59 protein-coding genes (2 of these 59 running past the window's edge) are annotated in these 56825 nt (G+C 40.9%); 39 read left to right on the forward strand and 20 right to left on the reverse strand.

What is annotated here, in order from left to right; all coding sequences use genetic code 11:
- Window positions 1-389 carry the 3' portion of a chemoreceptor glutamine deamidase CheD gene (gene cheD / locus MTF66_RS25695; protein ID WP_008112899.1) on the forward strand. Its footprint begins 229 nt before the window's first position, so the window shows 389 of its 618 coding nt (coding positions 230-618); its start codon lies beyond the left edge, outside the window; the stop codon is at window positions 387-389.
- Between the two features lie 8 nt (window positions 390-397).
- On the forward strand, window positions 398-1435 hold the full coding sequence (locus tag MTF66_RS25700) for a chemotaxis response regulator protein-glutamate methylesterase (RefSeq protein WP_138621541.1): 1038 nt from the start codon (window positions 398-400) through the stop codon (window positions 1433-1435).
- Here the strand turns inward: MTF66_RS25700 and MTF66_RS25705 are convergent.
- Window positions 1432-2457, reverse strand: coding sequence for a polysaccharide deacetylase family protein (locus MTF66_RS25705; protein ID WP_138621543.1), 1026 nt, complete (start codon window positions 2455-2457; stop codon window positions 1432-1434). The two genes, MTF66_RS25700 and MTF66_RS25705, sit on opposite strands and share 4 nt — an antisense overlap.
- Between MTF66_RS25705 and MTF66_RS25710 the strand changes: the two genes are divergently transcribed.
- On the forward strand, window positions 2437-3771 hold the full coding sequence (locus tag MTF66_RS25710) for an MATE family efflux transporter (protein ID WP_248529030.1): 1335 nt from the start codon (window positions 2437-2439) through the stop codon (window positions 3769-3771). The genes MTF66_RS25705 and MTF66_RS25710 overlap by 21 nt on opposite strands.
- An 18-nt stretch (window positions 3772-3789) precedes the next feature.
- Here MTF66_RS25710 and MTF66_RS25715 read toward each other — a convergent pair whose 3' ends face one another.
- Both MTF66_RS25715 and nfuA read right to left on the reverse strand, forming a co-directional pair.
- On the reverse strand, window positions 3790-4059 hold the full coding sequence (locus tag MTF66_RS25715) for a hypothetical protein (RefSeq protein ID WP_138621545.1): 270 nt from the start codon (window positions 4057-4059) through the stop codon (window positions 3790-3792).
- A gap of 13 nt (window positions 4060-4072) precedes the next feature.
- Window positions 4073-4648, reverse strand: a complete 576-nt coding sequence (gene nfuA / locus MTF66_RS25720) for a Fe-S biogenesis protein NfuA (protein WP_008465569.1) — start codon at window positions 4646-4648, stop codon at window positions 4073-4075.
- A gap of 146 nt (window positions 4649-4794) precedes the next feature.
- Here nfuA and MTF66_RS25725 point away from each other — a divergent pair, with 146 nt between their 5' ends.
- Window positions 4795-7344, forward strand: coding sequence for a M14 metallopeptidase family protein (locus MTF66_RS25725; protein WP_171043250.1), 2550 nt, complete (start codon window positions 4795-4797; stop codon window positions 7342-7344).
- Window positions 7345-7350: 6 nt separating this feature from the next.
- Here MTF66_RS25725 and MTF66_RS25730 read toward each other — a convergent pair whose 3' ends face one another.
- Entirely contained in the window at window positions 7351-8028 is a 678-nt protein-coding gene (locus MTF66_RS25730) for a ComF family protein (RefSeq protein WP_010392416.1), read from the reverse strand.
- A gap of 75 nt (window positions 8029-8103) precedes the next feature.
- Here MTF66_RS25730 and bioH point away from each other — a divergent pair, with 75 nt between their 5' ends.
- From bioH to MTF66_RS25745, 3 genes are all read left to right on the forward strand, one after another.
- Window positions 8104-8841, forward strand: a complete 738-nt coding sequence (bioH, locus tag MTF66_RS25735; protein WP_138621547.1) for a pimeloyl-ACP methyl ester esterase BioH — start codon at window positions 8104-8106, stop codon at window positions 8839-8841.
- Between the two features lie 91 nt (window positions 8842-8932).
- Window positions 8933-9241: a hypothetical protein gene (locus MTF66_RS25740; protein WP_008112879.1), complete on the forward strand. Its 309-nt coding sequence runs from the start codon at window positions 8933-8935 to the stop codon at window positions 9239-9241.
- A gap of 6 nt (window positions 9242-9247) precedes the next feature.
- On the forward strand, window positions 9248-10105 hold the full coding sequence (locus tag MTF66_RS25745; RefSeq protein WP_138621549.1) for a putative metalloprotease CJM1_0395 family protein: 858 nt from the start codon (window positions 9248-9250) through the stop codon (window positions 10103-10105).
- Between the two features lie 62 nt (window positions 10106-10167).
- Here MTF66_RS25745 and MTF66_RS25750 read toward each other — a convergent pair whose 3' ends face one another.
- The 4 genes from MTF66_RS25750 to greB form a co-directional block, all read right to left on the reverse strand.
- Window positions 10168-12492, reverse strand: coding sequence for a Tex family protein (locus tag MTF66_RS25750; RefSeq protein WP_248529032.1), 2325 nt, complete (start codon window positions 12490-12492; stop codon window positions 10168-10170).
- A 156-nt stretch (window positions 12493-12648) separates the two neighbouring features.
- Window positions 12649-13227 (reverse strand): CBS domain-containing protein, encoded by a 579-nt coding sequence (locus MTF66_RS25755; RefSeq protein WP_010392427.1) that lies wholly within the window; start codon window positions 13225-13227, stop codon window positions 12649-12651.
- Between the two features lie 60 nt (window positions 13228-13287).
- Window positions 13288-13593 (reverse strand): hypothetical protein, encoded by a 306-nt coding sequence (locus MTF66_RS25760; protein ID WP_010392429.1) that lies wholly within the window; start codon window positions 13591-13593, stop codon window positions 13288-13290.
- A 124-nt stretch (window positions 13594-13717) separates the two neighbouring features.
- Window positions 13718-14191: a transcription elongation factor GreB gene (gene greB / locus MTF66_RS25765; protein WP_010392431.1), complete on the reverse strand. Its 474-nt coding sequence runs from the start codon at window positions 14189-14191 to the stop codon at window positions 13718-13720.
- A 183-nt stretch (window positions 14192-14374) separates the two neighbouring features.
- Between greB and ompR the strand changes: the two genes are divergently transcribed.
- Window positions 14375-15094 (forward strand): two-component system response regulator OmpR, encoded by a 720-nt coding sequence (ompR, locus tag MTF66_RS25770; RefSeq protein ID WP_010392434.1) that lies wholly within the window; start codon window positions 14375-14377, stop codon window positions 15092-15094.
- Between the two features lie 5 nt (window positions 15095-15099).
- Window positions 15100-16413: a two-component system sensor histidine kinase EnvZ gene (gene envZ, locus MTF66_RS25775; RefSeq protein ID WP_055012728.1), complete on the forward strand. Its 1314-nt coding sequence runs from the start codon at window positions 15100-15102 to the stop codon at window positions 16411-16413.
- Window positions 16414-16473: 60 nt separating this feature from the next.
- Here the strand turns inward: envZ and MTF66_RS25780 are convergent, their stop codons facing one another.
- Entirely contained in the window at window positions 16474-18516 is a 2043-nt protein-coding gene (locus MTF66_RS25780) for a glycoside hydrolase family 97 protein (RefSeq protein WP_248529034.1), read from the reverse strand.
- Between the two features lie 174 nt (window positions 18517-18690).
- Here MTF66_RS25780 and MTF66_RS25785 point away from each other — a divergent pair, with 174 nt between their 5' ends.
- Together MTF66_RS25785 and MTF66_RS25790 are read left to right on the forward strand one after the other, a co-directional pair.
- Complete coding sequence (locus MTF66_RS25785) at window positions 18691-19317, forward strand: methylamine utilization protein (protein WP_138570699.1); 627 nt, start codon at window positions 18691-18693, stop codon at window positions 19315-19317.
- Window positions 19295-20533: a hypothetical protein gene (locus MTF66_RS25790; RefSeq protein ID WP_248529036.1), complete on the forward strand. Its 1239-nt coding sequence runs from the start codon at window positions 19295-19297 to the stop codon at window positions 20531-20533. The genes MTF66_RS25785 and MTF66_RS25790 overlap by 23 nt, the downstream gene beginning before the upstream one ends.
- A 65-nt stretch (window positions 20534-20598) precedes the next feature.
- On the opposite strand, the gene speE is transcribed toward MTF66_RS25790, so the two are convergent.
- A complete protein-coding gene (speE, locus tag MTF66_RS25795) occupies window positions 20599-21462 on the reverse strand; it encodes a polyamine aminopropyltransferase (protein ID WP_248529037.1) in 864 nt (287 codons plus the stop codon).
- Between the two features lie 198 nt (window positions 21463-21660).
- On the opposite strand from speE, the gene speA reads away from it, so the two are divergent.
- From speA to MTF66_RS25815, 4 genes are all read left to right on the forward strand, one after another.
- The gene (gene speA, locus MTF66_RS25800) at window positions 21661-23541 is read left to right on the forward strand and encodes a biosynthetic arginine decarboxylase (protein WP_248529039.1); all 1881 of its coding nucleotides are present in this window, start codon (window positions 21661-21663) and stop codon (window positions 23539-23541) included.
- Between the two features lie 61 nt (window positions 23542-23602).
- Window positions 23603-24475 carry an acyltransferase gene (locus tag MTF66_RS25805; RefSeq protein ID WP_138621557.1) on the forward strand — a complete coding sequence of 291 codons (873 nt, stop codon included), beginning with the start codon at window positions 23603-23605 and terminating at the stop codon, window positions 24473-24475.
- 18 nt (window positions 24476-24493) lie between these two features.
- Window positions 24494-25414 carry an acetyltransferase gene (locus tag MTF66_RS25810; RefSeq protein ID WP_138621559.1) on the forward strand — a complete coding sequence of 307 codons (921 nt, stop codon included), beginning with the start codon at window positions 24494-24496 and terminating at the stop codon, window positions 25412-25414.
- Window positions 25411-26670, forward strand: a complete 1260-nt coding sequence (locus tag MTF66_RS25815; protein ID WP_138621561.1) for a mechanosensitive ion channel family protein — start codon at window positions 25411-25413, stop codon at window positions 26668-26670. Before MTF66_RS25810 ends, MTF66_RS25815 begins: the two co-directional genes overlap by 4 nt.
- On the opposite strand, the gene chrA is transcribed toward MTF66_RS25815, so the two are convergent.
- Window positions 26630-27781 carry a chromate efflux transporter gene (gene chrA / locus MTF66_RS25820; RefSeq protein WP_138621563.1) on the reverse strand — a complete coding sequence of 384 codons (1152 nt, stop codon included), beginning with the start codon at window positions 27779-27781 and terminating at the stop codon, window positions 26630-26632. The two genes, MTF66_RS25815 and chrA, sit on opposite strands and share 41 nt — an antisense overlap.
- A 184-nt stretch (window positions 27782-27965) precedes the next feature.
- On the opposite strand from chrA, the gene MTF66_RS25825 reads away from it, so the two are divergent.
- Complete coding sequence (locus tag MTF66_RS25825) at window positions 27966-28598, forward strand: OmpA family protein (RefSeq protein WP_010392457.1); 633 nt, start codon at window positions 27966-27968, stop codon at window positions 28596-28598.
- A 95-nt stretch (window positions 28599-28693) separates the two neighbouring features.
- Window positions 28694-29347 (forward strand): hypothetical protein, encoded by a 654-nt coding sequence (locus MTF66_RS25830; RefSeq protein WP_138621565.1) that lies wholly within the window; start codon window positions 28694-28696, stop codon window positions 29345-29347.
- 14 nt (window positions 29348-29361) lie between these two features.
- Here the strand turns inward: MTF66_RS25830 and MTF66_RS25835 are convergent, their stop codons facing one another.
- Window positions 29362-31140, reverse strand: a complete 1779-nt coding sequence (locus MTF66_RS25835; RefSeq protein WP_075170794.1) for an ABC transporter transmembrane domain-containing protein — start codon at window positions 31138-31140, stop codon at window positions 29362-29364.
- A gap of 88 nt (window positions 31141-31228) precedes the next feature.
- Here MTF66_RS25835 and MTF66_RS25840 point away from each other — a divergent pair, with 88 nt between their 5' ends.
- From MTF66_RS25840 to MTF66_RS25855, 4 genes are all read left to right on the forward strand, one after another.
- Window positions 31229-31627, forward strand: coding sequence for a DUF3224 domain-containing protein (locus tag MTF66_RS25840; RefSeq protein ID WP_010392463.1), 399 nt, complete (start codon window positions 31229-31231; stop codon window positions 31625-31627).
- A gap of 14 nt (window positions 31628-31641) precedes the next feature.
- Window positions 31642-31824: a hypothetical protein gene (locus tag MTF66_RS25845; protein WP_138621567.1), complete on the forward strand. Its 183-nt coding sequence runs from the start codon at window positions 31642-31644 to the stop codon at window positions 31822-31824.
- A gap of 9 nt (window positions 31825-31833) precedes the next feature.
- Window positions 31834-32451 carry a LysE family translocator gene (locus MTF66_RS25850; RefSeq protein WP_055012716.1) on the forward strand — a complete coding sequence of 206 codons (618 nt, stop codon included), beginning with the start codon at window positions 31834-31836 and terminating at the stop codon, window positions 32449-32451.
- Between the two features lie 77 nt (window positions 32452-32528).
- The gene (locus tag MTF66_RS25855) at window positions 32529-33071 is read left to right on the forward strand and encodes a PH domain-containing protein (protein ID WP_138570690.1); all 543 of its coding nucleotides are present in this window, start codon (window positions 32529-32531) and stop codon (window positions 33069-33071) included.
- A gap of 91 nt (window positions 33072-33162) precedes the next feature.
- Here the strand turns inward: MTF66_RS25855 and MTF66_RS25860 are convergent, their stop codons facing one another.
- The 3 genes from MTF66_RS25860 to MTF66_RS25870 form a co-directional block, all read right to left on the reverse strand.
- Complete coding sequence (locus tag MTF66_RS25860) at window positions 33163-34941, reverse strand: alkaline phosphatase (protein ID WP_138621569.1); 1779 nt, start codon at window positions 34939-34941, stop codon at window positions 33163-33165.
- A gap of 78 nt (window positions 34942-35019) precedes the next feature.
- Complete coding sequence (locus MTF66_RS25865) at window positions 35020-35364, reverse strand: rhodanese-like domain-containing protein (protein ID WP_138570688.1); 345 nt, start codon at window positions 35362-35364, stop codon at window positions 35020-35022.
- A 5-nt stretch (window positions 35365-35369) separates the two neighbouring features.
- Complete coding sequence (locus MTF66_RS25870; RefSeq protein ID WP_010392474.1) at window positions 35370-35558, reverse strand: DUF2892 domain-containing protein; 189 nt, start codon at window positions 35556-35558, stop codon at window positions 35370-35372.
- A 129-nt stretch (window positions 35559-35687) separates the two neighbouring features.
- On the opposite strand from MTF66_RS25870, the gene MTF66_RS25875 reads away from it, so the two are divergent.
- Genes MTF66_RS25875 through MTF66_RS25885 form a run of 3 tightly spaced genes read left to right on the forward strand, consistent with a single transcriptional unit; the run spans window position 35688 to window position 40328 of the window.
- Window positions 35688-35990, forward strand: coding sequence for a metalloregulator ArsR/SmtB family transcription factor (locus tag MTF66_RS25875; RefSeq protein WP_010392476.1), 303 nt, complete (start codon window positions 35688-35690; stop codon window positions 35988-35990).
- A 5-nt stretch (window positions 35991-35995) separates the two neighbouring features.
- Complete coding sequence (locus MTF66_RS25880; RefSeq protein ID WP_138621571.1) at window positions 35996-39271, forward strand: efflux RND transporter permease subunit; 3276 nt, start codon at window positions 35996-35998, stop codon at window positions 39269-39271.
- On the forward strand, window positions 39261-40328 hold the full coding sequence (locus MTF66_RS25885) for an efflux RND transporter periplasmic adaptor subunit (protein ID WP_138570686.1): 1068 nt from the start codon (window positions 39261-39263) through the stop codon (window positions 40326-40328). Before MTF66_RS25880 ends, MTF66_RS25885 begins: the two co-directional genes overlap by 11 nt.
- Window positions 40329-40340: 12 nt before the next feature.
- On the opposite strand, the gene MTF66_RS25890 is transcribed toward MTF66_RS25885, so the two are convergent.
- The gene (locus tag MTF66_RS25890) at window positions 40341-41018 is read right to left on the reverse strand and encodes a nitroreductase family protein (protein WP_138594046.1); all 678 of its coding nucleotides are present in this window, start codon (window positions 41016-41018) and stop codon (window positions 40341-40343) included.
- Between the two features lie 189 nt (window positions 41019-41207).
- Here MTF66_RS25890 and MTF66_RS25895 point away from each other — a divergent pair, with 189 nt between their 5' ends.
- Window positions 41208-42089, forward strand: a complete 882-nt coding sequence (locus tag MTF66_RS25895; protein ID WP_010392484.1) for an ABC transporter ATP-binding protein — start codon at window positions 41208-41210, stop codon at window positions 42087-42089.
- A gap of 9 nt (window positions 42090-42098) precedes the next feature.
- Window positions 42099-45677, forward strand: a complete 3579-nt coding sequence (locus tag MTF66_RS25900) for a M1 family aminopeptidase (protein WP_138621573.1) — start codon at window positions 42099-42101, stop codon at window positions 45675-45677.
- Window positions 45678-45972: 295 nt separating this feature from the next.
- On the opposite strand, the gene MTF66_RS25905 is transcribed toward MTF66_RS25900, so the two are convergent.
- From MTF66_RS25905 to MTF66_RS25920, 4 genes are all read right to left on the reverse strand, one after another.
- Entirely contained in the window at window positions 45973-46650 is a 678-nt protein-coding gene (locus MTF66_RS25905) for a TorF family putative porin (RefSeq protein WP_248529042.1), read from the reverse strand.
- 292 nt (window positions 46651-46942) lie between these two features.
- On the reverse strand, window positions 46943-48106 hold the full coding sequence (locus tag MTF66_RS25910) for a hypothetical protein (protein ID WP_138621575.1): 1164 nt from the start codon (window positions 48104-48106) through the stop codon (window positions 46943-46945).
- A 149-nt stretch (window positions 48107-48255) separates the two neighbouring features.
- On the reverse strand, window positions 48256-48456 hold the full coding sequence (locus MTF66_RS25915; RefSeq protein WP_010392491.1) for a helix-turn-helix transcriptional regulator: 201 nt from the start codon (window positions 48454-48456) through the stop codon (window positions 48256-48258).
- 8 nt (window positions 48457-48464) lie between these two features.
- The gene (locus MTF66_RS25920; RefSeq protein WP_010392493.1) at window positions 48465-48890 is read right to left on the reverse strand and encodes a hypothetical protein; all 426 of its coding nucleotides are present in this window, start codon (window positions 48888-48890) and stop codon (window positions 48465-48467) included.
- A gap of 235 nt (window positions 48891-49125) precedes the next feature.
- Between MTF66_RS25920 and MTF66_RS25925 the strand changes: the two genes are divergently transcribed.
- The 13 genes from MTF66_RS25925 to rpmJ all read left to right on the forward strand — a co-directional run.
- Window positions 49126-51063 carry an AsmA family protein gene (locus tag MTF66_RS25925; RefSeq protein ID WP_013466074.1) on the forward strand — a complete coding sequence of 646 codons (1938 nt, stop codon included), beginning with the start codon at window positions 49126-49128 and terminating at the stop codon, window positions 51061-51063.
- A 274-nt stretch (window positions 51064-51337) separates the two neighbouring features.
- Window positions 51338-51706 carry a 50S ribosomal protein L14 gene (gene rplN, locus MTF66_RS25930; protein WP_008115397.1) on the forward strand — a complete coding sequence of 123 codons (369 nt, stop codon included), beginning with the start codon at window positions 51338-51340 and terminating at the stop codon, window positions 51704-51706.
- Window positions 51707-51716: 10 nt separating this feature from the next.
- Window positions 51717-52031 (forward strand): 50S ribosomal protein L24, encoded by a 315-nt coding sequence (rplX, locus tag MTF66_RS25935; protein WP_004589210.1) that lies wholly within the window; start codon window positions 51717-51719, stop codon window positions 52029-52031.
- Window positions 52032-52047: 16 nt separating this feature from the next.
- Window positions 52048-52587 carry a 50S ribosomal protein L5 gene (gene rplE / locus MTF66_RS25940; RefSeq protein ID WP_010392500.1) on the forward strand — a complete coding sequence of 180 codons (540 nt, stop codon included), beginning with the start codon at window positions 52048-52050 and terminating at the stop codon, window positions 52585-52587.
- Window positions 52588-52597: 10 nt separating this feature from the next.
- Complete coding sequence (rpsN, locus tag MTF66_RS25945) at window positions 52598-52903, forward strand: 30S ribosomal protein S14 (protein WP_006794245.1); 306 nt, start codon at window positions 52598-52600, stop codon at window positions 52901-52903.
- A 21-nt stretch (window positions 52904-52924) separates the two neighbouring features.
- Window positions 52925-53317: a 30S ribosomal protein S8 gene (gene rpsH / locus MTF66_RS25950; RefSeq protein ID WP_008115392.1), complete on the forward strand. Its 393-nt coding sequence runs from the start codon at window positions 52925-52927 to the stop codon at window positions 53315-53317.
- Between the two features lie 13 nt (window positions 53318-53330).
- Window positions 53331-53864 carry a 50S ribosomal protein L6 gene (gene rplF / locus MTF66_RS25955; RefSeq protein WP_006794247.1) on the forward strand — a complete coding sequence of 178 codons (534 nt, stop codon included), beginning with the start codon at window positions 53331-53333 and terminating at the stop codon, window positions 53862-53864.
- A gap of 9 nt (window positions 53865-53873) precedes the next feature.
- Window positions 53874-54224: a 50S ribosomal protein L18 gene (gene rplR / locus MTF66_RS25960; RefSeq protein ID WP_008115388.1), complete on the forward strand. Its 351-nt coding sequence runs from the start codon at window positions 53874-53876 to the stop codon at window positions 54222-54224.
- 9 nt (window positions 54225-54233) lie between these two features.
- The gene (gene rpsE, locus MTF66_RS25965) at window positions 54234-54740 is read left to right on the forward strand and encodes a 30S ribosomal protein S5 (protein ID WP_008115387.1); all 507 of its coding nucleotides are present in this window, start codon (window positions 54234-54236) and stop codon (window positions 54738-54740) included.
- A 3-nt stretch (window positions 54741-54743) separates the two neighbouring features.
- Window positions 54744-54926: a 50S ribosomal protein L30 gene (gene rpmD / locus MTF66_RS25970; RefSeq protein ID WP_008115384.1), complete on the forward strand. Its 183-nt coding sequence runs from the start codon at window positions 54744-54746 to the stop codon at window positions 54924-54926.
- Between the two features lie 4 nt (window positions 54927-54930).
- Entirely contained in the window at window positions 54931-55365 is a 435-nt protein-coding gene (gene rplO, locus MTF66_RS25975; protein ID WP_008115382.1) for a 50S ribosomal protein L15, read from the forward strand.
- Between the two features lie 10 nt (window positions 55366-55375).
- A complete protein-coding gene (gene secY / locus MTF66_RS25980; protein WP_008115380.1) occupies window positions 55376-56704 on the forward strand; it encodes a preprotein translocase subunit SecY in 1329 nt (442 codons plus the stop codon).
- A 22-nt stretch (window positions 56705-56726) separates the two neighbouring features.
- Window positions 56727-56825, forward strand: partial view of a 50S ribosomal protein L36 gene (gene rpmJ / locus MTF66_RS25985; RefSeq protein WP_002959476.1) — the 5' portion only. Its footprint extends 15 nt past the window's final position; only the first 99 of its 114 coding nucleotides appear in the window; it begins with the start codon at window positions 56727-56729; its stop codon lies beyond the right edge, outside the window.

Raw genomic sequence — 56825 nt, forward strand, 5'->3', positions numbered from 1 at the left:
AGCGAATTGACCAAGCGCATAGTTTAAGTTGTCGTTATGGTAACTGGGCTATGGAATATTTAATTAATGAAGTGCTTAAAAATGGCGCTTCCCGGGCAAACTTAAAAGTAAAACTGTTTGGGGGAGGCAAAATAATTAGCGCAATGACAGATATTGGTATTGGCAATATCAGTTTTGCCAATGCATATATAGCAGAAGAAGCGCTAAACTTAGTGGCGCATGATATGGGCGGACCCTGGCCGCGTAAAATATTTTTTAATCCTCATAATGGAAAAGTACAGGTTAAAAAGCTAAGAAACTTACACAATAACACTATTGAAAAACGTGAAGTGCGTTACTTGCATAATCTTGAACAGCAAACCAAAGCCACGGATATAGAACTGTTTTAAGGATGGCTATGATTAGAGTATTAATAATTGATGATTCGGCACTGATCAGGCAATTACTGACAGAGATACTGCAACAGGCAAAAGATATTGTGGTAGTGGGCTGTGCACAAGACCCATACGAAGCCAGAGAGATGATCAAAAAGCATAATCCGGATGTACTAACACTGGATGTTGAAATGCCAAAAATGGACGGCATTAGCTTTTTAAAAAACTTAATGCGCTTACGCCCTATGCCCGTAGTAATGATTTCCACTCTTACTCAAAAAGGCTCACCTATAACCCTAGAAGCGCTTGAACTAGGGGCGGTTGATTTTATTGCAAAACCAACGGTCAACGTTAAACAACAGATGAGTCAATATGCTGATATTGTTCAGCAAAAAGTCAGGGTAGCGGCTAGTGCACGGGTTCGAGGCTACAAAAAAACTAGTACTGTAGCAGAGCCTATACCCACCAATGCCGAATTTTTAATAAATAAAGTGATTGCAATCGGTGCATCAACAGGGGGAACCGAGGCGATAAAAGAAGTGCTTATACGTATGCCCAAAAATTGCCCTCCTATTGTAATAACGCAGCATATCCCTCCCGTATTTAGCACCTCATTTGCAGAGCGGATGCAGCGTACTTGTACTATTAACGTAAAGGAAGCTCAGCAAGGCGATAAACTGGTAGCAGGTTGCGCTTATATAGCTCCGGGTGGACTTCATTTACGAATTAGTAAACAAGGTAGTGCTTTGCATTGTCAGCTTGATGATGGAGAGACGGTTAATAGGCATAAACCCGCGGTGGATGTTTTATTTAACTCATTACTTGAAATAGGTGCAAAGCATATTGTTGCCACACTATTAACCGGTATGGGAAGTGATGGTGCAAAAGGATTGCTCGCATTAAAGCAACAAGGTGCATACACACTTGCGCAAGATGAGTATTCGTCTGTGGTATGGGGTATGCCCAAAGCTGCTATTGATATGGGGGCAGCAAATGAAGTCGTACCGCTGGAGAAAATGACTCAGCGGTTATTAAATCAAGTAATAAAAAGTAAAACTTAGTTGATCACCCAAGGCTGTGAAAACCAATAATAACTGCCGGTTTGTTTTATTGATGGAGCCGTGCAGTTAAAGCGAGAGCGGCCTTTATTAAGCTGTTTTGGCGATGTTACCTCAACTGTATTATCGTCTAACCAATTTAAATTAGCTTGACCAACGCTTGACACATAACAGGCAAATTGACTCTTATGAAAGTCATTTGTCTCAAGTTTTATTGTGAGTGACGGTGGATTTTGTGAAGTGACACTATCTTTATAGGTTAGCTTATTAATGGTAAAGGCAGTTGAATTTATCTTGGTAATTAACGTCTCTAGCTTGCTATAAAAACCTGAAGCTGGGAAGCGCGGTAAGCGACTAAAGTTAGAGTGTTGATTAACGGCTCCTGAGTGCTGGCCAATACCAATAAAGCCTAGTTCTGTAACGAGTGCTTGCAGTTGGTTGTTAAACTCTCCGTATGGGTAGGCAAGATATTTATAATCGTGACCTATTTCCTCTTTAATACGTTGTTGTGAACTAAGAATGTCTTTTTTAGTGCGTTCGCGCCATTGGCTAGGCGTTTCATTCTCGCGCTTTTTATGTAGGTAGTTATGCTCGGCACTATGATTAGTAATGAGCGCTCCTTTTTTGGCAAGCTCCCTGAGCTTATCCCACCCCATAACATAACCCGCTTGTTCATCAATGAGTTTTGGGTTTACGAAAATAGTGTACGGGTAGCCAAACTTCTCAAGAATAGGAGCTGCTTGATCGTAATTATTGTTGTAACCATCATCAAAGGTAATCGCGATTGTTTTGTGCTCTAAAGCCTTACCTTGTTGTAATGTACTAATCAGCTCATTTAATGGAATAACGTTAAAGTTATGCTCTTTTAAATAATTTAAGTGTTTTGTAAAAGTGTTGGCACTCACGCTGGTGACAGCGGGAAGGGTTTCACTGACGTGATGATACTGTAGAATAACAGCTGCTTGCGCGCGTAAAGAACCACAAATCAGGAATAATAATACTAAATGAAACAATTTCTTATACATAATAAAGCACACCATAAAAGCTTGTTGTTGTTAGCCGGTCCGATGATATTATCAAATATTACCGTCCCGTTGTTAGGAATTGTTGATACGGCAGTGATCGGTCATTTGGGGAGTGCGCATTATTTAGCGGGAATAGCCTTAGGCTCTACTGTGATCTCCATTTTATTTTGGCTTGCTGGTTTTTTGAGAATGAGTACCACTGGGCTGGTGGCTCAGGCTTATGGTAAAAATGATTTAACTCAGCTTGCAGCCTTACTTAAACGCAGTTTATTGTTAGCCACTTCGGTTGCCTTACTCCTTATTTTACTGTCACCCCTTATAAAACATGCTATTGCGTATTTATCAGCTGCCAATAGCGATGTGCTCAATGAAGCCTATCGGTATTTTAGTATTCGTATTTATAGCGCCCCTGCAGCGCTATGCAACTTAGTTTTACTAGGCTGGATGTTGGGCGTGCACTATGGGCGAGGGCCATTTTATTTACTGTTAGTCACTAACATTACTAATATTGTGCTCGATATTTATTTTGTAGTGTACCTTGATTGGGCGGTTGCTGGGGCTGCGTGGGCATCACTTATTGCTGACTATATCGCGCTTGCATTTGCTTTATTGTTGGTGGTTCAACTTGCTAAAAAGCATGGTATAAGTTTGGCTGTAGCAAATTGGTTAAGTGTGGAGAAAATGGCAGCACTACTGAGCTTAAACCGCGATATTTTTATTCGCTCTTTAGTGCTGCAGTTATGCTTTAGCTTTATGACCTTTTATGCTGCTCGCCTAGGTGAAACCACACTGGCCGCCAATGCCGTCTTACTCAACTTTTTAATGTTAGTTAGCTTTGCACTTGATGGAATTGCCTATGCAAGTGAGGCCAAAGTGGGTCAAGCTAAAGGTCAACAAAGTGTTGAAAAGATAAGGCTATGGGTAAAAATCAGTGTATTTTGGGGCATGTTATTTGGCATTTTATATAGTGTGTTTTTTATAGTATTTGGCAGTAGTATTATTAAGCTATTAACGAATGTACCAGAGGTTATTGACGAGGCCATTCACTACTTACCTTGGGTAATTGCATTGCCTATTTTAGCTATGAGCTGTTTTTTGTTCGATGGTATTTTTGTTGGCCTGACCCGCGCTAAAGCGATGCGAAATAGTATGTTGCTTTCAGCAGTTGTAGGCTTTTTTGGGGTGTTTTGGCTATTTCAGGATTGGCAAAATAATGGGTTATGGTTAGCTATGAGTTGTTTTATGCTTATGCGAGGCGTTACGCTTATCGTTAAATATCAACAATTAAAAGCTAACAATCAATTACTTAAATAAGCGAATTGATATAAACCGTTACTTCCAAAGGTCGGGGTCGTTATTTTTGGAAGGGATATTTTTTAATACTTGAGAAAAGCGGTTAGCAAAAATACCCGCATAGCCCCAAAAAGCAAAAAATAAAGCGGGGGCTAAAATAACCAAGCCGATAACTTGCAAACTGTAATGGCTGTAATAGCCCACAGCGATAAATATCACGGCTAGCACAAACAGTGCTAGCCCGCGAAAAAAGCGCTTTAAACTCAACTTAGGGTCGCTCCCTAAGCAGTAAATAAGTGGCTTTAGCATAATGAATTAATGCTTAGTAGTAAGAATGCTCGCCTGCTTCATGATCGGTAATGTCAGACACACCGGTGATTTCATCAAACTTAGCAATCATTTCTTTTTCAATGCCTTCTTTTAGTGTGACATCGATCATAGAACACCCATTACAACCACCACCAAACTGAAGTACAGCAACACCAGCTGCAGTGATCTCTACCAAGCTAACTTGGCCGCCATGGTTGGCAAGTTGTGGGTTTACTTCAGTTTCTAGCATGTGCTGCACACGCTCATTCAAGCTGGCATCTTCACCTAGTTTACGTGCTTTAGCATTAGGTGCTTTAAGAGTTAACTGTGTGCCCATTTTGTCGGTAACAAAATCAATTTCAGCTTCGGCTAAAAAAGGCGCGCTTTCAGCATCAACAACCGCATCAAAGCCGTTAAAATTTAGGCGAATATCGCTCTCTTCTACCGCGTCTTCTGGACAATAAGAAACACCACATTCAGCTTGTGATGTACCAGGGTTAACAACAAACACACGAATATTCGTTTGTTGAGATTGATCTGCTAATAGCTTAGCAAAATGCGCTTGCGCTGTTTCGGAAATAGAAATCATAATACCGTCTATACTTGACTAAATTACTCGGATACTGCATATCATACTCCGCTCATCGTGTTGCGGCTAGTGTTGAGCGTAAAAAGTTGGCATCTATTTTAAGCAATGGTAGCGTGCAATTAACAAACATTTTTAGAGTGATTTATATGCGCTTCATATTAACAATAATGGTGGTGCTGGCCAGTTTTTCAAGTATGGCAAAGCCCCTGTCTTATTATTTTGCGCAACAGGTTGAATTCGATTCTACCATACCAACACCACAAGAGGTGCTGGGTTATCAAGTGGGTGAGTGGCATGTGAGACATGACCAACTTGTTCGCTACATGGAAATTTTAGCTCAAAAAAGCGATCGAATTAATTTTGAAGTAATAGGTCGTACTCATGAGCAGCGCCCGTTAGTTATGCTAACGATTACTGCGGCTAACAAATTAAAAAATATAGAAAAAACTCGCCAAGCGCACTTAGCTCGCCTAAATAATTCAAACAATAAAACAGCGGAGCAGCCAAGTGTTGTATGGATGGGTTACAGTGTTCATGGGAATGAATCATCAGGTAGTAATGCAGCTTTACTAGTCGCTTATTATTTAGCGGCAGCGCAAGGGGATGAAATAAATGAGCTACTTAACAACACGGTTATTTTACTCGACCCGTCGCTTAACCCAGACGGCTTAGCACGTTTCGCAAATTGGGCTAATAGTAATCGTGGAATGAACTTATCGTCAGATCCGCAAACCCGAGAGCATGTAGAGAGCTGGCCAAGCAGTCGAACAAACCATTATTGGTTTGATTTAAACCGTGATTGGTTGCTGTTACAGCACCCAGAGTCGCGCGCAAGGATTGCTAAGTTTCATTATTGGAAGCCTAATATTTTAACTGACTTTCATGAAATGGGGCCAAATAGTAGCTACTTTTTTCAACCGGGTATCCCAAGTCGTAAACACCCAATTACCCCTGAAGAAAATGTAAGTCTAACTAAAGCGATTGCAAATTATCACGCTAAAACATTAGATGAAAACAACGCGTTATACTTCACCGAAGAAAGCTTTGATGACTTTTATTATGGTAAAGGCTCTACCTACCCCGATGTAAATGGTGGTGTGGGTATTTTATTTGAACAAGCAAGTTCTCGTGGCCATATTCAAGAAACGATCAATGGCCCGCTAACTTTTGCGTTTACGATTAAAAACCAACTGTTAACGAGCTTATCAACGTTTAAAGCGGCGATTGATAACCGCCAAGCTTTGCTAGAGTACCAAGCTAACTTTTATAACAAAGCAGTTGAGCTTGCCAAAGATGAAGACTATCAGGGCTATATTGTTCAAGCAGATGAAGATCATACCCGTACTAACGATTTTTTAAGCATACTTAAACAACATCAAATTAATGCCTACTCAGTGAAAGAAGGGCTAAAAGCTGAAGGTAAAAACTTTACCGCTAATAGTTATTTTGTGCCGCTTGCGCAACCACAATATCGATTAGTTAAAGCTATTTTTAGTGAGCAACAAAACTTTGCCGATAACACCTTTTACGATGTGTCGGGTTGGACATTAGCGCATGCGTTTAATTTACCATTTGCTAAAGTAAACAGCCGCTGGGGATTAGAGGTAGAAAAAACAGCTTGGCAAAAACCAAAGCAGCCAGAGTTAGCGTCACTGACTAAAAATTACGCCTATGGATTTGCATGGAATGACATGCAAGCTCCCAAAATGCTCAATAGTCTGTTACAGCAAGGCATTAAAGCTCGTGTTGCATTAAAACCATTAACAGCAGTATCAACCAATGCAGAAGTAAACTTTGACGCAGGTAGCATTATTATTCCAGCAGGACTTCAAACTGACACCAACTGGGTGACAAAGTTAAACCAAGCACAAAGCCAGTTTGGGATTGAAGTTAAACCAATTACTACCGGTTTAACTAGTAAAGGTGCTGATTTAGGGTCTCGCTCTATGGCTATGGTTTCTGCACCTAAGGTGTTATTGGTTGGTGGTAAAGGCGTGAGCCAATATGAAGCGGGTGAAGTGTGGTACTACCTAGACCGTTTTGTGGGTGTAGCGCCAACCATTGTTGAAATGGAGCGTTTAGCGTCTTTAGAGCTCAGTAATTACAGCAATATTGTGTTGCCACATGGTAATTATTCTACTTTATCTGATTCCGATAAAGTTGCTATAAAAAGCTGGGTAAGGAAAGGTGGTGTTATTTGGGGGCACAAAGGCGGAGCTAAGTTTTTAGCCGATCAACAGCTATTAAAAGCAAGCTACTTATCGCGTAGAGATGTGGCTAGTGCATTTGATACTCAAGGTTTAAAGTATGCAGACAAAGACCACCTAGCAGGTCGTCAGCGAATTGCAGGTGCGATATTTAATACCAAGGTAGATACAACTCACCCACTAATGTTTTCATTTAAGCGTGACACACTACCCGTATTTAAAAATAGTACTTGGCTACTTGAAGCCTCACAAGCACCATTTGTAAATATACTTACCTATACACAGCAGCCGCTACTTGCTGGTTTTACTGATGCAATAAATGTAGAGCAAGTGGCTGGTGGGGCAGCGTTAATGGCACACTCTTATGGTCGAGGTAGTGTTATTGCGATGACAGATAACCCTGTATTTAGAGGGTACTGGTATGGTACCAGCCGATTATTAAGTAATGCTTTATTTTTTGGTCACACCTTTCGCGTGAGTGGAAACTAACACGCCCTAAAGTGGCGTTAAGCACGTGGTAAATGCCCATACGTGTTTAGCGCCGGCTTCTTTTAACGATAAGGTGGCTGCATTAAGAGTTGCTCCTGTAGTCATAATATCATCGATAATTACTACCGTTTTTCCCTCTAAATTAATTTTGCATGAAAAAGCCTGCTGTAAATTTTTAACTCTTTTAGCTTTGCTTAATTGTGATTGTGCCGAGGTGTGTTTATGGCGAAGCAACGCATTATTTAATACTTTATTTGACCCTAAACAGGGCTGCCATACTTGGGTGACTTGATTAAACCCACGCGTTAAAAAGCGCGCTTTATGTAAAGGTAAAATTATAAATGCATCAACAGCGGCAGGGTGTTTAGTCATAAAAACCCTAAGTTGTTTTTTTATGACTTGCTGTAGTGCTTTTTTATAATGGATTTGATTATTAAATTTAAGCTGCTTTAACCATAAATCAAAAGGGGGCTGGTAAAAAGCACAGGCAAACAGCTTTTCAAAGTTGCAGTTAGGAAACATTTCTACAATATCAGGGCGGTAAAATAAATTGTCATGCTCGGCCAAATCTAGCAATGGCAAGTCATCTAAACAAAATTGACACAGTCCCATTGAGCTATGAATCTGACTTTGACATAACACACAGTAAGAGGGGAATAGCCAATCACTTAGGCTGAGTTTCATTCGCTGATGATCCTCATTACAAACTCCTTTTAAAGCGCTATCATAGAACTCAAGTTTGGTTAAGGTTAGGCAAATATGCAAAATGAATGTGTGTTGTTACATGGTTGGGGAATGAGCCAAGGTGTGTGGCAGTTAATAAAACCAGAATTAGAGTTTTTATATTCAGGTAAAGTGCGCTGTTTGGATTTACCCGGTTATGGTGATAATAACGCCTCTTTAAGCCCATATACATTACACGATGCTGCAAAGCAGGTGAGTGAGCAGTTAAAGCCACAGTCGGTACTAATAGGGTGGTCTTTAGGTGGGTTGTTTGCTATTTATATTGCCAAACATTGGCCAGAAAAAGTATCAAAAGTCATTTTAGTTGCCTCAACGCCCTTTTTTGCAGAGCAATTACCATGGGCCGGCATTAAGCCGAAAGTATTAACACAGTTCAAAGAGCAGTTGTTGCAAGAGCGTTCAAAAACGATAGAGCGCTTTTTAGCAATTCAGGCAATGGGCAGTGAGTCGGCTCGCGATGATGTAAAACAGTTAAAGCAGTTATTGAGTCAGTCACCGCCTCCGAATAACGAGGCTTTAAGTGCTGGGCTAGACATATTGCAAAATGAAGATTTACGCGAATTATTTGCTCAATGCCCAGTGACTATTCGCGGCATTTTTGGACGCTTAGACTCTCTCGTTCCTTATCGGGCCATTGAGAAAATGGTGGTACTTAATGCTGACTTTGAGTACGAAGTGATAGACAAAGCATCACATGCGCCTTTTATTTCTCATAAAAGTGAATTTTTATCTGCCGTTAAATCAATGCTTTGAAGCAAAGCCATGATTACTGCGGTTTAAAGCTTTATTTTGCGTGATTTTTGAGCGATAATTAAACAATATTTATTTGCTGGAGGTTATTATTATGCCAATAGGATCTGTATTCAATAGTGGTGTTGAAGGGTTTAATAGAGCCAGCCAAGGAATTGAAAAAGCCAGCGCTGAGATTAATCGTGCCAGCATAGAGCAGCAAGACGACTCTCAACTAGCGCAGCAACGTCAATTAACGGCCGCTCGCCCTGAAGAAGCAGTCACCGCGCCAGTATCTCAACCTGCACGAATTGATGATGCGTTAGTAAACTTAAAAGTTGAAGAGTTTAATGCTAAGGCAAATACGCAATCTATCCAAACTGCAGATGATGTATTAGGCACTTTAGTTGATATTAAAGTGTAATTTCTCATGAATATCGTCACGCCGTTTCCGTCTATTAATATAAACACCGCAAATGTTTATACGGAGACTGCTCGGCGTGACAACCAGCTACGTGAAGTCATTCCCCCAGCCGCTGCGAACACCGCTGGTAGCACCGAAAACAAAGCTCAAAGTGATGCAGAAAAAGCCAAACTGCCAGGAAATAGCGACAGCTCAACCTACAATGCGAGTGGCAAAATTGCAGACGATAAAACGATTGCGCAACGCGAAGGCAATGCAGATAGCGATCAAGATAATGCCGAGCAAGAAAAACAACAAGCTGCAGAAGAAGTTAGTGAGCAAGAAGAACTGCAACTTGAGCAAGATTTACAGCAAATTAAAGAACTTAAAGCGCGCGACACTGAAGTACGAACACATGAGCAAGCGCATGCCGCTGTGGGTGGACAATATGCGGGCTCTCCTAGCTACGAATATCAAAGAGGGCCCGATGGTACTAACTATGCGGTAGGTGGTGAAGTACCGATAGATGTTGGGGTTATCAATGGCGACCCTCAAGCAACTATTGATAAAATGCAAACGGTACGTGCTGCAGCACTCGCGCCGGCTGAGCCTTCAGGTGCCGATAGGGCAATTGCGGCAGATGCCACTCAAAAGATAGCCGCAGCACAAGCTGAGTTAGCTTCAGCTGATGACGAAGATAGCAGCGAAGATAAAAGCAGAGTCAGTGCGTCGTTTTCTAACAGTGAAAGTTCAGAAGTTAAAACTGCTAAAAGCGAAGAGCAATCGCGTGATGTTGAAGTAGAAGCGCGTGCTGGGCGCATTGCTAGTTTTTATCAACTGGCCACATCACCTGCGACTCAAAGTCAATTCTCAGCACAAATTTAAACTAAACCTTATATTTAATAGCCATAAAAAAACCGCCTAAGCGGTTTTTTTATGGGGTCATTTTACTTTTTCACTTTCGCATTGGCAAAGGCATCAGCAAACGCATTTCCCATCATGGCATTGCCTGTGTCGCGCTTAGGTTTGGGCGCTCGCGATTGGTTTGCATTGTTGCCACGTGGCTTTTGCACCGCCGCAGGGGCAGCTTTATTGCTAGTGTCTATCTCGTCATCTAGGCGCATGGTAAAGCTAATACGTTTACGTGCAGCGTCAACTTCAACCACTTTCACTTTAACAATGTCACCAGCTTTAACTACTTCTCGTGGGTCTGAAATAAACTTATTAGTAATAGCCGAAATATGCACTAGTCCATCTTGATGTACGCCAACATCCACAAATGCGCCAAAATTAGCTACGTTCGATACCACGCCTTCTAAAATCATTCCTGGTTTTAAATCACTAATTTTTTCAACGCCTGCTTTAAACTCAGCAGTTTTAAATTCAGGGCGCGGATCGCGACCCGGCTTATCAAGTTCGCTAATAATATCGGTCACGGTAGGCAGACCAAATTTATCGTCAATATAGTCATTTGCAGCGAGCTTATTTAAAAACTCTTTGTTACCAATGAGGCTATTTACGTCTACCTGATTGTGCTCACAAATACGCTTAACGATAGGGTATGCTTCAGGGTGAACTGATGAGTTGTCTAGTGGAACGCTGCCATTATTAATGCGTAAAAAGCCGGCTGCTTGTTCAAATGCTTTTGGCCCTAAGCGCTCTACTTTTTTCAACTGACTACGTTTTGTAAATGACCCATTTGTATCACGGTAGCTTACAATATTTTGCGCTAAGGTTTTGTTTAAACCAGAAACACGTGCAAGCAAAGGTACAGAGGCCATATTTAAATCAACACCCACACTGTTTACACAGTCTTCTACCACTGAGATTAGGCTTTGTCCTAGTTGGCTTTGTGATACATCATGTTGATATTGGCCTACACCAATAGACTTAGGCTCTATTTTAACCAGCTCAGCCAATGGATCTTGAAGGCGACGTGCAATAGATACGGCACCACGTAAAGATACATCTAAATCTGGAAATTCATTAGCAGCAAACTCAGAAGCAGAGTAAACCGAAGCGCCGGCCTCACTGACCATGATTTTATTTAGTTTAAGCTCGGTATTGGCTTTGATAAGTTCGCCAACTAGTTTATCTGATTCGCGAGAAGCGGTTCCGTTACCAATCGCAATGAGCTCAACTTTATGCTGGCGACATAATTGCTCGAGCGTGCGTAATGATTTATCCCAATGATTTTGTGGTGCATGTGGGAAAATCGTTTGGGTAGCAAGCAGTTTACCTGTGCTATCAACCACGGCAATTTTACAACCAGTGCGTAAACCAGGATCTAAGCCTAACGTAGTACGAGGGCCAGCAGGTGCTGCCATCAATAAGTCTTTTAAGTTTTTAGCAAATACATCAATGGCACCGGTTTCGGCTTTTTCACGCATTGCGGCTAAAAATTCATTTTCTAAATGTAATCCAAGCTTAATTTTCCACGCCCATTGCACTACAGTTAATAACCAAGCGCTGGCAGGTTTGTTTTTAATATCTAGGCGGTAATGATCGCTGATCATCTGTGCACACAATTGCGCTGGGTTTTCAGCGTTAGGCTCAGGATTAATAGTTAACTGTAAAATACCTTCATTACGTGCTCTTAGCATGGCTAATGCTCGATGCGAGGGGACTTTTTTTAATGGTTCTTGATGTTCAAAGTAGTCTCGGTATTTAGCCCCCGCTTGTTCTTGGCCATCAATAAGTTTACTTTCAATCGCTCCATTTTGACTAATATGACTTCTAAATTTAGCGAGTAATTTAGCGTCTTCAGCAAAGCGCTCCATCAAAATAAACTTAGCACCATCAAGCGCTGCTTTAGTATCGACAATCGCTTTCTCGGCATTAATAAATTTTGCAGCCTCAGCGTCTGGGTCAAGCATTGGATCGTTAAATAACGCATCAGCTAGTGGTTCTAAACCAGCTTCAATAGCTATTTGACCTTTAGTGCGGCGCTTTGCTTTATAAGGCAAATATAAGTCTTCTAGTTCGGTTTTACTTTGTGCAGCTTTAATATCAGCCGCTAATTCAGCACTAAGCTTATTTTGTGATTCTATCGTCGACAGGATAAAGCCACGACGCTCTTCAAGTTCACGTAAATAAGATAAACGTTGTTCTAGAAGGCGTAGTTGGGTGTCATCTAATCCACCGGTCACTTCTTTTCTGTAACGGGCAATAAAGGGGACGGTTGCGCCTTCATCAAGTAACTTTGTTGCTGCAACCACTTGTTGCTGCTGTGCATTTAGCTCCGTTGCTAAACGTGCAGAGATATCGCTCATGCAAAAACCTTTTAATACAAAAAATAAGACCAGCTAAAAAGTTAACTGATGCGTCAATGTCTTGAATAATATCACAGGGGAGGGTAATAAAAAGCTCTTAAAGCAAGCTATTTTACTTGCTTTAAGATGCCATTGCTGGGGCAATAAAAAGCGGATTTAGTGAGGGTGCTCTACACTTTCGAGTACTTCACTAAATGTGTGCGCTATTGGGCTAATATGAACAGGAATTTGCAGCTTACGTGCTATATCGCGTGCTGAAATTAAACCACTTATTTCATTATTAGCCGCAGTAACTAATATAAACATAGCACCATGATGTTCCATAGTTTGCAGTGCATCACCGATACATGAGTAGCTTAAGCTTTTCATACTTACACCCATTAAGTTACTCAGCGGTGTCATTAAATAGCGTAAGCTAATTTCACTACGAGGCAAGCCTAAACGCTGCGATAAAATCATGATTTTTGAGCTTTGTAAATCTGCACTTGCGACAATACCAATTAGCTTTTGATGCTCATCAGTTACTAAAATAAAATCAGAAGGCTGAGTATTTAGTTGTTTTGATGCTTGTTCAATGGTTGTATCAAACGCTGCGCGCATAGGACTTGTTTGAGTAAAGCTAGTTACTATACGTGTTGCTGGAGAGGTTAAATCGATCACAGCCTCATTAGTAAAAGTATCAGCAATAGTGCCATGAGAAATATCTTGGGTACGGAGTTCTTTAAAGTTAGACATAATATCCACCTAAATAAATAGTTATACAAATTTAATAATGTTTAAAAGCAAGTTATTAAATTAAATAACGGGTGGCGCTCGCGGGTTTGCATGACTGTAGGCAGTGGCTAAAAATCGACTTTCATAATGAAAGAAAAACGCTAAAGGAAGTGGTTGGATTTCTCTAAGCGCAATAACACCAACATGAGAATCTAAATCGGTGTCGAGGTTTGCTTGGTCAGGGGAGTCACAAACAATAAATTCAGCTGGAGCAAAACCAGCATCAAGTTTGTTATTTTTAGGTGCGCCATGTAATGTCAAACTCACACTCATAAAGAGTGCAAACACGAGGGCATTTTGTAATATGCGCGCTGTTATGTTTGACATAATGGTGACCTTAATTAACTACTCTCAAGTTAATACAACATTACTTGAGTAACTTTAGTTATAGCTTACTCAGATAATATAAACAATAAAAAGTTAATATGATCTGAATCAAAACTAAGCGCTGTCATTTTTGATAGGTAATGTTATTTACGTACCACTGCTTAGCACCTTGCGGAGTCATGACCTCAAAATCATCGTCTACTTGTTTTTTTAATAGCGCTCGAGCCATTGGTGAATCGATAGAAATATAGTCGTTGCGATCATAAATTTCATCGGGGCCGACAATTCTAAAATTTTTACACTCACCGGCCTCGTTTTCTATTTCTACCCACGCTCCAAAAAAAACTTTGCCGTCTTGTACGGGTGAGTAGTCAACAATTTTTAAATCGGGGATGCGTTTTCGTAAATAGCGAACACGACGGTCAATTTGACGTAGTAAACGTTTGTTGTACTGATAGTCTGCGTTTTCAGAGCGATCACCTAGGCTAGCAGCCCAACTCACAATTTTAGTCACTTCTGGACGTTTTTCATTCCAAAGATGATCATGTTCTTGCTGCAATTGTAAATAACCTTCGCGAGTAATTAAGTTTGTTTTCACGCTGAGTTCTTGTTTAATCTTCATGAGTGGCAAGGTATTAAAATAAAGGCAGCTTGTCGAGATAAAATAGCTATCAATGAATTTGAAATGTTCAGTAACAATCTAAGCACTTAATTAGTTTTTTATTATTAAGTTTTTCATTTATATTAACGATTAATAAATTATAAAAATAAGCAACAGATTATGGGACAAGAGACAGTAAAAGTATTGGTGGTTGATGACGATAAACGTTTGCGTAGTTTGCTGGAACGTTATTTGGTAGAGCAAGGGTTTATTGTCAGAACAGCTGCTGATTCAGAGCAAATGGATAGACTAATTGAGCGTGAAAACTTTCATCTAATGGTGCTTGATTTAATGCTGCCCGGCGAAGATGGGCTTTCTATTTGCAGACGTTTACGCCAAAAAGAAAACCAAATTCCTATTGTTATGCTGACCGCCAAAGGCGATGAAGTAGACCGCATTATTGGCCTAGAACTCGGCGCTGACGATTATATTCCGAAACCGTTTAATCCTCGCGAGCTATTAGCGCGCATAAAAGCCATTTTACGTCGCCAATCAAAAGAAGTACCAGGGGCGCCTTCAGCTGAGGAGAACTTAATTGCGTTTGGTAAATTTACCCTAAATTTAGCCACCCGCGAAATGAGTGAAGGCGATAACACGGTGTCACTCACCAGTGGTGAATTTGCGGTGTTAAAAGCGTTAGTGTCTCACCCGCGTGAGCCATTAAGTCGTGATAAATTAATGAACTTAGCTAGAGGGCGAGACTACAGTGCGCTTGAGCGCAGTATTGATGTTCAAGTATCACGTCTTCGTAGAATGATCGAAGTCGATGCCGCTAACCCACGCTATATTCAAACGGTATGGGGTTTAGGTTATGTATTTGTTCCTGACGGTGAAAAGTAATCATTATGGGAATGTTTCCGCGTAGTGCGTTTGGACAAACCGTATTTTTGGTTGCCGCTTTGCTGCTTATTAACCAAATAGTTTCCTACGTCACGGTAAGTTTATATGTAGTTAAACCCACCATTGAACAAGTTAATTTAATGCTGGCTAAGCAAATTAAAACCGTGTTTATTGATTGGGAAGATGGCGTTGAAGTCACCGATGAAGTCTCTGAGAAGTTTTTTGAAATAACCGGCATTGAAGTAATGACTCAGCGTGAAGCTATGCGTCATGGTTTAGGCCAAAGTCGTGAGTATTCTGGGCTATCGCGTAGTATGTCTGAGCAATTAAATGGCTTTTCTCGGGTGCGCATTAGTCAAACTGATCCGCTTATTTATTGGGTAGAAGCCCCGCAGGCGCCGGGTTATTGGGTCAAAGTGCCGCTCACCGGATTTAAAGAAAGTAACCTTGAGTTTTTAACCTTTTATCTTTCTAGTATCGGCTTTTTAAGTGTACTAGGAGGTTGGTTATTTGCCAGGCATTTGAACCGACCACTAAAAGCATTACAACAAGCTGCGATAAAAGTAGGGGTAGGCGACTTTAGTACCAAGTTACAAGAGCAAGGGTCGAGTGAGGTTATTGAGGTAACGCGCGCCTTTAATCAAATGTCGCGAGGTATTGCTGCCCTTGAAAACGACCGTCGATTACTTATGGCCGGTGTTTCTCATGATTTACGCACACCGCTTACGCGTATTCGTTTAGCCACAGAAATGATGGTTGATGAAGATGATTATTTACGTGAAGGCATTATTTACGATATTGAAGATATGAATGGCATTATCGATCAATTTATCGAATATTTACGCCATCATAAACGTGAAGAACAAACCTGCGAAGATATTAATGCGCTCCTTGGTGAAGTCGTACAAAGTGAGCTTAAGCATCAACGTGCGATCACGTTTAAACCGAATCCTAATATTGGAAAAATTCCCATAAGTAGTGTCGCGATTAAGCGAGTAGTGACCAATATGATAGAAAATGCACTACGCTACTCAGAGGGTGATATTGAAGTACTCAGTTATTTTAATTCCAATAAAAAATATGTGGTTATTGCGGTCAACGATAGTGGTCCGGGTATTCCTGAAAGCGAGTTGGAGTCTGTGTTTGAGCCGTTTAAACAAGGTGATGCAGCTCGCGGTAGTGAAGGTAGCGGCCTAGGCCTTGCAATTATTAAGCGTATTATCGATATGCATGGCGGCAAGGTGGTGCTCTCTAATCGCCCTGAAGGTGGTTTAAGTGCGCAAATATACCTACCAATAAAGGTTACTAATCCAAGCTAATAACGCTATCTGCATGGTTGCAGATAGCGTTAATTTATTATCTAGAGTTCAGATTAACTACTAGAGGGCTTTAAAACGAATGGCTGTACCGCCACTGGTGGCCAATTTTAATGTTAGCTTATCGCTTGCGGTAACAGTGCGTTTTTCAATGCTTAAATCATAAGGATTGTTCTTCCATTCAGCGTTTTTACCGTCTTGGTAGATTTGCGCTTCAAACTGTTTATCTTTATCTAAAAAGTCGAGTTTAATCTCAATGGTGCGGGCATTTTCGTCGGTAACTGCACCTAAGTACCAATCGTTACCTGAATAGTTATCGCGCTTGCGCTCTTTGCGTGCAAATACAATAAAGTCGCCTACTTCGCCATCAAGCGCAATACTTTGCTGCCAATCGGTCGGTACGTCTTGAATGAACTGAAAAGCATCGGGTTTAGCTAAATAATTCCGTGGTAAATCGGCCGCCATTTGAATTGGGCTGTACATTACTACATACAATGCTAATTGCTTTGCTAGTGTTGTTTGTGGGCGATTTGTGTCGTCCCCTAAGCCATTAAAGCTCATATCAAAAATACCAGGGGTAAAGTCCATTGGTCCTGCCAGCATACGCGTAAAGGCAAGCATGGGAATGTGTTCTGGTGGATTGGGTGGTGTGCCCCATGCGTTAAACTCTTGACCACGCGCACCTTCACGGGCAATCCAGTTAGGGTAAGTGCGGCGCAGACCCGTGTCTTTTATTGGTTCATGTGTGTTGATGCTTAGCTTGTATTTAGCGGCAAGTTTAATGTTATGTAAGTATTCATTTACCATAAATTGGCCGTCATGCCATTCAAAGCGGGCAATGCCGTTTTCATCTATGCGTTTTATATTGCCACCATCGGCCACATAACCAGTTTTTATTTGGCTTACATTTGATTTTTCATAAAGCGCAAAAGCATCTTCCATTTGGTCGCGATAATTACTAACATTGCCAGAGGTTTCATGATGACCAATTAACTGCACCCCTTTCTCTTTACCGTACTGTGTAAGCGCTGCAATATCGAAATCGTCATAAGGCTGAGTAAAGCTAAATACATCGCCATTATAAAACCAGTCGCCATCCCAACCTGTGTTCCAACCTTCAACTAATACGCCGTCAAAGCCATACTCAGCGGCAAAGTCCATATAGTATTTAGTATTTTTTGTGGTGGCACCGTGTTTTTCTCCACTGCCCCAAGTGGTTTCATTGATGTGCATTCCCCACCAAATACCTATATATTTACCTGGTTTAACCCACGACACATCACCGAGTTTATTTGGCTCATTCAGGTTTAAAATAATATCTGAATTAACTAAGTCTATCGCTCGCTCACCTATTTGAATGGTGCGCCAAGGAGTATTGAATGCGCCGCGCTTCTTAACCGCAATGCCATCAGACCACGGTGTTAAATCGGCACTAAACGTACCTGGGCGACGCTGGTTAAGCACCATCCCTGCATAATCTACCAGAGCTGCTTCATGAATGCTGACATGTACACCGTTACCATTTTTAAAGGTAAAAGGGGTATGAACAAGTGCAGCATCTTGTAAGTCTGTAGTGTTATAGACATATTCATAACGGTTCCAACCGCGAGCAGGTATCCACCATGCGGTGGTTTTATCTTTTGCGGCAATAGCAAATTCGGTCAGTTCTTTAGTAATTTCAGTTTGTTCAAAACCGGCTTGCTTAGGGACTTCATAGCGAAAACCTACACCACTATCAAAGGCTTTAAATCGTACAGTGTATGTGCCAGCGTGGGGCGCAGGTTTATTGAAGGTAACGGCAATTTCATTGTGTTTATCAACAACGGTTTGACGCTCTCCCCAAGGTTGCTGCCATTGGCTATCGGTTTGTGAACGAGTTACTTCACTAATAACAAAGCCGTCATCAAATGGTGCTTGGCTTTTAAACCTAAAACCTAAGCGTGACTGCTCAATAACAGGCTTACCATTAAAGCTAATAGAGTAATGAGGGGATGATGATTGATCAGAAATGGTAATTTTAATTTTTTGATCAGGTGATTTCAGCGTGGCTTCTTTTGCAAAAGCACTGCTTGCAAGTAAAGCAACTAGTAGTAAAGGTAATCTCATTGTGTGTCCTTGATGTCAAACCGTAGGTTATGAGCATAAAGTGATGAACACACTATTACGAGATAGCTGCATACGTATTCAATTAATTAGCTAAAAAAGAGTGTGTTAATTAATCTGCAAAACTTTATGTAATTAGTTCTATAATAAATAAAAAGAATTTAACAAGAAGAAAATATGCTGAAAATTTTACTCGCTATTTTAGGTTGTATCATTGTTTTTAAGAGTAGTGCAGCAACGGTTACTGTTTATAATAACAACCAAAAAGTTCAAGAAAATGTTGTTGTTTGGTTAGCTCCAGATCAAGCCTCTGGCGTGAATATAAATAAATCACTTTTCACTATGACACAAAAAAATCGCCAATTTACACCACATATCTTAGTCGTTGAAAAAAACAGCCAAGTTGAATTTCCTAACGCTGACTCGATAATGCATCACGTGTATTCATTTTCTAAAAGCAAAACATTTGAATTAAAGCTTTATCGAGAACAACCACAAGATCCAATTACATTTGAACAAACAGGAGTTGTGGAGCTTGGTTGTAATATTCATGATTGGATGTTGGGTTACATTGTTGTTGTGGATAGCCCATATTATGCAATCACCAATGAGCAAGGAGTAGCATCGTTCGATATCCCAAATGGAGCCTATAAACTAAATGTTTGGCATGAAGGCTTTAGAGATATTAGCAACATAGAGTCGCAAAAAGTTGTTATAACTAACAATAAATTAAGTTATCAGTTAAAACAAAAACTAACTTTGCCTATTAGGGTTGAAGTTGATGAGTTTGACGATTATGAATAGTCTATTGGGCTTAGCCGTTGTTATTTGCTTGTTGAGTGTTTTTTCAGCCAACGCACAAGTTAAAGGTTTGCTGCAAGTAAGGGCAGTGCAAGCTGATTCACAACTAAGCTGGCAAGAGGGTGGAATTGGTTTATATCGCCATGATGCGGCTAATCAAGGTGTGGTTTTATCTCAGGGAATTATTGATTTAAGTGCAGATATAAGTTCTAGTTGGTCTGCCCATGCTGTAGTTAATTTATATCAAGATCCAAAAAGTACCTTGGGGGTTAGTCAGGCTTATCTGCAATATAAACCTTTAGTTCGCAGTGATTATAAATGGCATATTAAAGTGGGTGGCTTTTATCCACAATTGTCATTAGAAAACCCTGATATGGGCTGGTTATCTGCATATAACTATACCAATTCGGCAATTAACTCTTGGGTAGGTGAAGAGCTGCGAACGCTAGGTGTTGAAGCAACAATTAAACGCCCAGCCCGTAATTTTAATAGTGCCCATAGTTTTAGTTTGGTTGGTGCGACATTTAAAGGTAACGATCCTGCGGGGACATTACTCGCTTGGCGAGGCTTTGCTTTGCATGATCGCCAAACAACACTTAGTGAGGCTCTCGCTTTTGCGCCTGTTGCGTCTTTAAATACTCCACAGTTACAATTTCAAGCAAACCAAGTTTTACCGTTTGAAGAGGTCGATGGGCGATTTGGTTATTACGTTGGTGGACATTGGGATTATTTAAAAAAGTCTCAGTTGCGAGTGTACTACTATGATAATAATGGTGACCCTGGCGCTCTTAATTATAATACGGGTCAATATGCCTGGGATACTCGATTTTTAAGTGTCGCATGGCTAAATAAATTTACACCGAAAACACGATTAATTATCCAAATAATGTCAGGTGGTACGGCTATGGGTCAAAACCGCGGCGTTGATACTCGATTTTATAGTCATTTTGCATTATTGAGTCATAAAATAAAACGCCACCGTTTCTCAGTACGTTACGATTATTTTGAGGTGACAGACAAAGACGATTGGAAGTTTGACCCTAATGCTAGTCATGGCGAGGGACTAACAGCAACTTGGCGTTATCAGCTTACACCACAATGGCAAATAGGTGTTGAGGGGTCAGCGCTTCATAGCCAAGCAGATAACCGAGTAGCTATGAATAAAGCATCGAGAATATCGCAGCAGCAAATAGCATTAAATGCTCAGTTTCGGTTTTAGTTGGAAGAATAACAAATTGAAACAGATAAGGGCTCTTGTGAGCCCTACTTTGTATTAATGGCTTTTTATTTTTTGTCAAAAGCGCGTTTCATGTAATTAGGTGTTGCGAGTGCACCGTGATGAATGCCGCCATTGTAGTATTCACTATGCTCAGCAATTATGGCTGCGCCGTCTTCTCTAAAACCGTTAAATGCTTCAGATTTGCGAGCTAGCGTCACCGACCACAACCCACTTGGATAAATAGGTTGTGGGAATGGAAGAGTCTGCAAGTCGTTAAAACCAACACTTAGCATAGCTTCGCGCATTTCAACCAGAAGTGGCATATGCATTAATGGAGATTCACTTTGTTGTACGAGTATTCCACTAGGGCGAAGTGCGTTTAAACAGCTAGTATAAAACGCATGGTTAAATAAACCCTCACCAGGGCCTACCGGATCAGTTCCATCAACAATCACTACATCAATAGACTCACCAGCTGCTTCGCGCATATATTTAATGCCATCGTCAAACATCACAGTGGCACGTGGATCGTTATTTGATTCACATAACTCTGGGAAGTACTTTAACGACATTTGGGTAACTACTTCGTCAATATCGATTTGGGTTACAGTTTCTACACTTGGGTGCTTAAGCACTTCACGTAATGTACCGCAATCGCCGCCGCCAATAATAACCACATTTTTAGGGTTTGGGTGTGCTAGTAATGCTGGGTGGCTGATCATTTCATGATAAAAAAAGTTTTCACGGCTACTCACCATAGTGCAACCATCAATGATCATTAAATTACCAAAGTCTGTGGTTTCAAACATTTCTACTTTTTGAAAAGGAGACTGTTTTTCATCTAACTTTTTGTTAATACGTAATGAAAATGCGCTGCCATCGCGGTCGCTAATTTCAGTAAACCACTTACTTTGATCTAAATTTGCCATAGTTGTTGTTACACTTTTGGTTGAGTATGAAAAAAGGAGGCAATTCTGCCAGTGCTTGCGCTATTGCTCAATCAAATTTTACGCTCTTTAGCGAATAAAGTTAGCTATAAAGAGGGGAAAGTTCAATTTTTGTTAGCTTAGCAGATAGTGACGTATTAAAATGCCCCTTTACACCTAATTTAATAAAGAAGAGTTGCCATGACTTGGGGTTTAGAAACAGCACGTGCTACATACAATGTTGCTCATTGGAGCGATGGTTATTTTGATATTAACGCACAAGGTGAATTGATAGCCTATCCGGATGGCGACCAAACAAAACCTGCCATTTCTTTAAGTCAGCTTACTGAGCAATTTAAACAGCAAGGATTAACCTTACCAGTATTGGTGCGCTTTACCGATATTTTAAAAAACCGTGTAGATACGCTCACCAATGCGTTTACTCAAGCGCGTAGCAACCGTGAATATAATGGTAAATACACCTGTGTTTACCCTATAAAAGTAAATCAGCAACGTTCTGTAGTAAGTAAGCTTTTAGCACACCCAAGTGGTTTAGTGGGGCTTGAAGCCGGTTCTAAACCTGAACTAATGGCAATTTTAGGTGTAGCAAAAGAGCCTATTACAATTGTATGTAACGGCTACAAAGACAGTGAGTTTTTACGTTTAGCCTGTATTGGTCAAGCAATGGGGCACAGCGTTAAAATTGTGGTTGAAAAACTCTCTGAGCTAACCACACTGCTGGAAGAAATTGATAACTTAGGTATTGAGCCTGCTATTGGTATTCGCATTCGCTTAAATTCGGTTGGTAAAGGTAAATGGCAAAATACCGGTGGTGAAAAAGGTAAGTTTGGCTTAACTGCAGGACAAGTACTCAGTGCAGTGGAAGTGCTCAAGCAACATAACAAGTTGCATTTAATGCAGATGGTACATTTTCATATTGGTTCTCAAATTGCCAATATTCGCGATATTCATCGTGCTTTGCGCGAGTGTGCTCGCCATTTTGCTGAATTAACTCAATACGGTGTACCGCTCAATACTGTTGATGTGGGTGGCGGGCTTGGCGTTGACTACGAAGGTTCAGGCTCACGTAGTGCTTGCTCAATGAACTACACAGTCGAAGAATATGCGCGTAATGTAGTAAATGCATTTGCCGAGGTGTGCGACCAACATAACTTAGCTCACCCTGCAATTATTACCGAATCTGGCCGTGCTCTTACTGCACATCATGCGGTGCTTATTACCGATGTGATTGATGTTGAAAAAGCGCCAAATCATTTAAACCCAGAACCACCTGTTAAAAACAGTGCCTTAGTATTGGATGAAATGTGGCAGTGTTTACAACGTTTGAACCCGCGTATGGCATTAGAGATTTATCATGATGCAATGCACTTATTTAGTGAAGCACACGATCAATACGTACATGGTTTAGTAAGCATGCTAGAGTGGGCGAAAATAGAGCAGCTTTACTTTACTATTTTACATCGCGTTCGTGCTTCATTAAGCTCTAATGCACGAGCTCACCGCGAAGTGCTGGATGATTTAAACGAAAAACTAGCCGATAAACTGTTTGTGAATTTTTCATTATTTCAGTCGTTACCCGATGTGTGGGGCATTCAGCAGTTATTTCCGGTTATGCCCATCGAAAACCTAACGCAGCCGCTTACTCAGCGCGCTATTATCCAAGACATTACTTGTGATTCTGACGGGCAAATACGTGAGTACGTTGAAGGTGCAGGAATTGAAACCAGTTTACCTATTCCTGAATATACACAAGGTCAGCAGTATCATATTGCGATGTTTATGGTAGGGGCATACCAAGAGATTTTAGGTGATTTACATAACTTATTTGGTGATACCGATTCAGTCCATGTTGAGCTTAATGAGCAAGGATATGTATTAACCAATGCCATTAAAGGTGACAGCGTTAAGGATGTATTAAAATTTGTTGATTATGATAGCGAGTTATTAGCTGATAACTTTGCCACTCAGATTAATAAACTTGATGTATCAGCGCACTGTAAAGAAGGTTACTTAGCCGAGCTTAATGCAGGGCTTGAAGGCTACACCTATTTTGAAGATTAATCTAGTTGCATAGTTAAGCGCGGTCATTTGTGGCTGCGCGATGTTTAAAGGAATAGAAGTAATGTCAGTTATTCGCAGTGTATTTAGTATTTTCTTTTACACAATAAACACTCTTTTTTGGTTTGTACCTATTTTTATTTGTGGCATCGTTAAGCTAATCCCAATTAAGGGGCTGCAAAAGTTAATGAGCTGGACAGCCAAGCAATGTGCCTCTATTTGGGTGACGTTTAACACGCTAAATCAAACGTTATTAACGCCAACAAAGCTAAATGTAACCGGTCTAGAAGAGCTAAAATTGAAAGATTGGTACCTAGTTATTGCGAACCACCAAAGCTGGGTGGATATTTTAGTGTTACAGCGAGTGTTTAACCGCAAAATACCTTTTTTAAATTTCTTTTTGAAAAAAGAGCTTATTTACGTACCTGTTTTAGGTTTGTGTTGGTGGGCGCTCGACTTCCCTTTTATGACCCGCACCAGTAAAAGCCAATTAAAAAAGAATCCTAAATTGCGTGGTAAAGATTTAGAAACGACTCGTAAAGCGTGTGAAAAATTTAAAGAAATGCCGGTTAGTGTGGTTAACTTTGTTGAAGGTACGCGTTTTACAGCGCAAAAGCATGCGCGGCAAAATAGCCCGTTTCCTCACTTACTTAAACCGAAAGCGGGTGGTGTGGCGTTTGTAATGCAAGCTATGGGTGAGCAAATTTCTAAGGTGGTAAATGTCACTATTCATTACCCTGAGGGCATTCCTACCTTTATGGATTTTGCAGCCGGCAAAGTAAAACACATTGATGTACATGTTGAAGTAAAAGGCGTTAGTGACGACTTAATTGGTGATTATACTAATGATCCTGACTTTAGAGTACGTTTTCAAAGTGAATTAAATCGCGTGTGGGAAGAAAAGAACCAGACGTTGGTTAATTTAAAACAAAAATAACAAAATGAGCTGACAGTTATGCTAAAAAAATGGTTACCTAATTGGTTAAATGGCTTAATTGTTGGCTGTGTTTTATTTGCTAATTTAATAATATTTGGCGCATTAGTGCTTACCCTTGGGTTAATTAAATTGGTTTTGCCCATACCCGTAGTAAGTAAATTATTACACAGTGCGTACAAGGGGTGGTGTAAAGGTAACCGCTTAGGGCTATGGCTAGGCTGTAATGATATTAAAGTTAATATTAGTGGGGAGGTGAATGCCAATTGTTGGTATTTGCTAATCAGTAATCATATTAGCTGGCTTGATATTGCGGTATTAAGCTCGTTAAATGCATTACCAGCCCCTAAGTTTTTTTTAAAAGATGAGCTTAAGTACGTGCCATTTATAGGCACTGGTGCGTGGGCAATGGGTATGCCCTTTATGAAACGGGTGAGCAAAGCGCAATTGGCAAAAAATCCCAATTTAAAAGGCTTAGATGTCGAGCGTACTAAGCGCAGTTGCCGTAACTTTCGTCATCATCCTACAACCATAGTTAATTTTGTAGAAGGTACGCGTTTTACAGCGCAAAAGCATAAGCATCAACAAAGTCCTTTTCAGCATTTATTAAAGCCTAAGGCTGGTGGAACTGCTTTTGCCTTAGAAGTTTTAAACGAGCAATTTGACGCTATGCTTAACACTAGTTTAGTGTATAGCGGTAAGTCAGATCATGTGTGTCGTAATATTTTAAAAGGCGAGTTGGAGTCTATTAATATTACAATTGAGGTGGTGCCGATAAATACACAAATGATTGGCAGTTACCAAACAGATCACGCATTTAGAGCCGAATTTCAGCAATATTTAAATAATTTATGGATAAAAAAAGATAAGCAATTAAGCGCTATTCATATTCAGCAAGCTAGTACTGAATTAACTCCCAGTAAGGAAATTGAAATACCATGACCAAAACACACCTACAGGAGCTAATTACTCCTTGGTTTGAAAAAGTCCCCGATGCTTTTTTTCTCAGCGCAATCACGGCCTCATCCATTGGCATCCTTTCGTTATTATTTGTTTACTTATTTACCCGTCGCTTGATGTTACCGGGTATTCAAAAGGTGGTGACTAAACTCTCTCCTGAGCGTATTGGTTCATTGTCACCTATGTTGACCAAGCTGAATAAACGAATTGCTTGCTTGTTATGCTGTGTACTTTTTTTAGCCACATTTGATAGTGTTTACCCCGTTAATGAAATTGCCCAAGAGATCCTTAAAACCATTGGCCAAGCATTATTAATTATTTATATAGGTTTTATTATTAGCAGCATAGTGAGCATTGCTGGCGCTATTTATAACCAACTAGACTTTGCCCGCGAAGTGCCTATTCAAGGGCTAATTCAAGTAGTGAAGCTGATCACCTTTATTGTGTGTTCAATATTAATTGTTAGTATTGTGCTCGAAAAATCGCCGACTTATATTTTATCGGGTTTTGGTGCGATCGCCGCTGTTACTTTATTAGTATTTAAAGACACCATATTAGGTTTTGTCGCCAGCATTCAAATTGCCGCTAATCGTTTAGTGACCTATGGGGACTGGATCCAAGTAGATAACTACGGCGCCGATGGCGAAGTAATTGATTTAGGACTTAATACTGTAAAAGTGCGTAACTGGGACAACACCATAACGACTATACCCACTTATATGCTGGTGGCCGGTTCATTTAAAAATTGGCGCGGTATGCAAGAATCTGGTGGGCGACGTATTAAACGTTCTTTAAATATTGATATGAACAGCATCTTTTTAGTTGATGATGATTTTAAAGCGCAAATAGAAGCGGCAATACCACTGCAAGAATATATTCGACTAGGCACACTTCCCGATCCGGTGTCGAACTTAGGGTTATTTCGTCGCTATGCAGAGGGTTACTTAAAGCAACACAGTAAAATCAATACCTCGCTCACACTTATGGTGCGTGAACTACAACCGCTTAACCATGGCCTACCGATTGAGTTTTACTGCTTTAGTGAAGACAAACGTTGGATATCGTACGAGCACTTACAAGCTGAAATTATGGACCATTTACTGGCCGTATTACCGGTGTTTGGACTGCGTGCTTATCAAAGTGTCAGTGGGCAGTTAGGCCCAGCTGACGGGGTGAATATGGCGGGCAAACCTAGTATTAAAGTGCCCAATAATGCTGTCCAAGGCCAACACCAATAAAGAGCAATAATAGCCACCAAATAGGTGGCTTTTTCATACGTAGCCACGCAAATGCAGCAATCACTAATGCAATATGCCACACATTATTAATAGCTGAAGTCCAAATGGGCGAATACAATGCTGCAGCTAAAAAACCAACCACAGCGGCATTAAGCGCGGCAATTGAGCTGGCAAAGCGGGGCTTACTGGCTAAATTAATCCAGCTTTTCTGAAATGCCAACATCAGTAAAAACCCTGGGGTAAATATCAATAATGTAGCTATGACTGCGCCCATTATTGGCTGCTCGGTATTTAGCTGCGCGCCTAAGTAGGTGGCTATTGTAAACATAGGCCCAGGTATAGCCTGAGCACTGGCGTAAGCCGTTAAAAATTGATCATCACTTAACGTTGGCACACCCGCTTGAAGTACTGGCAACACAACATGCCCGCCACCAAATACCATAGCACCAGCTTGGTAAAAAGGCGCAAATAACGCAAATTCTTGCCCTATTGGAATAAAGCTAACTCCAAGCAGTAGCGCAAATAAACTAAGTGCAACCCAGTTAACTTTCCCCCGATCACTGCTAGTTTGCTGTGATAAATCACTTAATTTTAAGAGTGGCCAGATAGCGCCGACTGCGGCTGCAATAAGTAAAATAATAATTTGTGTACCTAACATCGGCAGTAGAACAAGAGCTAGGGTGCTTATAACTGCAATTAGCTTAAGGATTTGGTTGCTGCAAAAGCTTTTGGCCATACTAAGGGTCGCATCGGCAACAATTACTACGGCAAATAACTTCAACCCGGTGATCACAGCAAAATAAACGGCGTCAAATTGGTGAGCACTAATAGCAAGCAGTGTCATTATTAAAAAAGAAGGCAAGGTAAAACCAACAAATGCGGTGATGCCACCGAGTACACCTGCACGCTCTACGCCAATTGCAAAGCTAACCTGACTAGAGCCAGGGCCAGGCAGAGCTTGGCTGAGGCTTATTAGCTGTGAATAGCGACTGATACTTAACCAGCGCAGCGAATCAACAAAGTGATGTTTAAAGTAACCTAAATGGGCGGCAGGGCCGCCAAAACTCATGCAGCCAAGCAAAAAAAACTGCCTAAAAATCGCAATTAACATAGTGGCCATCGCCTTTTTGATAAATCATTAAAGTGTCACAAATAAGTATGACATTTTTATGAAACGCTATCATTAGTCCGTATGAAGTAAGTAATAATACGTGTTTTACGTTACTCTTCATTTTTGGTTCATACAAATGTTTGCATAATCGCAATAATAAATTCTAAATGAATAGGAAATTACCATGATGTTAACTAAATCACTTTTAAGTGTCACTGTCGTTGCTGTATTACTTTCTGGCTGTGAAATGAATAACACAGGTAAAGGCGCCGCTATTGGTGCTGCAGCAGGGGGAATTTTAGGTAAAGCTACAGGTAACCACAAAGATAAACGTATTTTTATTGGTGCAGCTATTGGTGCGCTAGCGGGTGCAGCTGTAGGTGATTACATGGATAAACAAGAAGCTGCTTTTCGTGATGAACTAGCAGGTTCGGGAGTTGAAGTGGTACGTGAAGGTGATAACTTACGCTTAGTGATGCCCTCTAATATTACGTTTGCGACTGATCAATCTTATATTTCATCGGGCTTTCATGACACTCTAAATGCGATAGCAAGTGTAATGAATAAATACGAAAAAACCTACTTAAGTGTTGAAGGTCACACCGACAGCACGGGCAAAGATAGTTACAACATGACTCTTTCAGAGCAGCGTGCACAAAGTGTAAAAAATTACCTAGTAAACCAACAAATTATGGCTGCACGAGTAAGCACGAGCGGCTTTGGTGAATCACGCCCAATTGCCACTAACGATACCGCGAATGGTCGCGCGCAAAACCGCCGCGTCGAAATTCAAATAGTGCCTAATACACAAGGTTAATAGCTAAAACCGCGCAAATGCGTGGTTTTGTATATTTTAATGGCACTTTTGCCTGCGTTAGCTGTCACAAATAGTTCTTCGATAAGGACATATTTATGGCAGCGTGGCGCACGGCAATTATTTTATCGGTATGTTTACATGGATTAGTTTTGTTTTTTGTTGCCTCATTAAAAGCACCTAAAATAAAGCCGCCACAATCAACCCCAATTAAAGCTTATATGGTAAGTGTGCCTGCCAAAATTAAAGCAATACAACAACGCGCTAACAAAAATGTGAATTCAGAAATCAACTCAATTGAGCCTGACAATGCAACCCAATCAAAATCATTAAATGCGATTAATAAAAAAACAGATAAAACGACTGAGCCGGTAAAGATCAGCACTAAAAATACCCAGTCTGTAATTTTAAAGCCTTACAAAAAGATCGATTTAAACAAAGGACTCAACAGTATTTTACAGCAACAAACTGGCTATTCTGATACTGCAAAGAGTGACCCTCAGAAAAAGCGTATTACAGTTTCAAAAGAGCATGCAGGCAAGGTAAAGTCACTATTAAAAATAGAGCAGCAAAATATGCAATTTACCACTTATCGACGAGGTGATAGCTGTTTTAGAAAGGTATCCGTTGGTGCAGGGGTTATGCCAAAAAATGACTTGCCCGAAAGTTACATAGCTGGTGTAAAGTGCGATAAAACTAAGCTAACTGAGGCTTACGATACCGCAATGAATAAATGGCTTAAAAAGAAGTAGCAACTAAAATGCAATCAATCTAAATTAAACTGTAATTCACATAGTTTTTGATACAAAGGGTTACTTGCCATTAATTGCTGATGAGTGCCTGTAGCTTTTATTTCGCCATTTTCCATTACTACAATCATATCGGCATGTTTTACCGTGGCCAGTCTATGGGCAATAATCAGCGTTGTTCTATTTTGCATTAAGTGTTCAAGTGCGGCCTGAACATGATGCTCGCTTTGCGCATCAAGCGCGCTGGTAGCCTCATCAAGTAGCAGTATCTCTGGGTCTTTTAAAATGGCGCGAGCAAGAACAATACGTTGCTTTTGCCCACCCGATAGCCTTACACCTTGCTCACCTAAGAAGCTGTTATAGCCTTGTGGTAACTGTTTTATAAATTCATCGGCATGGGCATGTTTAGCGGCTGCATAAACTTGCTCGTCACTGGCGCTTTGGTTGCCATAGCGAATGTTATGCATAACATCAGAGCTAAATAAAATCGGGTTTTGTGCCACCATCCCCATTTTGTTGCGTAAGGTGTTTAACGACAACTGTTTAATATTTATATTATGAAACTTAATCGCTCCGCTAGCAGGGTCATAAAAACGCTGTAACAGTTCAAACAAGGTGGTTTTACCGGCACCTGAAGGGCCAACAATAGCCACGGTTTTACCTGTTTCAATATTTAAGCTGATATTATTTAATGCGCTTACATCTGGGCGAGAAGGGTAATTAAAACTAATACCTTCAAGTGAAATTGCACTGTTACTTGTTGTTGCATGTAACTGATCATCTTGTGGAATTTCAGGATTTTGTATTTTACTTTTAACGGCGAGCAGTTCAAGCAGTCGGGCAGCTGCCCCTGCGGCACGTTGTAGTTCACCATAAACCTCAGCAACGGTTGCTACCGACATGGCCACCATAATGGCATAAAACACAAAAGCACCGAGTTCACCGCCCGTCATAGTGCCTGCGAGCACATCACTACCGCCTACCCAGAGCATGGCACTAATAGCACTAAAGGTAAGAAAAATAACTGCTGCAATTAAAAACGAGCGCTGTTTAATGCGGCTTTTGGCAACATTGAAGGCCTTTTCGGTTTCATTAGCAAAAGCAGATTGCTCTTGCTGCTCATGGCTATAACTCTGTACCACTTTTATGTTTTGAATGATCTCACCCGCGTAGGTGCTGATATCTGCAATCGCATCTTGGCTAGAACTTGCAAGTTTGCGTACCTTTTTACCAAAAACTAACATAGGCACCAGTACTAAAGGGACGCAGGCCACGACGACTAAGGTAAGCTTTAAATTAGTAACAAGTAGCATAATTAAACCACCGACTAACATTAGCGCGCTTCGCAGCGCCATAGAAAATGATGAGCCGATAATAGATTGTAATAAGGTAGTGTCGGTGGTGAGTCGCGACATCAGCTCGCCGCTGCGATTTTCTTCAAAGTAACTCGGATGCAAGGTAACAATACGATTGAATACAGCTTTTCTAATGTCATTACTGACTCGCTCGCCAATCCACGACATTAAATAAAATCGGCTGAATGTACCCACTGCCAATAAACTGATCAAGCCAATTAATACCAAAACAGCTTGTTGTAATTGCGCTTGCGAGCCGGCAATAAAGCCATGATCAATCACAAACTTAACGCCTTGACCTAGCGATAAATTAACCCCTGCGGTGGCAAGTAATGCTACTAGAGCCCCTAAAACCACCCATTTATAAGGCTTAATAAAATTGAATATAGGGAATAAAGCGCTAAAGGCGGCTTTATCTGAAGCAGGCTTGTCTGTAGGCATAGTAGATTCTTATTGATGATTAAGGTATAGATATGGCATCAATAGATTAAAAATCAATAGTATTAAAAATCATCAATAGGGAAAAATTATGACAACTAAACAGATAACAGGCGAGTTTACCGTTACTTTAGCGCCTATAGAAGGGTATGCACATGGACAGCAAGGCGTTAATTTAGGTCGGATGTCGATTGATAAACAATTTACTGGCAGCTTAACGGCAACTAGCCAAGGCGAAATGCTTAGCGCCATGACTCCCACCCAAGGCAGCGCTGGTTATGTTGCAATAGAGCAAGTGATAGGCGAGCTTGAGGGCAAGAAAGGCAGTTTTGTACTGCAGCATTTTGGTACTATGGACAAAGGCCAAGACAGCTTAATTTTAAAAGTGGTGCCCGACTCAGGCACTGATGAGCTCGCAGGATTAACAGGCAGTATGGCGATACGCATAGAGCAAGGTATTCACCATTATGATTTTAAATACAGTCTATAAAGCAGGTATTTATAATGCAAAAAGTAATCGAATTCAGAAAGGCCCGTTTTTTGGGTGGGGTAGATATAGTCGCACTAAATGATCGCATACTGGAATTAAACCAAGATGGCTGGAAAGTAATAAACGCAGTGCCATTGACAGGCTTTTATGGGCAAGTGCATGGTTATACATTACTTATTGAAAATGAAGAAATATAAGGGTTACTAATGGCGTTATCATTATGGTTGAGCTTAGCACTGGTGTGCATGATGGGGGCGATGTCTCCCGGGCCCAGTTTAGCTGTGGTATTAAAACATAGCTTAAGCGGTGGCATGAAAAATGGCATGCTGGCAGCGTTAAGTCATGGTTTTGGAGTGGGCTTATATGCCGCAGCTTCACTGTTGGGATTAGGTGCATTGATGTTGCAATTTCCTACTGTGTACCAATTTTTAGTGTATTTAGGGGCAGCCTATTTAGCATATTTAGGTTTGAAAATACTATTTTCAAAGCCCAACGACAGCGAGCTAAACATTCAGCAAAGCGACATGAGCAGCTCTAAGGCGTTACAAGATGGCTTTGCCATTGCATTTTTAAACCCCAAACTAGCAATTTTCTTTTTGGCGTTATTTTCACAATTTATCGACCCAGAGAACCTTACTTTAAATATTGGCGTTATTATGTGCTTAACGGTTTTTGTGATAGATACAGGCTGGTATTTATTGGTGGCTTTACTTACTGAGGTGTCTAAAAAGCGCTTTGGTTTTACTAAGCAAAATATCTGGTTAGATAGGCTGTTAGGTGCGGTATTTATCGCGCTTGCGATTAAAGTAGTTATTGGATTTTAACTATCAAATTGATTGAATTGCGTACAGTTGGTAATTAATGTAACTTAAAAAAACTATAATTTAAAAGTGATAAAACGATGTCTAATATAATTTTAAAAAGTGCTACTTTTGATAACAAAGTCAAACAGTACTGGATGTGTTTAGCTGCAATATTTAGCCTTTTTCCAGTTGTAACTATTGTGCTTTTACCCGTTGTATTACTTTTAGTGTGGTTAGTCGCAAGTCGAGTATTAGCCGCTATGTCGGCCGATTTACTAGAGCGCAAGCTAGTGGTGAAGCGCGGTATTTTATTTAAAGAAGAAAAATCGATTCCACTAGAAAAAATCACTGATGTCGGGTTGAGTCAGGGGCCGCTAATGCGCATGTTTGGTCTATACCGGTTAAGTTTTGAAACAGCAGGGCAGTCGGGACATGGTGCGTTGGTATCGTTACTTGGGGTAGTTGATGCCAGTGAATTTCGTGAAGCCATTTTGACTCAAAAAGATAACCTCACGGCAGAACAACCCGTTCAAGTAAAACAAGACGAGCCACAAAGCCAAGTCGAACTTATTCGCTCGCTGGCCTACAGTGTAAAAAATATCGAGCAAATGTTAGTTACTTTATTGGATGAGAAAAAGTAACCAACAGCTCTCTTTGAAAACAGGTTATTTTTATTAAACCAATCTAAAGAAGTTATGAGCCTTAGATTGGTTTTTTCATGTCTGCAGTAATTTACCCTTGTATTATAGGCTGACCTGCTAGCATACGTAATTCTTTACTGCGCTCGGCTTGCATTTCATAAGAGGTAGTTTTGATGCTACTTACGTAATTCCACTTAGCGCTTGCTTGTTCTTGAGTGAAGGTCACGGTTAAGTAACCTCTATCGACTAAGTTGTTATAGATAAGATCATTAACCAATAATGGGATTACTTGCTCCATTTGTGCCGTAACTTCAGGGCCCTGTGTATTTAGTGCTAAGTATTTTTCAAGACCTGGCGAAGACACTGAAGAGGTGGCAAACTCAACTCCCGCATTTTGTGATGCGGCTATTGGATTGCTCGCATCAGTTTTTAATTGCCCAGCCCAACCATTGTGAGTATCGCCGGCTAACACTACTAAGTTTTTTTGTGCAGCAATAGCTGTACCAAGCAGTACCTCACGCTCATAGGCGTAGCCGTCCCAGGCATCTAAATTGTAAGGTGCGGTGGTATCAACACGCGCACGTTCTGCATCAGTTACTGTTGGATCACCGGCTAGAATGCGGCCTTTAATTTGTGCCAGCTCAGCAAATAATGCTGATGCTTGAGCAAGCAGGGCACCAGTGTCAGCACCATTTGCTTGGCTTACCTGCAGGCTCACTAAAAGCTGTAGCACTTCAAACGGCAAGTGCATCTTGGTCATTAACACTTGTTGGCCAAGTACTTGCCATTTTGAACTTGAGGTTGTCATACCATCGGTGAGCCAGGTTAGTTGTTCACTACCCAGTAATGCGCGTGTGGGTGAACTAACAGCACTAACAAAATCGCTTTGTCCTTGTGCGCTGGTTAAATCAAAATCACCGTAGCTTAATTGTTCATCACGCGCGAGCACACGGGTATCTAGCATGTATAGCGACACTAAATTACCAAATTCAAAACGACGATAAATACGTTCTTTATCAGCTACATTACGTAAAGGCATCCATTCAAAGTAGGCTTGTAGGGCATGTAGTTTACGTTCGCTAAATTCACCTTCACCGTCATTATGGTTTTCTGCACCTTCACGCCAAGTATCATTAGTAACCTCATGGTCGTCCCATATTGTTATAAAGGCGCAATTACTGTGAGCTGCTTGTAAATTGCTATCGGTGCGGTAGTGGGCATAGCGTTTACGATAGTCAGTTAAGCTAATAATTTCATTGCTGTTATCTTCAGGTAGTAAACGACCTAAGCTACTTGCGTCTTCAGTAGCGTAGCCATTATTTCCATATTCGTATATGTAATCGCCTAAATGGAGTACCGCATCTAAGTCAGGTTGCTTTGCTATTTCACCATAAACATGAAAAAAGCCAGCAGGATAATTGGCGCACGACACAACTGCCAGCTTTACTTTATCAATATTGCCTGTTGGTAATGTTTTACCTGAGCCAATAGGGGAGGTTTTGCCGTTAGAAATAAAGCGGTAGTAGTAATTGGTATTAGCGTCTAGACCTTGTAAGTCCACTTTAAGGGTAAAGTCTGTGGCTGCACTTATATAAGCTTCGCCATCGTGACTAATCGCACTAAAGTTTTCGTCTGTCGCGGCTTGCCATTGCACTTTAATGCTGCTGGTAGCTGGATCTTTTGGTGTTACACGAGTCCATAAAATTAGGCTATCTGCTAGCGGATCGCCACTGGCAACGCCATGATCAAAGCTAATCTCAATGAAATCATCATCGTCGTCAAACCGACAACCTGTTAACCCTAATGATATAACAGCAACACCAAATCCTGCCGCCGAGGCCTTTAAAAAACTTCTTCGTGTAAACGTCATTACTCTGTACCGTTAATTCAAAAGTACGAGCTTATCCGACCAGTATGACTTTTATATGAAGTTGTGATGCCAGTTATATTAAAATACTTGGCAAATTTGCTCAGCTTTACAAGTAATAACTGTGACGTTTTCGTAGCCCACTCGGGTCAGCGCTTCAGCACTTAATGTTGCACGCGCGCCACTAGCGCAATGTAAGTAAATAGGACGGGCTGCGTCTTTTTCTATTTCCATAAGTTTCATTTCAAGTAACCCGCGTGGAATGTTAATTGCGCCAGTAGCTGCTTTGGTGGCATGTTCAGCGGGTTCACGCACATCAATCAGTAAGCCTTTATTTTGCTCAAGTTCTTTCTTTGCTTGTTCGGCATCAATACGGCGCTGATTAGGGGTAATAATTTTTAGTAAATCTGGAATAGGGGTTAGCATGGTGTTTATTCCTTAAAGCCAAGTTTGCGTAATAGAGTGATCATTGGGCACCAGCTAGTAAAAGCTGATTGAATTAAGTTTACTGCGATAAAAGCTGTAAAGTAAATCCACTTAGGATCATGATAAGTTTGTAATAAGAGCGACACAATAATCATTATGCCAGCGATTAGTCTGAGTGCATTGTTTAGTTTCATTATAGTAGGCCAGTTATTTAGTTCAGTACAGCCACTATATTAGATATATCTATATTAGTAAAATCTAATATTAGACTTTTCTAATCTAACGTCCTATACTCAGGCTCTATTTTAGAATAAGAGCATAATATGAATATTGACTTTACTGCCATGGCCGGCAATGTAGAACAAGCTGAGCAGTTATTAAAAATTTTAGCCAATAAAAATCGCTTAATGATTTTATGTTCTTTGCAAGATTCCGAAATGAGCGTATCACAGCTTAATGAAGCCGTGCCATTAGCGCAGTCTGCGTTATCTCAGCACCTAGCAGCGCTACGTAAAGCAAACATTGTGGCTACGCGCCGCGAGAGCCAAACCATTTATTATCGTGTCATTGATGAAAATGCGGTCGTTTTGCTTGGTACCTTGTATGGGTTATTTTGTAAGGGCTAAGTGCAATGAGCTTAATAGACAATGCGGTAAAAAGTAGTTTAAGTGGTCGCATTCCGATTGTTATTTTTGTGATGTCTTTGTTACTTGGGGTATTTGCACTAAATCAAACACCTCGAGAAGAAGAGCCGCAAATTACTGTGCCCATGCTCGATATTTATGTATCAGCACCTAACGTTGAGGCGCCTGAAGTCGCTAGGTTAGTAACACAACCGCTCGAGAAGTTACTGGCTCAGCTGGTGGGAGTTGAGCATATTTACTCAACCACACAAACTAACAGTACAGTGGTTACGCTGCGTTTTGAAGTAGGGCACAACCGCGAACAAGCTATTTTAGATACCTATGCAAAATTAAATAGTTATCAGCATACAATGGCATCGGTGATCGAAAGTTGGCAAATTCGTCCAATAGAAGTAGATGACGTGCCTATTGTGATGTTAGGCCTCTACAGTAAAGACCCGCAACTCTATGGTGATTATGAACTAACTCGTTTTGCTAACGAAATTGCTAATAGTTTACAACGCATTGAGCATACCAGTGAAGTTAAAGTAATTTCGGGGCGTACGCGTACTCTTATCATCAATTTAAATGCCAGCGCACTGGCTGCCCATCAAACCACGGTAAACGATGTTTTTTACGCATTAAATGTATCAAACCAACTCACCCAAGTAGGGAGTGTGGTTGATAATCAGCAGCAAATTGCAATTCAGGCAGGTGATGTACTAAGAACACAATCAGCGGTAGAGCAATTAGTTGTTAATGTGGTTAATGGTAAAAGTGTTTACTTGATGGACATTGCAACAGTCAGCGATGGCCCTAGTGAAACTGAGCATTACCAATGGTTAGCGCAATCTACTGATCAGCAGCAGCTACCTATGGTTACTTTAAGCGTAGCCAAGCAAACAGGGACTAATGCGGTTGCTGTTGCAAATGATGTTCATACCACGATGAATGAACTTGCAAATACCTTACTGCCACCAGAAGTTAGCTATACAGTACTTAGAGATTATGGCCAAACTGCGAATGAAAAAGTAAATAACCTCACATCAAGTTTAGTGTTTGCAGTGTTTACTGTGGTGATATTTGTTGGCGTGTTTTTAGGTTGGCGTCCTGCCGTAGTGGTTGGGCTGGCGGTTCCTATTTGTTATGGCATTACACTCTCATTAGATTTTGCATTTGGTTACACCATTAATCGGGTGACCTTATTTGCGCTTATTTTATCATTAGGCTTACTGGTAGACGACCCTATCACGGGGATTGATAATATTAGTCGCTTTATAAATAATAAAGGCGATAAAAAACAACATGTTGTTGGCGCAATGAGCGAAATTCGAAATGCCTTGCTTATGTCTACACTCACCATTATGGTGGCGTTTATTCCACTGGCGTTTATTACCGGAATGATGGGGCCATACATGGCACCCATGGCGTTTAACGTGCCCATTAGTGTCATGGTGTCTACTTTGGTAGCTTTTTTTGTCACTCCTTGGCTGGCAATGAAATTGCTTAAACCAAACACCTTAGAACAACCTGATCTTGAACCTAAAGCGGGTTTATACCAAAGACTACTCAGTCCATTACTTGCCTCAAAAGGGCGAGCTAAATGGGTGCTATGGATAACGTTAGGATTGTTTATTATCAGCGCCATGTTACCCGTGATGCGCTTGGTGCCATTAAAGCTCCTGCCTTTTGATAATAAAAATGAGCTGCAAGTACTTATAGATATGCCAGAGGGTACTAGTCTAGAGAGCACGGCTGCATTTACTAAGCAGATTCAAACCCTCACATGGCAGTTAAATGAAGTAAGTGAAATAGCCGCATATATTGGGCAGCCCTCCAGTATGGATTTTAATGGCATGGTGCGTGGTTATTATCGCCGTGAAGCCGCTAACTTAGCAGAGCTCAGAGTATTGCTGGTGGATAAATCAGCACGAGATCATCAATCGCATGGTGTGGTTATGCGGCTACGCGAACAACTTGCTCCTTTAGCAAAAAATGGCATTGTTATCAAAGTGGTCGAGGTACCACCTGGGCCACCGGTATTGAGCACTTTAGTTGCTGAAGTGTATCGTGACCCCTTTGTTGATAAGCATACCCACAGGCAGGCAGCTCAAAATGTTGTTGCACGTTTACGCCAAGAGCCTCATGTTGTTGAGGTTGATACCTCTTTGGTTGCTTCTGCGCCATTACAGCGTTTTATTACGGATAAGACCAAAGCAGCGCTCAGTGCTGTTGCTACCCAAAATATTGCACAAACACTCAGTATTGCTTCGCAGGGGCAACAGGTTGGTGTGTTGTATGTAAGCAATGAAACTCAGCCGATTCCAATACAATTACAATTGCCTTATAGCGAACGTAATCAGCTTTCACAATTACTTGCGCTGCAAGTAAGAGGGGATAGGGACTTAGCTAAAACCAGTAATGAGTTAGGTATAACAAGTGCACCAAGGCCTTTAGTATCGCTTTCAGAGCTGGGAGAGTTTAAACCATTAAACGTGGCCGACACACTAATGCGTAAAGATCAGCGTGACGTTATTTATGTGATGGCGGAACTAAATGGACGCACGCCTGCAGAGATTATTGCGGATGTAAATGCCGATTTAAACGTAAGTGATCATGGGTTTGAAAAAAGCGTATGGTTAACACGGCACTTTTTTAATAATGGCGGAACCGCGCCATGGCAATTACCGCAAGGAACTGATGTTAACTTTAGTGGTGAAGGTGAGTGGCGTATCACCATTGATGTGTTCAGGGATATGGGCATTGCTTTTGCCTTTGCGCTCAGTGCTATATTTATTATTTTACGCATTCAAACTCAATCTGTTAGTTTGTCGCTGATTATTATGTCGGCCATTCCATTAACTGTGATTGGTATTATGCCTGGGTTTTGGTTACTCAATCAATTTGGTGAACGCACCATAGCGGGGGCTCCTGAGCCGGTATTATTTACCGCTACTGCGATGATAGGCATGATTGCCTTAGCAGGTATTGTCGTTCGTAACTCACTTATTTTAGTCGAATTTATTAACCAAGCACGAACTCAGGGGATGGCAATAAAAGAGGCACTTATTGCTGCAGGGGCGGTACGAATGCGCCCAGTATTATTAACCGCCGGAACTACTTTGTTAGGTAACTTAGTGATCACACTTGATCCAGTATTTAGCGGATTAGCCATAGCAATTATTTTTGGCATCGTGGCGTCTACCGTATTTTCGTTATTTGTTGTACCGCTTGTTTATTATTTAGTGTTTACAAACCCAGAGGAAGAAGCACATGCAGGGTAAATCAAAAGTTTTAGGCGCAATCAGTGCATTGGTTGTAGTTATTGTAGCAGTGCTATACATGGCCGGTAGCTTTAGTGATAAACAACCTGCAGGGTTAAAAGAGATGCCAGTTACTCAATATCAAGGTGAGGTGGTCACTGTTGAGCTGCAAACTATTTCGCGAACAGAGCATGTACCGGGGAGTGTAATTGCGAAACAAAACACTCAAATTTCGTCAAATGTAATGGCACAAGTAAAGCAATTCAAAGTACGTGCCGGTGATAAAGTTAATCAAGGTGACTTATTGATCACCCTTAAGCAAGATGACTTTAAAGCGATGCTGGCACAAAGTGAGGCAAATATTAATGCGGTGCAAGCCTCATTAAACCAAGCTAAAAAGCAACTTATTAGAGTAACTGAGTTACAGGCAAAAGGGTTAGTACCAGTGAGTGAGCTTGATGATGCTAAAGCAAAATTTGATAACTTAACTGCCAACTTAGCTGGAGCAAAGCAGCAGCAAACCCAGGCGCAAGTATCACTTAACTACACGCAAATTAAAGCCCCTATATCTGGTGTCGTTGTTGAGCGTTTAGCTGAACCTGGCGATACAGCTACACCTGGCATACCGTTGTTAACGCTTTACAATCCAAAGCAACTTCAACTTGCCTTTAATGTACGAGAGCAACAAGCAGTAAGGCTTAAATTAGGCGATCGTTTAAACGTGAGTTTACCTTCGCTCGATATGACAACAGCTGCCAATATCAGTGAAATTATACCTGTTGTTGATAACGCTGCACGTAGCTTACTTATACGACTAGAAATTGAACCACAGCCAGGGATGATCCCTGGGTTATATGCACAATTGCATTTACCGTTTGAAAGCACCCAAGGTGTACTGGTAAACCCTCGTTGGATCCATGATTTTGGACAGCTTAGTATGATGTATGTCATTAATGCAGACAAAATTGAGCGTCGTTTTGTACGCTTAGGTGAGCAGTTTGATAATCAGCAACATGTTATTACGGGCCTTAAGGCTGGCGATAAAATAGCAGTGGATTATCAACCAATAACTAAATAACCAGAGTTCGGGTTAAATAAATGTGGCTATTTCATCCAGCGATTTTTTATCAAGTGCATGCAGAGGCACCGTTGCATGCTCATCGGGGTAGCCTGCAATTAATAGCATATAAGGACGTTCGTTGTCTTTATCACGGCCACAAATATCGGTTAAAAAGCTCATTGGTTTTGGGGTGTGGGTAAGGGTTGCAAGGCCTGCTCGGTGTAGTGCTTGAATTAAAAAACCAGTGGCCAGCCCTACCGATTCATGTACATAGTAATTAGTGTTTTTATCGTCCGTATTTACACCCCCCTTTTTTTGACTAAACACTGCAATCAACCATGGTGCGTGCTCTAAATAGGGTTTATTAGCATCGGTACCTAATGGTTTCAATGCATCAAGCCATTCTTCGCCTGCGCGACCTTCATAAAAAGAGCGCTCTAGTTTTTCAGCGGCCTCTCGTATTTGCTTTTTAACATCACTACTATTAATGGCCACAAAATGCCAAGGCTGGTGGTTTGCACCACTAGGTGCTGTACCTGCTGCTTTAATACAGGTTTCGATGATTTCTTTTGGCACCTGGCGGTTACTAAAGCTGCGAATACTATGACGGCGCTGGCTCGTTTGTAAAAACTCCTTTGCGCGCGAGAGCATTGCCTCTGGCGGGTATTCTATAAAATCGGTTAATGGTTGGCTTTTGTGATCTTGCATGGCTGTTCGCTTCTTATTTTTAGAGTGTTTTGTTTTTATACCGAGAGGCTCATTTCTAAGCAAGTGTTATTAGAATGAATTTCTGTTTATTTATTGTTACAAAGTTAACTAGTTACTAACTTATGTTCCTGTTTTTAATGTGGTATAAAGCAGCATAAAAATAATACTTACAATTCAAGGAAGTAAAAAATGCTATCAATAACAGGGTTATCAAAAACCTACGACAACGGCGTACATGCACTTCAAGGTGTTGATTTATCAATTGGTAAAGGTATGTTCGGATTACTTGGGCCAAATGGTGCGGGTAAATCGTCGTTAATGCGAACTATTTCTACATTGCAGTCAGCTGATCAGGGCTCTATTACTTTTGATGGCATTGATGTGTTTAAAGACCCACAAGCATTGCGTCAGCGTTTAGGCTATTTACCACAAGATTTTGGTGTATATCCGCGTGTTAACGCTTACGATTTACTCGATCATATGGCTGTTTTAAAAGGTATTCACAACAAAGCAGAACGTAAAGAGTCGGTGGAAGGCTTGCTTGCACATACTAATTTATATCAACATCGCTCAAAAGCCGTTAGTGGTTTTTCGGGGGGTATGCGCCAGCGTTTTGGTATTGCACAAGCATTATTGGGCGACCCTGATTTACTAATTGTTGATGAGCCAACTGCAGGTTTAGATCCTGAGGAGCGAAATCGTTTTCATAACTTGTTAGTAAGCTTAGGCGAGCAAAAAGTAGTTATATTATCGACCCACATTGTTGAAGATGTAGCAGAGCTTTGCCCAAACATGGCTGTACTGGCTGGCGGTAAAATACTATTAGAGGGTAATCCAATTGCCCTTACCGATAAACTGCAAGGGCAAATTTGGCGCAAGGCCATGAGCCAAGAAGAAGCGCAAGAGCTTGAATCACAACTGCCTGTTATTTCAAAACGCTTATTTGCTGGGCAAACCATATTACATGTATTAGCAGAGCAAGCACCCGAAGGCTTTGAAACGAGTAACGCAAACCTAGAAGATGTGTATTTTTCTGCGTTGCTTAATCATCGTAACAGCCAAGTAGCATAAGGGGGCGCTATGTTTTTTAATATGCTTGCGTTTGAACTGCGCTATTTTGTGCGCCAACCTTCGTTTTATGTGACGTCATTAATCTTCTTTTTTATGGCGTTTTTTATAAGCTCTAGTAGTAAGCTTCCGTTAGGCGGGGCTAATGTTCATATGAACTCGCCTTATACCATTATGGTTTTAACGGTTACCTTTTGTACGCTTGCTATGTTTTTAGTGGTTAACTTTGTTGCCAGCTCAGCTATTCGCAACAGTGAGAGCAAAATGGATGAGTTGGTGTTTAGTAAGCCGGTTAACCCTCTTGCTTATCAATCTGGGCGTTTTTTTGGTGCTTACTTAGTGGTGCTAGTTGTTTTTTTAACGGTGCCGCTGGGTGTGTTTTTTGGATCGCAATTTGGTTTATTGGTTGGCTGGCTCGATAGTGAGCTAGTAGGCCCTAATAAGTTAATATATTACACAGCTCCTTTTTTATATTTAGCAATACCCAGCTTGTTAGTACTTTCGGCTATTTTTAATAGTGTGGCTGTGTATTTTAAAACCATGATGGCGGTATATGTTACAGCTGTAGTGATTTTTATAACCTACCAAATAGCGGGCATCTACTTTGATGACTTAGCATTTAGAGATATTGTTGTATACGCCGATCCATTTGGGTCAGGTTCGTTAATTGACTTAACCCGTTATTGGACTGTAAGTGATAAAAATACCGAAGTGTTAACGCTCTCGGGCGATTTTTTGATTAACCGTATTTTGTGGGTAGCAATAAGCTTAGCGATGTTTTTTGGCCTAGGGAAGTTAGGTAATCGCGTAGTAACTAAAAAACAAAAAAAACAATTTGCTGTATCTACGTTTGTAAAAAATAAACAAGCAGCACTTATTAGCAAGGCTAAAAATTACAAATCAAAAGGGATCAATACGCAATCGCAACTAGTAATGCGCAGCTTATTTGAACTTAAGCAGGTTATATTAAGTGCGCCTTTTATGATTTTAGCCGGTGTAAGTATTACTATGTTGCTTGTGCCACTCTTTGCTCCTATTGGCGCGTATGGCACAACGGATTGGCCACTGACACAAAATATGGTGAGCATCATTCAAAACACCTCTAGCTTATTTATGTTTATCATTATTGCTTATTACAGCGCAGAGCTGGTTTGGCGGGAGCGCCACAGTGGTATGGGCGATATTGTTGACAGTTTCCCAGTTCATAACAGTGTGTTTTGGATATCTAAAATTATTGCGTTAATCACTGCGGTTTTTGGTCTTTATTTAGTAGGTATGATGTTTACCATTGCAGTACAACTATTTAAGGGGCAATTTAATCTAGAGCTTGGCCAGTACTTATTTAGGTTAGGTTATCTTACGTTACTGCCTTTAATTATGATGGCTATTTTGGCGTTCTTTTTGCAAATAATTAGCCCTAATAAATATATAGGTATGGGGTTATTTATTCTGTATTACATTGCCCAAATGGTAATGGGTGCTTACGGATTTGAGCATCACATGTATCACTTTTCGCAAAGTAGTAGCGTACCGTATTCTGATATAAACGGTTACGGACACTTTTTACAAGGCGCGCATTGGTACACCTTATATTGGGGCGCATTAAGTGTATTTTTGGCTATTGTTGGGTTTGCTTTATGGCATCGCGGCCCGTCGCAAACATTGCGCACTCGCTTATCTTTAATACGTTACAACATGTCTTTAAAAGGTCAAATTGCTGCCGCTATAAGTTTATTGGTATTTGTGGGAGCAGGTTATAACATTTATCACAACACCCGTATGCTCAACGAGTTTGTAACAAGTGATGATAACGAAACCCTTCAAGTAAGCTATGAACAAGAGTTTTCACAATACAAAGATTTGCCACTCCCTGTAATAACCGATGTTAATTTACACATTGATATTTACCCTAAAAAGCGTGCATTAACCGCCGTTGCAAAAATTAAGTTTACTAATACCGCTAACGAGCCAATAGCCCGTGTGTTAATTAACGAGCCTAACCACGCTAAAAGCTGGGATGTAAAAATGGCCGGCGGTAAAATAGTAGAGCGTTTACCTGAGTTTGATATGGTATGGTTTGAGTTTGAACAACCGCTAATGCCTAATGAAGTTCGCGAAGGTGAGCTTTCAGTTTCCCGAGAGCATAACGGTTTTGTTGATAGGTATTCAGATACTCAGCTGGTGTATAACGGTACATTTATAAATAATAGAGAGTTATTACCGAATTTTGGTTATCAAAGGTATTTTCAAATTGCGGATAAGTATGAGCGTCGTAAGCACGATTTACCCGAACTTGAACGTGCGCATAAACTAGAAGACAGCCGCTATTATACGCAAAATGAGTTTGGTCCTGATAATGGGTTTATAAGCTATAAAGCAACGGTAACTACCGATGAGTCGCAATTTGCAATTACACCTGGTTACTTAAAAAGTGAGAGTGTAAAAGACGGGCGCCGTACTTTTGTTTATGAAATGGATGCCCCTATTTTAAACTTTTATTCTGTGCTTTCGGCTGAACTTGAAAGCAAAAAGGTTGAGCATAACGGTGTAAATATTGAAGTGTACTACCACAAAGATCATGCATGGAATGTTGACCGTATGATTGAGTCGGTACAAGACTCAATAGATTACTATACCCAAGCATTTGGCCCGTATCAGCATAAGCAGTTACGTATTATTGAGTTTCCAAAATATCGCTCATTTGCGCAAAGTTTTGCCAATACAGTGCCTTACTCAGAAAGTATTGGTTTTGTTACTGATTTAAGGGATGAGAGTAAAGTTGACCTCCCTTATTATGTAACCGCACATGAAGTGGCGCACCAATGGTGGGGACATCAAGTATCAGGGGCTAATGTAGAGGGCAGTGCCGTTATATCAGAAACGCTCTCCCAATATAGTGCGCTTATGGTGTTAAAAAAACGCTTTGGCGCCGAGAAGCTACGTAAGTTTTTAAAATACGAGCTAGACAAATACTTAATGGGTCGTACAGGGGAAGCGTTTGAAGAAATGCCGCTGTATAAAACGCAGGCTCAGCAGTATCTTCACTACAATAAAGGTTCTGTTGTGATGATGGCGCTATATGATCGCTTAGGTGAAAAACGCTTAAATGCAGCACTTAAAGCATTTTTGAATGAGTTTAAATACCAATCAACGCCATACCCCACCACACTCGATTTACTCAGTTATTTAAAACGAGATGCAACAAAAGCAGAGCAACGCTTTATTGATGATCAGTTTAAGTATATAACACTTTATGAGCTTGAAATGAAAGAGGTATCGATTACAGATAGCACTGATAGCGAGGGTTTTTACACGGTAACACTGAGCGTTGAAGCAACGAAACAGCGTGCCGATGGCCAAGGTGAAGAAACCGAACAACCACTTGATGAAATGATTGATATTGCATTATTCAATGATGATCCTGAAAACCTTCTAGCCGAAGACTTTGTGATTTATTCACAAAAACATCAAATAGTGTCAGGTGCAAACACCATCGAACTTAAAGTAAAAGAAAAACCCATGTACGCTGGGATAGACCCTTACATTAAGCTTGTAGATAAAGACAATAAAAATAATTTAGCTAAGTTTTAACGCTAAGTTATTTAAAGGCCGCATTTCGTGCGGCCTTTTATTTTAGCGAATTGGTATAAAAAGCTTATTTGAAACAGAGAATATAATGCCAATACACAATAATGCTTATTTAAGCGAGTTAGCATAACGCGGAAATATTTAACGGCAGCTAGGTAGTCGTTGATTGACCGAGGCGGGTAATATAGTAGGGCGCTTTAGTAGCTAACCCTAGAGAGGATTATGAGCATTTTTAAACCGCTCTAATCGAGAAAGGGCCTTACGGCCCCTTAGTGTTGCAGCAAGTAACACATTCTTTTTATAGGTTAAAGTCTACAGCATAGGCTACATAAGCTTTTACATCTGAGCCGTCCATGTCGTTATCTGATAGACCAAAAGTAAAACCATCTTTAGACACAGATACACCATAATCAATAATATTGTCATCACCGATGAAATCGCCTGAGTAATGCCCTATGTGTAGCGCCATTTCTGTGCCATTGCTACCAACAGCGAAGCTGTAATCGGCATTTAGATACAATGAATCACCAAAATCAGTACCGTCACCATTGGCAGCAGAAGTTGCAAGTACGGCTGCACCAAATGTAAAGCCTTGCACACTAATGCTACCGTAGACTTCAGAAAAATCTGCATCTGCACCTGATGCCGCATCAGGGTAGGCATAATAGATATACCCTACGTCATAACTCACGCTTTCATTAATTGCGCCGCCAAAACCTGCGTATAAGTCTAGCTCGTAGGTCATTTCATCGGCCCAAGACGCATTTGACGCCCAAGTACCCGCATAAAAGCCAGATTCATTAGCGTAATCAATACCGCCAGATACAGCTGCATCGCCCCCAGTTTGCTCTTGTCCGCGCCATAAGTAGTTTGAAGTGGCTGCTGCATTTGCTGTTACTTCAGCTAATGCAGTAGTTGATGTCATTCCTGTTAATGCCAATGCACTGATCAATATTGTTTTTTGTAGTTTTAGCATGTCTCATTTCCCGTTGTATGATTTTGCACGCCAAGGCTTTTTATTATGAACGACTACAACCTTTTGTTTGGCGGCATTTTATTATGTTACTAATGGGGTATTTGCACTGTGTGTGCCAAATTAAACTTATTCGTTTATAAATTATTTTTATTATTTAAAACAATGTATTGAAAATAATATGAGGTAGGGATAGAAAAGTAATTATTTAGCAGGTTCACTTTGCTGGTGCAAAAAATAGCCTAGCTGCACCATCAAAGCGCTGCTAGGCTATTTTATTTTTCTTGTGGGTTAATTAACCAAAAATGGCACGCATTAGGGTAATTGTTTCGTTAACACCGCGGCCTTTTTGTACTTCGCTAATAATAGAGTCACGTTTAGCACGAATATGCTCTGGAACATCATCATCAGCAAGAGCGCGATCCACTAAAATCTCAGCAGATTCTTTGCCTCGGCGTGGCGCTTTACTGCTGCTAGAAGTGCTACGTGTAGGTTTATTAAGTAGCTTAATGTAGTTAGAGTTATCTGCAGTATTAGTATCTGCATAGTAAAAAAAGCAAGGTATAAGCGCTTTAATGTCCACCAACTGTGTTTCTAGTTCATTACCAGCATTGGCCATTTTAAACCATGACATAGCGTGAATGCTTTGTACTACATCTTGCCAGTAACGCTCAAAGTCACGGTTATTTAATTTGGTGATACCAAGTGCGGAGCAAAGTGCATCTAAGCGACTGTTACTAATTGGAGTAAACACATCAGGGCGACGCATTGCTAATAAACGGGTGGCAGGCGCCAGAGTTGGTTTTTCATCACTACCATTAAATGCACTCAAATAAGCAATTACAAATTGTTGGTAATTACCTAGCGCTACATCACCCTCAAGTGGAATGTTGCTGAGTGCATCGTCGAATGCGCCTGGCAAATCAGCCAGCATCTGGTGAAAACCTTTGGCGCTTTTAGTAGAGGCAAACCATTCTACATCAAAGTTATAAGTACTCGGATCGAGTGATGCCATATGCTTACCGCTAAAAGCGAGTAAGTCTTCAGGGATCATATCTTTTAACGGCTTTTCACGCAGGCCTGCAATATAAGTAGTTAAACGTAGCTGCTCATCAAGTGCCACCAGTTCTTTATGTTGCTCTACAAACATACTCACTACTGGCCAAGGCGCTACCCGTAATGTTTTTAACTGTAAAAAGCTAATGGCTGAAATAAGTTGGTCATGCAGCTTTTTCAATAATGGTAATTGTGGGCTTTCGAGTAAGTCATAATTAATGCGGTCGCGGCTTGCGCTTAATAGCTCGTAACACCAACCTAAAAAGTCTTCTGGATGGTTTTCCACTTTCACAGCCATCAGGTTTAGGCTTAGCTCTGAAGATTGCTTCAGAATGTTTTGATAAATTTGACTTTCTTGCTCGCCTAATGCCATTTTTGACGGTGAAATTAGCAGTTTCTTCATGCCTTGTAGACTCTCCGGTTAGATATACTTTTTAGTCGCTTCATTTTAGCTTAAATAAGCCAGCAACAACAGGGGCGTGCATCATACCGGAGAATACAGGGGATGCAATCTTGGTAAGTTAATTAACACAAGATTGCATCATTACTGTATTAATCGTGTTCATCGAGTGAAAACAGCCGTTCAACTGAGGTATTAAAGTGCTGTGCTATTTTTAAGGCAATGATCACCGAGGGTGTAAAACGAGATGTTTCAACCGTGCTAATGGTTTTTCGTGAAACATTAATAGCATCGGCCAGTTCTTGCTGTGAAAGCCCTGCCTCTTTACGAAATTCAGCTATATGGTTTTGCACATTATTTCCTAATCGCGGCTTTGCCAAAACAATGAAGTGCCATATGCCAAGAGCATGATACCTAAGTAGAATACTGCCATAGCTGCATGCGAAACCTCACTAGCAATAGCATCGCCTTTATAAAAAACACCAAGCAGGCAAAAAACAAGTGCAAAAATTGAATGTTTATAGGCACTCGTGTCGATAGTATTTAGGAATTCATCTTTATAAGCATATTGAAAATACATTTTTAATGGAAAGCCTGCTTTAGTTATATAAATAGCTATTATAACTATATAAAATAAAACGCCCATTCCAACAGTTAAAAGCCCGTCAATATCTTGTTTTATTACTGAGTTAACACTGAGAAGTAAAAAAACCATACTTGTGCTTATACTTAGAAATATGTTTTGACCCATAAACTGTTCTTCAGTTTTAATATCTTGTTGTTTCATAAAGTCCATCCTGTGGAAGTGTTAATTTATATTTTGTAACCTGTAGGTATCAATGTAACCTGTAGGTATCATTTGGTCAGTATTTTTTGTAACCTAAAGGTATCAAAATGTTTCAGTTACAATTCATATACCCACATTAGAATGTAGGAAAGTAGATTTTTAGTTATTGGGCAATGCTTTTGGCGCTAACTCCCGCTATGATAAGAGCATTATTTGCACGTTTGAAAGGATGATCATGAAGACCTTATTTAAAGTTATTGGTGTCATATTATTGCTATGCATAGCGTTAATTGTTGCTGCACCATTTTTAATTCCTACCGATACCATTTTTAATAAAGTGTCTGAGCAGGTAGAAAAAACAACTGGGCGCACATTAACGATCAAGGGAGATAAAACCCTCAGTGTATTTCCTGCATTAAAGCTGGAGCTTAATGATGTGCATTTTGCCAATATGCCCAGTGGCTCTCGCGCTGATATGGCAAGTATGCAGCAACTTGCTGTTCATATTCCTTGGCTTTCATTACTCGGTGGCGAACTAAAGCTAGAAAAGTTTGTAATTAATGAGCCTGATATTTTGCTAGAAACCGATAAAAGCGGCAAAGCAAACTGGCAGTTATTTGATGCAGTGGCCAAGCAACCAGAGCAACAAACTCAAGCGGGAGAGGCAGTCAAACTACCTGAAAACTTTGATATTCAATTAGGTGAAGTCGCTATTTATGGCGGGTCATTTACTTATTTAGATGGTCAAACGGGTGCTAAACAACAAATTAGCGATTTAGAACTGGCTATATTACTGCCTTCACTGCGTAAACAGCTTGAAGTAACCGGTGCTATTACTTATATGCAAGAGCGATTTGAGCTTGATGTAAAACTTAATACACCAGCAAAAGCGATTGAAGGCGCCACATTTAATGTAAAGCAAACGCTTAACTCACGTTTAGTAGATCTAATGTTTGATGGCAGCATAGCCAAACAAGGCCAAGACATTAAAGGACTTTTAACACTTAACGGTGATTCGGTTAAAAATATTGCTAACTGGCAAGGAGTTGACTTAAACGCTAAAAACAATGCGTTTAACGCCTTTAGCATCAATGCCGAAATGCACTTACTCGGTGAAGAGTTTAACTTAACTGAATTAGTAGCAACGCTCGATGCACTCGAGATTAAAGGTAAAAGTAAGTTAAATCTAGGCAGTCGCTTAGCTGTTAATGCTGATATTGACTTAGGCATGCTTGATTTAAATCCTTACTTACCTGAAACCGTAGCTAAAAAAGAAGTCCCAGCAAAAGACGACTCTAAGCCTGCAGAGCCAATAGTGTGGGATGATACTAAAATTGATTTAAGTGGCTTGAATGCATTAGATGCAAATGTGATTGTCCGTTCAAGTGGCTTAAAAGCGAACGATATTAAACTCGGCGCCAACCAGTTTACTGTGGCACTAAAAAATAGCGTTGCTAAATTAAGTTTAGACAGCTTTGCGGCTTATGAAGGAACAGGTAAAGGGGTGGTGACTATCAATGCTCAAAATACCCCTTATAAAATAGCAACCAACTTCGATTTAGATAAAATAGACGCACAGCCATTACTTAGCGATGCTGCAGGCTTTGATAAGCTAATGGGCAAGGGCTCTTTAAACTGGAATCTAACCACAGCAGGGCAAAGCCAAAAAACGTTTATTAACGCGCTTAATGGTAAACTAGGATTCAAGTTCGCTGATGGTGCAGTTAAGGGAGCAAACGTAGCAGAAATGGTGCGTAAGGGGAAAGAGCTAGTTAAAGGCAACTTTAATGCCGTGTCTGAGGGATTAGATACAGGATTTGAGGAATCTGAGAAAACAGATTTCTCTGCACTTTCTGGTAGTTTTAACTTTACCAATGGCGTAGGCAAAAATACTGATTTATCGTTGATCAGCCCCTTAATACGTATTTCAGGTGAAGGAGACGTTGATTTACCGCAAACTCAGGTTAATTACCGCCTAGTAACAGGTCTCGTTGATTCTATTGAAGGTCAGGGTACTACCGATGATAGCACTGGCTTTAAAATTCCCCTGAGGATAAAAGGCCCATTTCATGATGTTGGCATAAAATTAGATATAGGCAGTGCGGTTAAAGACGAAGCAAAAGAAAAAGCTAAAGACAAAATTAAAGACAAATTAAAAGGTTTATTTGGCTAATTTTAATTACTGATATAAAACAAGGCACCGTAAAGGTGCCTTGTTTGTTTTATAACCACCTGTAATTTAGATAGATAGCATAAAAAACCAGTTTCTAATTTATCATCCGCATTAAATTAATTAAAAAATAACCTACCACTCCCCCCTCAATGCTGATACAATTGCCCGCCCTTAAGAGACATCTAGTATGTTTTTTGAGTGGGATTCAATCGAAATGTCTTGATTTTAAACAAATTTAAGACAAGTTGTAATTACTACACCGGAGGTCATTAACATGATCCAAATGCAAACTCAGCTGGAAGTTGCTGATAACAGCGGCGCTCGCAAAGTGCAGTGTATAAAAGTCCTTGGTGGTTCACACCGTCGCTATGCAGCGATTGGCGATATCATTAAAGTTTCTGTAAAAGAAGCGATTCCTCGCGGTAAAGTGAAGAAAGGTGATGTTAAAAACGCGGTAGTTGTGCGTACCAAAAAAGGCGTTCGTCGTCCAGACGGTTCATTGATCCGTTTCGACAGCAATGCGGCTGTTATCTTAAATGATAACTTGCAGCCTATTGGTACTCGTATTTTCGGCCCTGTGACTCGCGAACTTCGTAATGAAAAGTTCATGAAAATCGTTTCACTAGCCCCAGAAGTACTGTAAGGAGTCTATCATGGCAGCAAAAATCCGTCGTGATGACGAAGTAATCGTACTAGCAGGTAAAGACAAAGGTAAGCGCGGCAAAGTGCTTTCAGTTGTAACCGAGTCTGGTCGAGTATTTGTCGAAGGCATTAACTTAATCAAGAAACACCAAAAGCCGGTTCCACAGTTGAACCAAGCTGGCGGTATTGTTGAGAAAGAAGCGTCTATCGACGTATCAAACGTTGCGATCTACAACTCGGAAACGAGCAAAGCAGATCGTGTAGGTTTCAAGATTGAAGATGGTAAGAAATTACGTATCTTTAAATCTACTGGTAAAACTATCTAATAGTTGGAGTAGAATGATGGCGAAACTGCATGAAGTATATAAAGACAAAGTAGTTGCTGAACTTCAAGAGAAGTTTGGTTTCAGCTCTGTCATGCAAGTCCCTCAGATCGAGAAGATCACATTAAATATGGGTGTGGGCGAAGCCTTAGCTGACAAGAAGATTTTAGATAACGCTGTTGCGGATCTAGAAGCTATCTCTGGTCAGAAACCTTTAATCACTAAAGCACGCAAATCTGTTGCTGGCTTCAAAGTGCGTGAAGGTTACCCGATTGGTTGTAAAGTAACCCTACGCGGCGAGCGTATGTGGGACTTTTTTGAGCGTTTGGTTTCAATCGCTATCCCACGTATCCGTGACTTCCGTGGTGTAAGTGCTAAGTCTTTTGATGGACGTGGTAACTACAGCATGGGCGTACGTGAACAAATCATCTTCCCAGAAATTGATTATGATAAAGTAGACCGTGTACGCGGTATGGATATCACAATCACTACATCTGCGAAATCAGATGAGGAAGGCCGTGCGTTGTTAGAAGCGTTTAACTTCCCATTCAAGAAATAAGGGTAGGGTTATGGCAAAGAATTCTATGAAAGCGCGCGAAGCAAAGCGCACTAAACTAGTTGCTCAGTACGCTGAAAAGCGTGCAGCACTAAAAGCTATCATCAGTGATGTTAATACATCTGAAGATGATCGTTGGGACGCGGTACTTAAGCTACAAGCTTTACCTCGTGATTCTAGCCCTGCACGTCAACGTAATCGTTGTAACATTACGGGCCGCCCACATGGTTTCCTTCGCAAATTCGGCATGAGCCGTATTAAAGTTCGCGAAGCAGCTATGCGCGGTGAAATTCCTGGCCTTAAAAAGGCTAGCTGGTAATAGAATCATGGGAGTAAGACTATGAGCTTGCAAGATCCTATCGCGGATTTATTTACACGAATCCGTAACGGTCAGTCAGCGAAGAAAGTATCTGTAACGATGCCTAATTCGAAACTGAAAGTAGCAGTAGCTAATGTATTAAAAAATGAAGGTTACATCGCAGACTTCGCAGTAAGTGGTGATGTTAAACCTGAGCTTTCTATCGAGTTAAAGTACTTCGAAGGCAAAGCTGTTATTGAAAATATCCAGCGTGTAAGTCGCCCTGGTCTACGTATCTATAAGAGACGTGACGAATTACCGAAGGTAATGGGTGGTTTAGGTATCGCTATCGTATCAACTTCTAAAGGCCTAATGACAGACCGCGCAGCACGTAGTGCAGGCGTTGGTGGTGAAATCATTGGTTTTGTAGCTTAATCGGAGGGGAACTATGTCTCGCATAGCAAAGGCACCAATAAACGTTCCTGCCGGTGTAGAAGTTACATTAAAAGGCCAGGAAATCACAGTTAAAGGCAAAAACGGTGAACTTACTCGTACAATCAACGATGCAGTTGAAGTACAAGTTAACGACAACGTTATTACAACTTTACCTCGTGAAGGCGTAGCCAATGCATGGGCACAAGCAGGTACTGCTCGCGCTCTAATCAACAACATGGTTGTTGGTACGCATGAAGGTTACGAGAAGAAACTTCAGTTAGTAGGTGTTGGTTACCGTGCTGCAGCTAAGGGCAAAGTTTTAGACTTAACTCTTGGTTTCTCGCACCCAGTTAATTTCGCAGTTCCTGAAGGAATTACGATTGAAACTCCAAGCCAAACAGAAGTTCTAGTTAAGGGCGTAGACAAGCAGTTAGTTGGTCAAACAGCTGCTAACATTCGTGCATACCGTAAACCTGAGCCTTATAAAGGTAAAGGTGTTCGTTATTCAGATGAGAATGTACGCCGTAAAGAGGCTAAGAAGAAGTAAGGTAAGACGATGGATAAAAAAACAGCTCGTCTACGTCGTGCTAAACGCACTCGTAGAAATTATATTGAACAAGGCACAACGCGTCTTGTTATCCACCGCACGCCACGTCACATTTATGCTCAAGTTGTAAACGCTGAGGGTAATGTACTGGCTGCTGCTTCTACTGTTGAGAAAGCTATTAGCGAAACAGTTAAAGGCACAGGCAACGTTGCAGCTGCACAAGCAGTTGGTAAAGCGGTTGCTGAACGTGCGGCTGACAAAGGCATCGAAAAGATTGCTTTTGATCGCAGTGGCTTTAAATATCACGGCCGTGTGAAGGCGCTAGCTGATGCTGCGCGTGAAGCCGGTTTGCAATTCTAGGAGTAGACAATGGCTAACGTAGAAGCAAAGCAACAACAGCCTGATTTAGCTGAAAAGCTAATCGCGGTGAACCGTGTGTCTAAAGTAGTTAAAGGTGGTCGTATCTTTAGCTTTACTGCACTAACTGTAGTTGGTGATGGCGCAGGTAAAGTAGGTTTCGGTTATGGTAAAGCACGTGAAGTTCCAGCTGCTATTCAAAAAGCAATGGAAAAAGCACGTCGTAACATGATCAACGTAGACCTAAATGGCAACACATTACAGCATCCTGTTAAAGGACGTCATGCTGGCTCACAAGTGTTTATGAAACCAGCATCTGAAGGTACTGGTATCATTGCAGGTGGTGCTATGCGTGCAGTACTTGAAGTGACTGGTGTGCAGAACGTACTTTCTAAATGTTACGGTTCTACTAACCCGATCAACGTTGTACGTGCAACGATCTCAGCACTTGAGAACATGAATTCTCCTCAGTCGATCGCTGCAAAACGTGGTCTTCGAGTAGATGAGATTTTGGGGTAAACCATGGCTAATAAAACTGTAAAAGTAACACAAGTAAAAAGCTCTATCGGTCGTTTACCGAAGCATAAAGCTACATTACGCGGTCTTGGTTTACGTCGTATCAATCACACTGTTGAGTTAGAAGACACAGCATGTGTGCGTGGTATGATTAACCAGGTTTATTACATGGTTAAGGTAGAGGGGTAATTCGATGCATTTGAATACACTTTCACCTGCTGCAGGTTCAAAAACTGCTCCAAAACGTGTTGGTCGTGGTATCGGTTCTGGTCTTGGTAAGACTGGTGGCCGTGGTCACAAAGGTCAAAAATCACGTTCTGGCGGTAAAGTACGCGTTGGTTTCGAAGGCGGTCAAATGCCTATGCAACGTCGTCTACCTAAGTTCGGTTTCACTTCTCGCAAATCTTTAGTATCTGCAGAAATTAACCTATACGAAATCGCTAAAGTTGAAGGCGATGTGGTAGACCTAAGCGCGTTACAAGCAGCTGGTCTAGTTAAAAAGAACGTTCAGTTCGTTAAAGTTGTTAAATCTGGCGAAGTTTCACGCGCTGTTACCGTTAAAGGCCTTAAGGCTTCTAAAGGTGCACGCGAAGCTATCGAAGCTGCCGGAGGCAAGGTAGAAGACTAAGGAAGTACTAATGGCTAAACCAGGTCAAGATACACAAAGTGCACAAGGTGGACTTTCGGAATTGAAGCGCCGATTACTCTTCGTATTGGGTGCTATCATAATTTACCGTCTAGGTTCATTTGTGCCGATCCCTGGGATTGACGCCGCTGTACTTGCCGATTTCTTCGAGCAACAAAAGGGCACCATTGTTGAGATGTTCAACATGTTTAGCGGTGGTGCGCTTGAGCGAGCTTCAGTGTTAGCACTGGGTATCATGCCGTATATCTCGGCTTCGATTATTACGCAACTATTAACGCATATGTATCCGCCGTTTATAGAGCTTAAGAAAGAAGGTGAGCAAGGGCGTAAAAAGATAAGCCAGTACACACGCTACGGCACGCTTGTGCTTGCTACTATCCAATCAATCGGTATTGCCACAAGCTTACCGGGCATGATGAACGGGTTAGTTGTTAACCCAGGTATGGGATTCTATTTCACCGCAGTGGTGAGTTTAGTAACCGGTACTATGTTCCTTATGTGGTTGGGCGAACAGATAACAGAACGTGGTATCGGTAACGGTATCTCAGTTCTAATATTTGTTGGTATTGTAGCTAACCTGCCGTCTGCTATTGGTTCGACAGCCGAAATGGCGCGCCAAGGTGATTTGAATGTTTTTGTACTGTTGATGGTTGCGGTTATAGTATTCGCTGTTACTTATCTTGTTGTATTCTTTGAACGTGGTCAACGACGTATTGTTGTTAACTACGCCAAACGTCAACAAGGTCGTCAAGTATTTGCTGCTCAAAGCACGCATTTACCTCTGAAAGTAAATATGGCGGGTGTTATTCCACCAATCTTCGCTAGCAGTATAATTCTGTTCCCTGGTACAATTGCAAGCTGGTTCGGCCAGGGTGAAGGTCCGGTTGCTGATGTGCTACAAGCAATTGCTACAACGTTGACTCCAGGTCAGCCTTTGTATGCAATGGTTTTAGCTGCGGCTATCATCTTCTTCTGCTTTTTCTACACAGCGTTGGTTTTTAACCCGCGTGAAACAGCAGACAACCTGAAAAAATCTGGCGCATTTATCCCAGGTATTCGTCCAGGTGAGCAGACATCTAAATACATTGATAAAGTGATGACACGCCTGACATTGGCAGGTGCTTTGTATATAACCTTTATCTGTCTGGTGCCCGAATTCATGACTATGGCATGGCAAACGCCATTCTATTTCGGCGGTACATCAATTTTGATTATCGTTGTTGTAATCATGGACTTTATGGCACAAGTACAGACGCATCTGATGTCACATCAGTATGATTCTGTGCTGAAAAAAGCGAACCTTAAAGGCTACGGTCGATAAGGTCAGTTTACGGAGTTGAGCAATGAAAGTACGTGCTTCCGTTAAGAAAATATGCCGTAACTGTAAAGTTATTAAACGTGCTGGTGTAGTACGCGTAATTTGCAGTGAGCCTAAGCATAAG

The organism is Pseudoalteromonas sp. 2CM39R, assembly GCF_023161845.1.

Bases quoted from the DNA above. Each gene is read 5' to 3' on its own strand.
- MTF66_RS25875 (WP_010392476.1), top strand. From the start codon at position 35,688: ATGAATATTGACTTTACTGCCATGGCCGGCAATGTAGAACAAGCTGAG.
- MTF66_RS25925 (WP_013466074.1), top strand. From the start codon at position 49,126: ATGAAGACCTTATTTAAAGTTATTGGTGTCATATTATTGCTATGCATA.
- rpsH (WP_008115392.1), top strand. From the start codon at position 52,925: ATGAGCTTGCAAGATCCTATCGCGGATTTATTTACACGAATCCGTAAC.
- MTF66_RS25910 (WP_138621575.1), bottom strand. From the start codon at position 48,106: ATGAAGAAACTGCTAATTTCACCGTCAAAAATGGCATTAGGCGAGCAA.
- rplE (WP_010392500.1), top strand. From the start codon at position 52,048: ATGGCGAAACTGCATGAAGTATATAAAGACAAAGTAGTTGCTGAACTT.
- rplR (WP_008115388.1), top strand. From the start codon at position 53,874: ATGGATAAAAAAACAGCTCGTCTACGTCGTGCTAAACGCACTCGTAGA.
- MTF66_RS25815 (WP_138621561.1), top strand. From the start codon at position 25,411: ATGACCAAAACACACCTACAGGAGCTAATTACTCCTTGGTTTGAAAAA.
- MTF66_RS25835 (WP_075170794.1), bottom strand. From the start codon at position 31,140: ATGCCTACAGACAAGCCTGCTTCAGATAAAGCCGCCTTTAGCGCTTTA.
- rpsN (WP_006794245.1), top strand. From the start codon at position 52,598: ATGGCAAAGAATTCTATGAAAGCGCGCGAAGCAAAGCGCACTAAACTA.
- MTF66_RS25740 (WP_008112879.1), top strand. From the start codon at position 8,933: ATGCCAATAGGATCTGTATTCAATAGTGGTGTTGAAGGGTTTAATAGA.
- chrA (WP_138621563.1), bottom strand. From the start codon at position 27,781: ATGTTAATTGCGATTTTTAGGCAGTTTTTTTTGCTTGGCTGCATGAGT.
- MTF66_RS25895 (WP_010392484.1), top strand. From the start codon at position 41,208: ATGCTATCAATAACAGGGTTATCAAAAACCTACGACAACGGCGTACAT.
- rplO (WP_008115382.1), top strand. From the start codon at position 54,931: ATGCATTTGAATACACTTTCACCTGCTGCAGGTTCAAAAACTGCTCCA.
- secY (WP_008115380.1), top strand. From the start codon at position 55,376: ATGGCTAAACCAGGTCAAGATACACAAAGTGCACAAGGTGGACTTTCG.
- MTF66_RS25920 (WP_010392493.1), bottom strand. From the start codon at position 48,890: ATGAAACAACAAGATATTAAAACTGAAGAACAGTTTATGGGTCAAAAC.
- MTF66_RS25750 (WP_248529032.1), bottom strand. From the start codon at position 12,492: ATGAGCGATATCTCTGCACGTTTAGCAACGGAGCTAAATGCACAGCAG.
- envZ (WP_055012728.1), top strand. From the start codon at position 15,100: ATGGGAATGTTTCCGCGTAGTGCGTTTGGACAAACCGTATTTTTGGTT.
- MTF66_RS25745 (WP_138621549.1), top strand. From the start codon at position 9,248: ATGAATATCGTCACGCCGTTTCCGTCTATTAATATAAACACCGCAAAT.
- speE (WP_248529037.1), bottom strand. From the start codon at position 21,462: ATGGCAAATTTAGATCAAAGTAAGTGGTTTACTGAAATTAGCGACCGC.
- rplN (WP_008115397.1), top strand. From the start codon at position 51,338: ATGATCCAAATGCAAACTCAGCTGGAAGTTGCTGATAACAGCGGCGCT.
- MTF66_RS25850 (WP_055012716.1), top strand. From the start codon at position 31,834: ATGGCGTTATCATTATGGTTGAGCTTAGCACTGGTGTGCATGATGGGG.
- rpmD (WP_008115384.1), top strand. From the start codon at position 54,744: ATGGCTAATAAAACTGTAAAAGTAACACAAGTAAAAAGCTCTATCGGT.
- MTF66_RS25700 (WP_138621541.1), top strand. From the start codon at position 398: ATGATTAGAGTATTAATAATTGATGATTCGGCACTGATCAGGCAATTA.
- rpsE (WP_008115387.1), top strand. From the start codon at position 54,234: ATGGCTAACGTAGAAGCAAAGCAACAACAGCCTGATTTAGCTGAAAAG.
- speA (WP_248529039.1), top strand. From the start codon at position 21,661: ATGACTTGGGGTTTAGAAACAGCACGTGCTACATACAATGTTGCTCAT.
- MTF66_RS25710 (WP_248529030.1), top strand. From the start codon at position 2,437: ATGAAACAATTTCTTATACATAATAAAGCACACCATAAAAGCTTGTTG.
- rplX (WP_004589210.1), top strand. From the start codon at position 51,717: ATGGCAGCAAAAATCCGTCGTGATGACGAAGTAATCGTACTAGCAGGT.
- MTF66_RS25760 (WP_010392429.1), bottom strand. From the start codon at position 13,593: ATGTCAAACATAACAGCGCGCATATTACAAAATGCCCTCGTGTTTGCA.
- rplF (WP_006794247.1), top strand. From the start codon at position 53,331: ATGTCTCGCATAGCAAAGGCACCAATAAACGTTCCTGCCGGTGTAGAA.
- bioH (WP_138621547.1), top strand. From the start codon at position 8,104: ATGCAAAATGAATGTGTGTTGTTACATGGTTGGGGAATGAGCCAAGGT.
- MTF66_RS25730 (WP_010392416.1), bottom strand. From the start codon at position 8,028: ATGAAACTCAGCCTAAGTGATTGGCTATTCCCCTCTTACTGTGTGTTA.
- MTF66_RS25860 (WP_138621569.1), bottom strand. From the start codon at position 34,941: ATGACGTTTACACGAAGAAGTTTTTTAAAGGCCTCGGCGGCAGGATTT.
- MTF66_RS25865 (WP_138570688.1), bottom strand. From the start codon at position 35,364: ATGCTAACCCCTATTCCAGATTTACTAAAAATTATTACCCCTAATCAG.
- MTF66_RS25830 (WP_138621565.1), top strand. From the start codon at position 28,694: ATGGCAGCGTGGCGCACGGCAATTATTTTATCGGTATGTTTACATGGA.
- MTF66_RS25725 (WP_171043250.1), top strand. From the start codon at position 4,795: ATGCGCTTCATATTAACAATAATGGTGGTGCTGGCCAGTTTTTCAAGT.
- MTF66_RS25805 (WP_138621557.1), top strand. From the start codon at position 23,603: ATGTCAGTTATTCGCAGTGTATTTAGTATTTTCTTTTACACAATAAAC.
- MTF66_RS25870 (WP_010392474.1), bottom strand. From the start codon at position 35,558: ATGAAACTAAACAATGCACTCAGACTAATCGCTGGCATAATGATTATT.
- MTF66_RS25855 (WP_138570690.1), top strand. From the start codon at position 32,529: ATGTCTAATATAATTTTAAAAAGTGCTACTTTTGATAACAAAGTCAAA.
- MTF66_RS25885 (WP_138570686.1), top strand. From the start codon at position 39,261: ATGCAGGGTAAATCAAAAGTTTTAGGCGCAATCAGTGCATTGGTTGTA.
- MTF66_RS25890 (WP_138594046.1), bottom strand. From the start codon at position 41,018: ATGCAAGATCACAAAAGCCAACCATTAACCGATTTTATAGAATACCCG.
- MTF66_RS25825 (WP_010392457.1), top strand. From the start codon at position 27,966: ATGATGTTAACTAAATCACTTTTAAGTGTCACTGTCGTTGCTGTATTA.
- MTF66_RS25880 (WP_138621571.1), top strand. From the start codon at position 35,996: ATGAGCTTAATAGACAATGCGGTAAAAAGTAGTTTAAGTGGTCGCATT.
- MTF66_RS25705 (WP_138621543.1), bottom strand. From the start codon at position 2,457: ATGTATAAGAAATTGTTTCATTTAGTATTATTATTCCTGATTTGTGGT.
- ompR (WP_010392434.1), top strand. From the start codon at position 14,375: ATGGGACAAGAGACAGTAAAAGTATTGGTGGTTGATGACGATAAACGT.
- MTF66_RS25790 (WP_248529036.1), top strand. From the start codon at position 19,295: ATGAGTTTGACGATTATGAATAGTCTATTGGGCTTAGCCGTTGTTATT.
- MTF66_RS25900 (WP_138621573.1), top strand. From the start codon at position 42,099: ATGTTTTTTAATATGCTTGCGTTTGAACTGCGCTATTTTGTGCGCCAA.
- MTF66_RS25715 (WP_138621545.1), bottom strand. From the start codon at position 4,059: ATGCTAAAGCCACTTATTTACTGCTTAGGGAGCGACCCTAAGTTGAGT.
- MTF66_RS25755 (WP_010392427.1), bottom strand. From the start codon at position 13,227: ATGTCTAACTTTAAAGAACTCCGTACCCAAGATATTTCTCATGGCACT.
- MTF66_RS25845 (WP_138621567.1), top strand. From the start codon at position 31,642: ATGCAAAAAGTAATCGAATTCAGAAAGGCCCGTTTTTTGGGTGGGGTA.
- MTF66_RS25840 (WP_010392463.1), top strand. From the start codon at position 31,229: ATGACAACTAAACAGATAACAGGCGAGTTTACCGTTACTTTAGCGCCT.
- MTF66_RS25780 (WP_248529034.1), bottom strand. From the start codon at position 18,516: ATGAGATTACCTTTACTACTAGTTGCTTTACTTGCAAGCAGTGCTTTT.
- MTF66_RS25905 (WP_248529042.1), bottom strand. From the start codon at position 46,650: ATGCTAAAACTACAAAAAACAATATTGATCAGTGCATTGGCATTAACA.
- nfuA (WP_008465569.1), bottom strand. From the start codon at position 4,648: ATGATTTCTATTTCCGAAACAGCGCAAGCGCATTTTGCTAAGCTATTA.
- MTF66_RS25810 (WP_138621559.1), top strand. From the start codon at position 24,494: ATGCTAAAAAAATGGTTACCTAATTGGTTAAATGGCTTAATTGTTGGC.
- MTF66_RS25785 (WP_138570699.1), top strand. From the start codon at position 18,691: ATGCTGAAAATTTTACTCGCTATTTTAGGTTGTATCATTGTTTTTAAG.